The organism is Myxosarcina sp. GI1(2024) (assembly GCF_053543375.1).
Genome location: NZ_JBKGTY010000008.1, coordinates 88,859 through 144,137, shown reverse-complemented (window position 1 = coordinate 144,137; position 55,279 = coordinate 88,859). Strand labels below are relative to the sequence as shown.

At 42.2% G+C, this 55,279-nt stretch carries 65 protein-coding genes and 9 pseudogenes; 49 read left to right on the top strand and 25 right to left on the bottom strand.

Annotated features, from left to right (window positions below):
- Positions 1–163: 163 nt before the first annotated feature.
- The 9 genes and pseudogenes from ACLFKQ_RS23640 to ACLFKQ_RS23600 all read right to left on the bottom strand — a co-directional run bounded on the left by ACLFKQ_RS23640 (position 164) and on the right by ACLFKQ_RS23600 (position 5,089).
- On the bottom strand, positions 164–628 hold the full coding sequence (locus ACLFKQ_RS23640) for a phosphatase domain-containing protein (protein ID WP_449002146.1): 465 nt from the start codon (positions 626–628) through the stop codon (positions 164–166).
- Positions 629–640: 12 nt separating this feature from the next.
- Positions 641–895, bottom strand: a complete 255-nt coding sequence (locus ACLFKQ_RS23635) for a hypothetical protein (RefSeq protein ID WP_449002145.1) — start codon at positions 893–895, stop codon at positions 641–643.
- 62 nt (positions 896–957) lie between these two features.
- On the bottom strand, positions 958–1,353 hold the full coding sequence (gene arsC, locus ACLFKQ_RS23630; RefSeq protein WP_449002144.1) for an arsenate reductase, glutathione/glutaredoxin type: 396 nt from the start codon (positions 1,351–1,353) through the stop codon (positions 958–960).
- 26 nt (positions 1,354–1,379) lie between these two features.
- Complete coding sequence (locus ACLFKQ_RS23625; RefSeq protein ID WP_449002143.1) at positions 1,380–2,060, bottom strand: MIP/aquaporin family protein; 681 nt, start codon at positions 2,058–2,060, stop codon at positions 1,380–1,382.
- An 87-nt stretch (positions 2,061–2,147) separates the two neighbouring features.
- The gene (arsH, locus tag ACLFKQ_RS23620) at positions 2,148–2,774 is read right to left on the bottom strand and encodes an arsenical resistance protein ArsH (protein WP_449002142.1); all 627 of its coding nucleotides are present in this window, start codon (positions 2,772–2,774) and stop codon (positions 2,148–2,150) included.
- A gap of 41 nt (positions 2,775–2,815) precedes the next feature.
- A pseudogene (locus tag ACLFKQ_RS23615) lies at positions 2,816–3,142 on the bottom strand (arsenic resistance protein); the annotation flags it as partial.
- A pseudogene (locus tag ACLFKQ_RS23610) lies at positions 3,142–3,987 on the bottom strand (PstS family phosphate ABC transporter substrate-binding protein); the annotation flags it as partial. The pseudogenes ACLFKQ_RS23615 and ACLFKQ_RS23610, both read right to left, overlap by 1 nt.
- Before the next feature lie 142 nt (positions 3,988–4,129).
- Positions 4,130–4,447 (bottom strand): ArsR/SmtB family transcription factor, encoded by a 318-nt coding sequence (locus ACLFKQ_RS23605; protein ID WP_449002141.1) that lies wholly within the window; start codon positions 4,445–4,447, stop codon positions 4,130–4,132.
- Between the two features lie 369 nt (positions 4,448–4,816).
- Positions 4,817–5,089 carry a HEAT repeat domain-containing protein gene (locus ACLFKQ_RS23600; RefSeq protein WP_449002140.1) on the bottom strand — a complete coding sequence of 91 codons (273 nt, stop codon included), beginning with the start codon at positions 5,087–5,089 and terminating at the stop codon, positions 4,817–4,819.
- Positions 5,090–5,176: 87 nt separating this feature from the next.
- Between ACLFKQ_RS23600 and ACLFKQ_RS23595 the strand changes: the two are divergent.
- Positions 5,177–5,524: pseudogene (locus ACLFKQ_RS23595) on the top strand (IS6 family transposase); the annotation flags it as partial.
- 19 nt (positions 5,525–5,543) lie between these two features.
- Here the strand turns inward: ACLFKQ_RS23595 and ACLFKQ_RS23590 are convergent.
- Positions 5,544–6,814: pseudogene (locus ACLFKQ_RS23590) on the bottom strand (IS701 family transposase).
- A 146-nt stretch (positions 6,815–6,960) separates the two neighbouring features.
- Between ACLFKQ_RS23590 and ACLFKQ_RS23585 the strand changes: the two are divergent.
- Positions 6,961–7,083: a hypothetical protein gene (locus ACLFKQ_RS23585; protein ID WP_449002139.1), complete on the top strand. Its 123-nt coding sequence runs from the start codon at positions 6,961–6,963 to the stop codon at positions 7,081–7,083.
- Positions 7,084–7,285: 202 nt separating this feature from the next.
- On the opposite strand, the gene ACLFKQ_RS23580 is transcribed toward ACLFKQ_RS23585, so the two are convergent.
- Positions 7,286–8,446 (bottom strand): WD40 repeat domain-containing protein, encoded by a 1,161-nt coding sequence (locus ACLFKQ_RS23580; RefSeq protein ID WP_449002249.1) that lies wholly within the window; start codon positions 8,444–8,446, stop codon positions 7,286–7,288.
- 20 nt (positions 8,447–8,466) lie between these two features.
- Positions 8,467–8,973, bottom strand: coding sequence for a hypothetical protein (locus ACLFKQ_RS23575; RefSeq protein WP_449002138.1), 507 nt, complete (start codon positions 8,971–8,973; stop codon positions 8,467–8,469).
- Positions 8,974–9,175: 202 nt separating this feature from the next.
- Between ACLFKQ_RS23575 and ACLFKQ_RS23570 the strand changes: the two genes are divergently transcribed.
- From ACLFKQ_RS23570 to ACLFKQ_RS23545, 6 genes and pseudogenes are all read left to right on the top strand, one after another.
- A complete protein-coding gene (locus ACLFKQ_RS23570) occupies positions 9,176–9,811 on the top strand; it encodes a peroxiredoxin (RefSeq protein ID WP_449002248.1) in 636 nt (211 codons plus the stop codon).
- Positions 9,812–9,946: 135 nt separating this feature from the next.
- Positions 9,947–11,026: a cysteine synthase A gene (cysK, locus tag ACLFKQ_RS23565; protein WP_449002137.1), complete on the top strand. Its 1,080-nt coding sequence runs from the start codon at positions 9,947–9,949 to the stop codon at positions 11,024–11,026.
- A gap of 39 nt (positions 11,027–11,065) precedes the next feature.
- The gene (locus ACLFKQ_RS23560) at positions 11,066–12,682 is read left to right on the top strand and encodes a beta-propeller fold lactonase family protein (RefSeq protein WP_449002136.1); all 1,617 of its coding nucleotides are present in this window, start codon (positions 11,066–11,068) and stop codon (positions 12,680–12,682) included.
- Positions 12,683–12,777: 95 nt separating this feature from the next.
- A pseudogene (locus tag ACLFKQ_RS23555) lies at positions 12,778–12,909 on the top strand (thermonuclease family protein); the annotation flags it as partial.
- A gap of 373 nt (positions 12,910–13,282) precedes the next feature.
- Positions 13,283–13,528, top strand: a complete 246-nt coding sequence (locus ACLFKQ_RS23550; RefSeq protein ID WP_449002135.1) for a hypothetical protein — start codon at positions 13,283–13,285, stop codon at positions 13,526–13,528.
- A gap of 37 nt (positions 13,529–13,565) precedes the next feature.
- Positions 13,566–13,853: a hypothetical protein gene (locus tag ACLFKQ_RS23545; RefSeq protein WP_449002134.1), complete on the top strand. Its 288-nt coding sequence runs from the start codon at positions 13,566–13,568 to the stop codon at positions 13,851–13,853.
- A gap of 79 nt (positions 13,854–13,932) precedes the next feature.
- On the opposite strand, the gene ACLFKQ_RS23540 is transcribed toward ACLFKQ_RS23545, so the two are convergent.
- Positions 13,933–14,169, bottom strand: coding sequence for a hypothetical protein (locus tag ACLFKQ_RS23540; RefSeq protein ID WP_449002133.1), 237 nt, complete (start codon positions 14,167–14,169; stop codon positions 13,933–13,935).
- A 176-nt stretch (positions 14,170–14,345) separates the two neighbouring features.
- Between ACLFKQ_RS23540 and ACLFKQ_RS23535 the strand changes: the two genes are divergently transcribed.
- From ACLFKQ_RS23535 to ACLFKQ_RS23490, 10 genes are all read left to right on the top strand, one after another.
- Positions 14,346–14,753 carry a hypothetical protein gene (locus ACLFKQ_RS23535; protein ID WP_449002132.1) on the top strand — a complete coding sequence of 136 codons (408 nt, stop codon included), beginning with the start codon at positions 14,346–14,348 and terminating at the stop codon, positions 14,751–14,753.
- An 88-nt stretch (positions 14,754–14,841) separates the two neighbouring features.
- Positions 14,842–15,087: a hypothetical protein gene (locus ACLFKQ_RS23530; RefSeq protein ID WP_449002131.1), complete on the top strand. Its 246-nt coding sequence runs from the start codon at positions 14,842–14,844 to the stop codon at positions 15,085–15,087.
- Positions 15,088–15,416: 329 nt separating this feature from the next.
- Entirely contained in the window at positions 15,417–16,049 is a 633-nt protein-coding gene (locus ACLFKQ_RS23525) for a recombinase family protein (protein ID WP_449002247.1), read from the top strand.
- 11 nt (positions 16,050–16,060) lie between these two features.
- On the top strand, positions 16,061–17,671 hold the full coding sequence (locus ACLFKQ_RS23520; RefSeq protein WP_449002246.1) for an IS481 family transposase: 1,611 nt from the start codon (positions 16,061–16,063) through the stop codon (positions 17,669–17,671).
- A gap of 13 nt (positions 17,672–17,684) precedes the next feature.
- The gene (locus tag ACLFKQ_RS23515) at positions 17,685–18,656 is read left to right on the top strand and encodes an AAA family ATPase (RefSeq protein ID WP_449002130.1); all 972 of its coding nucleotides are present in this window, start codon (positions 17,685–17,687) and stop codon (positions 18,654–18,656) included.
- A 574-nt stretch (positions 18,657–19,230) separates the two neighbouring features.
- Positions 19,231–19,890 (top strand): hypothetical protein, encoded by a 660-nt coding sequence (locus ACLFKQ_RS23510; RefSeq protein ID WP_449002129.1) that lies wholly within the window; start codon positions 19,231–19,233, stop codon positions 19,888–19,890.
- On the top strand, positions 19,887–20,375 hold the full coding sequence (locus tag ACLFKQ_RS23505) for a hypothetical protein (RefSeq protein ID WP_449002128.1): 489 nt from the start codon (positions 19,887–19,889) through the stop codon (positions 20,373–20,375). The genes ACLFKQ_RS23510 and ACLFKQ_RS23505 overlap by 4 nt, the downstream gene beginning before the upstream one ends.
- Positions 20,376–20,450: 75 nt before the next feature.
- Positions 20,451–21,254, top strand: a complete 804-nt coding sequence (locus ACLFKQ_RS23500; RefSeq protein ID WP_449002127.1) for a DNA cytosine methyltransferase — start codon at positions 20,451–20,453, stop codon at positions 21,252–21,254.
- Positions 21,226–22,059, top strand: coding sequence for a hypothetical protein (locus ACLFKQ_RS23495; RefSeq protein ID WP_449002245.1), 834 nt, complete (start codon positions 21,226–21,228; stop codon positions 22,057–22,059). Before ACLFKQ_RS23500 ends, ACLFKQ_RS23495 begins: the two co-directional genes overlap by 29 nt.
- Before the next feature lie 50 nt (positions 22,060–22,109).
- A complete protein-coding gene (locus ACLFKQ_RS23490; RefSeq protein ID WP_449002126.1) occupies positions 22,110–23,513 on the top strand; it encodes a cytochrome P450 in 1,404 nt (467 codons plus the stop codon).
- A gap of 99 nt (positions 23,514–23,612) precedes the next feature.
- On the opposite strand, the gene ACLFKQ_RS23485 is transcribed toward ACLFKQ_RS23490, so the two are convergent.
- A complete protein-coding gene (locus tag ACLFKQ_RS23485; RefSeq protein ID WP_449002125.1) occupies positions 23,613–23,846 on the bottom strand; it encodes a hypothetical protein in 234 nt (77 codons plus the stop codon).
- Positions 23,847–23,943: 97 nt separating this feature from the next.
- A complete protein-coding gene (locus ACLFKQ_RS23480) occupies positions 23,944–24,249 on the bottom strand; it encodes a hypothetical protein (RefSeq protein ID WP_449002124.1) in 306 nt (101 codons plus the stop codon).
- On the opposite strand from ACLFKQ_RS23480, the gene ACLFKQ_RS23475 reads away from it, so the two are divergent.
- Positions 24,248–25,002 (top strand): IS5 family transposase gene (locus ACLFKQ_RS23475; RefSeq protein WP_448998612.1). Its coding sequence is split into 2 segments (ribosomal slippage): positions 24,248–24,568 and positions 24,571–25,002, totalling 753 coding nucleotides; the frame shifts between segments, so codons are not numbered across the junction. The genes ACLFKQ_RS23480 and ACLFKQ_RS23475 overlap by 2 nt on opposite strands.
- A gap of 147 nt (positions 25,003–25,149) precedes the next feature.
- On the opposite strand, the gene recD2 is transcribed toward ACLFKQ_RS23475, so the two are convergent.
- The gene (recD2, locus tag ACLFKQ_RS23470; RefSeq protein ID WP_449002123.1) at positions 25,150–27,432 is read right to left on the bottom strand and encodes an SF1B family DNA helicase RecD2; all 2,283 of its coding nucleotides are present in this window, start codon (positions 27,430–27,432) and stop codon (positions 25,150–25,152) included.
- A 92-nt stretch (positions 27,433–27,524) separates the two neighbouring features.
- Here recD2 and ACLFKQ_RS23465 point away from each other — a divergent pair, with 92 nt between their 5' ends.
- Entirely contained in the window at positions 27,525–27,881 is a 357-nt protein-coding gene (locus tag ACLFKQ_RS23465; protein ID WP_449002122.1) for a hypothetical protein, read from the top strand.
- A 31-nt stretch (positions 27,882–27,912) separates the two neighbouring features.
- On the opposite strand, the gene ACLFKQ_RS23460 is transcribed toward ACLFKQ_RS23465, so the two are convergent.
- Positions 27,913–28,257, bottom strand: a complete 345-nt coding sequence (locus tag ACLFKQ_RS23460; protein WP_449002121.1) for a DOPA 4,5-dioxygenase family protein — start codon at positions 28,255–28,257, stop codon at positions 27,913–27,915.
- 241 nt (positions 28,258–28,498) lie between these two features.
- On the opposite strand from ACLFKQ_RS23460, the gene ACLFKQ_RS23455 reads away from it, so the two are divergent.
- Positions 28,499–28,723, top strand: coding sequence for a hypothetical protein (locus ACLFKQ_RS23455; RefSeq protein WP_449002120.1), 225 nt, complete (start codon positions 28,499–28,501; stop codon positions 28,721–28,723).
- A gap of 71 nt (positions 28,724–28,794) precedes the next feature.
- On the opposite strand, the gene ACLFKQ_RS23450 is transcribed toward ACLFKQ_RS23455, so the two are convergent.
- The 4 genes and pseudogenes from ACLFKQ_RS23450 to ACLFKQ_RS23435 form a co-directional block, all read right to left on the bottom strand.
- Positions 28,795–29,073 carry a hypothetical protein gene (locus tag ACLFKQ_RS23450; RefSeq protein ID WP_449002119.1) on the bottom strand — a complete coding sequence of 93 codons (279 nt, stop codon included), beginning with the start codon at positions 29,071–29,073 and terminating at the stop codon, positions 28,795–28,797.
- Between the two features lie 58 nt (positions 29,074–29,131).
- Positions 29,132–29,587 carry a DUF1810 domain-containing protein gene (locus tag ACLFKQ_RS23445; RefSeq protein WP_449002118.1) on the bottom strand — a complete coding sequence of 152 codons (456 nt, stop codon included), beginning with the start codon at positions 29,585–29,587 and terminating at the stop codon, positions 29,132–29,134.
- A 50-nt stretch (positions 29,588–29,637) separates the two neighbouring features.
- A complete protein-coding gene (locus tag ACLFKQ_RS23440; RefSeq protein ID WP_449002117.1) occupies positions 29,638–29,991 on the bottom strand; it encodes a CopG family transcriptional regulator in 354 nt (117 codons plus the stop codon).
- Positions 29,988–30,639 (bottom strand): annotated as a pseudogene (locus tag ACLFKQ_RS23435) (AAA family ATPase). Before ACLFKQ_RS23435 ends, ACLFKQ_RS23440 begins: the two are co-directional and overlap by 4 nt.
- A gap of 473 nt (positions 30,640–31,112) precedes the next feature.
- Between ACLFKQ_RS23435 and ACLFKQ_RS23430 the strand changes: the two are divergent.
- From ACLFKQ_RS23430 to ACLFKQ_RS23415, 4 genes are all read left to right on the top strand, one after another.
- Positions 31,113–31,667 carry a hypothetical protein gene (locus tag ACLFKQ_RS23430; RefSeq protein WP_449002116.1) on the top strand — a complete coding sequence of 185 codons (555 nt, stop codon included), beginning with the start codon at positions 31,113–31,115 and terminating at the stop codon, positions 31,665–31,667.
- A gap of 122 nt (positions 31,668–31,789) precedes the next feature.
- Positions 31,790–32,470 carry a hypothetical protein gene (locus tag ACLFKQ_RS23425; RefSeq protein ID WP_449002244.1) on the top strand — a complete coding sequence of 227 codons (681 nt, stop codon included), beginning with the start codon at positions 31,790–31,792 and terminating at the stop codon, positions 32,468–32,470.
- Positions 32,467–32,712, top strand: coding sequence for a hypothetical protein (locus tag ACLFKQ_RS23420; protein ID WP_449002115.1), 246 nt, complete (start codon positions 32,467–32,469; stop codon positions 32,710–32,712). The genes ACLFKQ_RS23425 and ACLFKQ_RS23420 overlap by 4 nt, the downstream gene beginning before the upstream one ends.
- Positions 32,709–33,752, top strand: coding sequence for a metal-dependent hydrolase (locus tag ACLFKQ_RS23415; protein ID WP_449002114.1), 1,044 nt, complete (start codon positions 32,709–32,711; stop codon positions 33,750–33,752). Before ACLFKQ_RS23420 ends, ACLFKQ_RS23415 begins: the two co-directional genes overlap by 4 nt.
- A gap of 27 nt (positions 33,753–33,779) precedes the next feature.
- Here ACLFKQ_RS23415 and ACLFKQ_RS23410 read toward each other — a convergent pair.
- Positions 33,780–33,926: pseudogene (locus tag ACLFKQ_RS23410) on the bottom strand (helix-turn-helix domain-containing protein); the annotation flags it as partial.
- A gap of 118 nt (positions 33,927–34,044) precedes the next feature.
- Between ACLFKQ_RS23410 and ACLFKQ_RS23405 the strand changes: the two are divergent.
- The 16 genes and pseudogenes from ACLFKQ_RS23405 to ACLFKQ_RS23330 all read left to right on the top strand — a co-directional run bounded on the left by ACLFKQ_RS23405 (position 34,045) and on the right by ACLFKQ_RS23330 (position 47,396).
- Positions 34,045–34,899, top strand: a complete 855-nt coding sequence (locus ACLFKQ_RS23405) for a MerR family transcriptional regulator (RefSeq protein WP_449002113.1) — start codon at positions 34,045–34,047, stop codon at positions 34,897–34,899.
- A 199-nt stretch (positions 34,900–35,098) separates the two neighbouring features.
- Positions 35,099–35,533: a DUF6326 family protein gene (locus ACLFKQ_RS23400; protein ID WP_449002112.1), complete on the top strand. Its 435-nt coding sequence runs from the start codon at positions 35,099–35,101 to the stop codon at positions 35,531–35,533.
- A 277-nt stretch (positions 35,534–35,810) separates the two neighbouring features.
- The gene (locus ACLFKQ_RS23395; RefSeq protein WP_449002111.1) at positions 35,811–36,509 is read left to right on the top strand and encodes a class I SAM-dependent methyltransferase; all 699 of its coding nucleotides are present in this window, start codon (positions 35,811–35,813) and stop codon (positions 36,507–36,509) included.
- 45 nt (positions 36,510–36,554) lie between these two features.
- Complete coding sequence (locus ACLFKQ_RS23390; RefSeq protein WP_449002110.1) at positions 36,555–37,208, top strand: hypothetical protein; 654 nt, start codon at positions 36,555–36,557, stop codon at positions 37,206–37,208.
- A 41-nt stretch (positions 37,209–37,249) separates the two neighbouring features.
- Positions 37,250–37,660 carry a hypothetical protein gene (locus ACLFKQ_RS23385; RefSeq protein WP_449002109.1) on the top strand — a complete coding sequence of 137 codons (411 nt, stop codon included), beginning with the start codon at positions 37,250–37,252 and terminating at the stop codon, positions 37,658–37,660.
- 93 nt (positions 37,661–37,753) lie between these two features.
- Positions 37,754–38,386: a class I SAM-dependent methyltransferase gene (locus ACLFKQ_RS23380; protein WP_449002108.1), complete on the top strand. Its 633-nt coding sequence runs from the start codon at positions 37,754–37,756 to the stop codon at positions 38,384–38,386.
- The gene (locus ACLFKQ_RS23375; RefSeq protein WP_449002107.1) at positions 38,379–38,879 is read left to right on the top strand and encodes an AAA family ATPase; all 501 of its coding nucleotides are present in this window, start codon (positions 38,379–38,381) and stop codon (positions 38,877–38,879) included. Before ACLFKQ_RS23380 ends, ACLFKQ_RS23375 begins: the two co-directional genes overlap by 8 nt.
- A gap of 137 nt (positions 38,880–39,016) precedes the next feature.
- Positions 39,017–39,952: a hypothetical protein gene (locus ACLFKQ_RS23370; protein ID WP_449002106.1), complete on the top strand. Its 936-nt coding sequence runs from the start codon at positions 39,017–39,019 to the stop codon at positions 39,950–39,952.
- Complete coding sequence (locus ACLFKQ_RS23365) at positions 39,861–40,583, top strand: TolC family protein (protein ID WP_449002105.1); 723 nt, start codon at positions 39,861–39,863, stop codon at positions 40,581–40,583. The genes ACLFKQ_RS23370 and ACLFKQ_RS23365 overlap by 92 nt, the downstream gene beginning before the upstream one ends.
- Positions 40,584–40,965: 382 nt before the next feature.
- Entirely contained in the window at positions 40,966–41,907 is a 942-nt protein-coding gene (locus ACLFKQ_RS23360) for a lactate/malate family dehydrogenase (RefSeq protein WP_449002104.1), read from the top strand.
- A gap of 58 nt (positions 41,908–41,965) precedes the next feature.
- Positions 41,966–43,177 (top strand): IS256 family transposase, encoded by a 1,212-nt coding sequence (locus tag ACLFKQ_RS23355; RefSeq protein WP_448998010.1) that lies wholly within the window; start codon positions 41,966–41,968, stop codon positions 43,175–43,177.
- A gap of 33 nt (positions 43,178–43,210) precedes the next feature.
- Positions 43,211–43,789: pseudogene (locus ACLFKQ_RS23350) on the top strand (helicase-related protein); the annotation flags it as partial.
- 4 nt (positions 43,790–43,793) lie between these two features.
- On the top strand, positions 43,794–44,822 hold the full coding sequence (locus tag ACLFKQ_RS23345; RefSeq protein WP_449002103.1) for a hypothetical protein: 1,029 nt from the start codon (positions 43,794–43,796) through the stop codon (positions 44,820–44,822).
- Positions 44,823–44,903: 81 nt separating this feature from the next.
- On the top strand, positions 44,904–46,763 hold the full coding sequence (locus ACLFKQ_RS23340) for an Eco57I restriction-modification methylase domain-containing protein (RefSeq protein ID WP_449002102.1): 1,860 nt from the start codon (positions 44,904–44,906) through the stop codon (positions 46,761–46,763).
- Between the two features lie 29 nt (positions 46,764–46,792).
- Positions 46,793–47,113: a hypothetical protein gene (locus ACLFKQ_RS23335; protein WP_449002101.1), complete on the top strand. Its 321-nt coding sequence runs from the start codon at positions 46,793–46,795 to the stop codon at positions 47,111–47,113.
- A gap of 97 nt (positions 47,114–47,210) precedes the next feature.
- Positions 47,211–47,396 (top strand): hypothetical protein, encoded by a 186-nt coding sequence (locus ACLFKQ_RS23330; RefSeq protein WP_449002100.1) that lies wholly within the window; start codon positions 47,211–47,213, stop codon positions 47,394–47,396.
- A 59-nt stretch (positions 47,397–47,455) separates the two neighbouring features.
- Here the strand turns inward: ACLFKQ_RS23330 and ACLFKQ_RS23325 are convergent, their stop codons facing one another.
- Both ACLFKQ_RS23325 and ACLFKQ_RS23320 read right to left on the bottom strand, forming a co-directional pair.
- Complete coding sequence (locus ACLFKQ_RS23325; protein ID WP_449002099.1) at positions 47,456–47,935, bottom strand: hypothetical protein; 480 nt, start codon at positions 47,933–47,935, stop codon at positions 47,456–47,458.
- Positions 47,936–48,172: 237 nt separating this feature from the next.
- Complete coding sequence (locus ACLFKQ_RS23320; RefSeq protein ID WP_449002098.1) at positions 48,173–49,075, bottom strand: hypothetical protein; 903 nt, start codon at positions 49,073–49,075, stop codon at positions 48,173–48,175.
- Between the two features lie 246 nt (positions 49,076–49,321).
- Here ACLFKQ_RS23320 and parA point away from each other — a divergent pair, with 246 nt between their 5' ends.
- The 4 genes from parA (at position 49,322) to ACLFKQ_RS23300 (ending at position 53,019) form a co-directional block, all read left to right on the top strand.
- Positions 49,322–49,963: a ParA family partition ATPase gene (gene parA / locus ACLFKQ_RS23315; protein WP_449002243.1), complete on the top strand. Its 642-nt coding sequence runs from the start codon at positions 49,322–49,324 to the stop codon at positions 49,961–49,963.
- On the top strand, positions 49,953–50,168 hold the full coding sequence (locus ACLFKQ_RS23310; protein WP_449002097.1) for a plasmid partition protein ParG: 216 nt from the start codon (positions 49,953–49,955) through the stop codon (positions 50,166–50,168). Before parA ends, ACLFKQ_RS23310 begins: the two co-directional genes overlap by 11 nt.
- A 276-nt stretch (positions 50,169–50,444) precedes the next feature.
- Positions 50,445–50,696: a helix-turn-helix domain-containing protein gene (locus ACLFKQ_RS23305; RefSeq protein ID WP_449002096.1), complete on the top strand. Its 252-nt coding sequence runs from the start codon at positions 50,445–50,447 to the stop codon at positions 50,694–50,696.
- Positions 50,697–50,781: 85 nt separating this feature from the next.
- Positions 50,782–53,019 (top strand): ATP-binding domain-containing protein, encoded by a 2,238-nt coding sequence (locus ACLFKQ_RS23300; RefSeq protein WP_449002095.1) that lies wholly within the window; start codon positions 50,782–50,784, stop codon positions 53,017–53,019.
- A 93-nt stretch (positions 53,020–53,112) separates the two neighbouring features.
- Here the strand turns inward: ACLFKQ_RS23300 and ACLFKQ_RS23295 are convergent, their stop codons facing one another.
- On the bottom strand, positions 53,113–53,289 hold the full coding sequence (locus ACLFKQ_RS23295) for a hypothetical protein (protein WP_449002094.1): 177 nt from the start codon (positions 53,287–53,289) through the stop codon (positions 53,113–53,115).
- 472 nt (positions 53,290–53,761) lie between these two features.
- On the opposite strand from ACLFKQ_RS23295, the gene ACLFKQ_RS23290 reads away from it, so the two are divergent.
- The 4 genes and pseudogenes from ACLFKQ_RS23290 to ACLFKQ_RS23275 all read left to right on the top strand — a co-directional run.
- Positions 53,762–54,157: a hypothetical protein gene (locus ACLFKQ_RS23290; RefSeq protein ID WP_449002093.1), complete on the top strand. Its 396-nt coding sequence runs from the start codon at positions 53,762–53,764 to the stop codon at positions 54,155–54,157.
- A gap of 48 nt (positions 54,158–54,205) precedes the next feature.
- A pseudogene (locus ACLFKQ_RS23285) lies at positions 54,206–54,705 on the top strand (DUF1643 domain-containing protein).
- A gap of 18 nt (positions 54,706–54,723) precedes the next feature.
- Positions 54,724–54,975: an AbrB/MazE/SpoVT family DNA-binding domain-containing protein gene (locus ACLFKQ_RS23280; RefSeq protein ID WP_449002092.1), complete on the top strand. Its 252-nt coding sequence runs from the start codon at positions 54,724–54,726 to the stop codon at positions 54,973–54,975.
- Positions 54,972–55,279, top strand: a 308-nt coding sequence (locus tag ACLFKQ_RS23275; protein WP_449002091.1) for a type II toxin-antitoxin system PemK/MazF family toxin, incomplete at its 3' end; no start/stop codon positions are given. The genes ACLFKQ_RS23280 and ACLFKQ_RS23275, both read left to right, overlap by 4 nt.

The window sequence follows — 55,279 nt, the reverse complement described above, 5'->3', positions numbered from 1 at the left end:
TAAATTTTGAGACAGTCGATTTTAAGTTATCTGGTAAACGCATATAAGTAAAGTTTCAAAAAACTCCAAGGTGTATTATGCAAGTCGAAGTATACCGATGTTTAAATAGACTATTTCTTCAACTCCAAGTCTTTTCCCTAAACTTTCTAATCTCTGTCTAGCCTTAAGTTTTCGCCAATAGTTGTGGAAGAGCAGAAAGAAATTCTCTTTGAGCATCTCTTAATTCGGCTGTAGGACGGGCTTTTTGAATTAAAGAGAGCGCATGTTCTGAGTCTTCTCCTTTAGCTACCAGATAGGCAGCAAGTAACGTTCCTGTTCTACGGTTTCCACTGGTACAATGAACTACTACTGGTAGATTATTTTCTACTAATGGTTCGGTAAACTTAATAAACTCCTTTACCTGTTCTACAGTTGGTGGTTTTCCGCCTATGATTGGCAGCCAAAGAGCTTGAAATCCAGTTGCTTCATATTCTTCAATTCCTGAAGGTTCATCCATTACCGAGACAATGCCTCGCATACCAGCTTGATACAGTTTGGGTAAATCTTCCAAAGGAGGGCGAGACATACCTGCTAGTTTGTCTGGAATGAGCCACCAAACATAATCGGGATAGGTTGCTTTGATTGACATATATATTCTCCGCTAACTGTTCTCAAGACGACGAGCTTCTAAAAATAAGATCGCTTCTTCGGTATGAAGACGAAGTTGTGGGACATCCCCCATTAACAAAATCCACCGCTCTTCATCTTGCTGTAATTTCCACCTTCGATTTGCCTGTTGGGGAAGAATCAGCCAGCCTTTTGCTGACTGACGCTGACAGATAAAGCCCCAGGTTTGAGCTTTACCCACTACTGGATCGAGCAATTTTAAATCTAAAGTTGAATTAACTGTTATCAAATGCTTTAAAGCATTTTCTTAGCTTTAACTACTACAGTCGAAAACTAAGATTGGTTGAGACTTTAACTAAGTTGGTCGATTAGTTTGGTTACTCGCTCTTTGATTTCATCCCTGACACGGTGAAACGTCTCTATCGGTTTGCCATCGGGGTCTTCTAATTCCCAATCTTCAAAGATTTCTTGTGTGACCCATTCAGGAGGTAAGCCCGTACCACAACCACACATAGAAATAACAGCATCGTAATCTTGGGCATTAAAATCGCTTAAGGGGTCGGAGGTTTGGTTACTAGTATCGATGCCAATTTCCGACATTACCTCGATCGCTGTAGGGTGAACGCGACTGGCTTCTAATCCCGAAGAGGTCACTTCAATCATGCCTTTTCCTAGTGTTTTTGCCCAACCCTCTGCCATTTGGGAACGGCAGGAATTACGACGACAAACGAACATTACTTTTTTCATGATTTTTTCGCTTTTGATTTGATAGTTTATTTAAGATCGTGAAAACCATTTGACAGAGCACCGTAGACGACTACGGCTAATTGCGCTCCTAAAATCGGTGCGACCCAATACAGCCAGTGATGTTGCCAAATACCACTGACAAAAGCAGGACCGAGAGCGCGCGCTGGATTCATACTCGCCCCAGTAATGGGTCCCATGAAAGCTGCTTCCAAGCCTACGGTTAAGCCAATTGCCAACCCAGCAAAACCATCAGGGGCGCGTCGGTCTAAACCAGAGCCAAAAATGACAAACATCAAGATAAAAGTCAGGATAGTTTCGATAATCAAGGATTGAAGCCAATTATCTTCTAGAGGTAAAGTTGCTCCCAAGTTGGCGACATTACCTAGCGTTAGCAATAGCAGTCCCGAAGCAGCAATTGCCCCCAAACATTGCGCCACGACATAAGGTATCACTTTGCGCCGCTCGAAAAATCCACTCGTCCAGAAAGCGATAGTCACCGCAGGATTGATATGAGCATCGCTAATGTGTCCCGTAGCATAAATTACCGCAGCCACTACCGCGCCAAAGACGAAACTAACCCCTAAGTGAGTTAGGCTCCCATCGCTAATGGTATTGACCATCACCGCCCCAGGACCCGCAAAAACCAGGATAAAAGTGCCGATAAATTCGCTGATGGCTTCTCGCCCATAACTAAAAGTACGATTCATACTGGATTTTTTGAGCTTCGGTGTTGTTTCGAGCGAGAGCGAGCGCATTTTTCATTTTGTCTAGGTGTAGCCATCTCGAACGACTGTTTATGATTTGCTGTTAGCTTCTTCTCTGGCTTTACGTTCGCTGTGGCGGTCGGTTAGATAATCAACTTTATCCCGCAGCAGCAGGGTAAATTTATAGAGTTCCTCCATTACATCTACTACTCTGTCTCGATAGGGAGAATCTTTCATCGTCCCATCTTCGTTGAATTCCTGATAGGCTTTGGCTACCGAGGATTGATTGGGAATGGTAAACATCCGCATCCATCGTCCCAATATCCGCAGGGTGTTAACGGCATTAAAAGACTGCGAACCACCGCTAACCTGCATCACCGCGAGGGTTTTACCCTGAGTCGGTCTTACCGAGCCAATAGTTAAGGGTATCCAGTCGATTTGATTTTTAAGAATGCCCGTCACATTGCCGTGCATTTCAGGAGAAGACCACACCTGACCTTCCGACCATTGGCTTAACTCCCTCAATTCCTGTACTTTGGGATGAGTTTCTTCAACCTGTCCTCTGAGTGGTAATTCATGGGGATGAAAGAATTTAACTTCCGCTCCCATATTGGTAATAATTCGAGCTGCTTCTTCGGCGACAAGGCGACTATAGGAACGCTCTCTCAATGAGCCATATAAAAATAAAATTCTAGGGGGGTGGTCGAAACTGGTCATTCTGATTTATGAAAATTATGTTCGGACTGTAAATTCGCTATTTATCTATAGGGACTCACACAACGAGGGTCGAGTAAGGTCGCTTTTTCAGGATGTCGGGGAAACCAATTAGCAGTACGCTTACAAAATTCCACCAGCATCAACATTACTGGTACTTCAATCAGTACACCCACTACTGTGGCTAAAGCTGCACCAGAATTAAGACCGAATAAAATTACCGCTGTGGCGATCGCTACTTCAAAATGGTTGCTCGCCCCAATTAGGGCTGCGGGGGCTGCATCTTCGTAATCCAGTCCCAGTTTTAAACCTGCAACATAAGTAATTAGGAAGATTAAGTTGGTTTGTAGAAATAAAGGAACGGCAATTAGTCTGTAAACCTAACCAACGCTTGATTTTCTCTGGCAGCAGCAGCGTTAACGTAAATAAATAAAGGACGTGCTAGAGGTTGATATTGCGCTTGCTCGACGGTTTCTACTGAGGGTAAAACTGCTCCATCACCACTATCGATCGCCAGAGCTTTCATCTCGTTAGCTTTTTGCTCGTAGTAAGATAAGCCAAAGTAACCAAGGGCGTTGGGGTCTTGGCTTACCCCTTCTACTAGAACGTCATCATCTTCACTGCTAGTAACGTCGCTACGACTAGCCCCTACTTCTCCGACAATGGCTTCAGTAAAATAATCAAAAGTTCCCGAATCTTTACCAGGAGCATACAGATTAAGCGGGCGGTCGGGGAAACTCGGTCTTACCTGATTCCACTTAGTAATTTTTCCCTCAGCTTCAGGTGACCAAATCTTGGCTAATTCTTCGGTGGTAAGGGTATCGACCCAATCATTAGCTGGGTTGACAACCACACTCAGCGCATCAAAAGCCACGGGCAATTCTATGTATGCTACCCCCGCTTCTCGGCAGGCTTCCATCTCATCAACTTGAATGGGACGGGAAGCATTGTTAATCTGAGTTTCTCCGTTACAAAATTTATCAAAACCACCGCCCGTACCAGAAAATTCAATCTCAATATTTACGGGTTTGTTTTGACTAGCTTGATAGTCTTCAACTATTTTCTTGGTAATGGGATAGACGGTACTAGAGCCATCTATTTTTATCGATGGTGTCTCTTGAGCCAATAGAGGAGTTGAAATGGCAACCAACGCCGTACCCAATCCTGTAGCTAAAACTTGAAGAGACTTTAAAGGTGTTTTATCTCGAACATTCATATCTACCTACTCCACTAACAATTGAAGGAGTAGCTTCATCATACATCAAATAAACTTGATATATCAAAAAATATTAATATTTTAACTGACTGTATTTCGTCCAATTGGATTGGAACAGATCGATGTCAATCTGCTTAAAATTTTACTTACAGCTTCTTGCTGGTAAGATATCGTCTAAACGTCGATATTCAGCTAAATACTGCTCTAAAGTAACGAATTGAGCCAAGTTAAGACTATAGTACATCCACCGACCCTGTTGGCGAGAACGAATTAAATTAGCTTCCTTTAAATTCTTGAGATGAAAAGATAGCTTTGATTGACTCACTTCTAAACGTTCGCACAGTTCGCAAACGCATAACTCTTGAGAACGCAGGAGTTCAATGATTTGAATCCTTAAAGGATCGGAGAGTGCGCGGAAACCAGCCCAGATTTGAGTAGAGTCTTGAGTAGTAACTATCATCAAAATTTATTGATATATTTTTTTTATTCTACGAGATCGAACTAATTTTTGGGCAGATTGCAATACGAAGAAAAAAATAGGCTTGTCTCTTATACTTAAAGATTTTGAAAGCATTTGGTTCAACCGTATTTATTAAGCGACAATTCCTTTTTTCACTTTTGGTAGAATTTAAAGCTTTAATGCCGATGATTCCGTTTTTACGTAATTCACATTTCTTTCGTTGAGTCCACCTAATACATACGTGTCCTGGATAATCCAGGACAGGTTGATTCCCCGTTATAGCAATTTCGAGTAATTCTCCTTTTGACTGCCGATAATTCCGTTTTTACGTAATTCACATTTGGTGTAACTTACACGAGGAACATTTTTCTAGAACCTACGTGATAAGTGAAACGCTTGATAAAATTTTTGGTAAGGCATTTTTTGGGCATACTTCATCATAAGAGTATGGACTCTGCGTGAGAAGAAGAGACGGCGTGAGCGTACCAGAGCTCGAATCGCCCTCTCGTTGCCCGCGCCGACTTTTCCCAAGCTCTCGGCTGCCTGCCTACGGATATATCCGTCAGTAGTGGTTTCTAGAAGCCGCACCAGACCCCAAATCGCTTGCTGAGAATCTATACTTTCAAGACAACTCATTGCCAATTCTTGCCTGTATTGTTTTTTCGGTACTGTTGCAAAAACTTAAGACAACTTGTAGTATTTAACAAACGTAAATAACTACTAGACCAGATGAACTCAAAGCAACCATTTAAGTGGAAACATTTTCAAGGAGAAATAATTTTACTTTGTGTGAGGTGGTATCTCCGCTATGGTTTGAGTTATCGTGATTTAGCAGAAATCATGCAAGAGCGAGGACTATCTGTAGACCACACCACGATTTACCGATGGGTGATGATTTATGCACCACAAATAGAAAGAAGAGCCAGAAAGCATCTCATCTCAACTAATGACTCTTGGCGAGTAGATCAAACTTATCTCAAGGTCAAAGGAAAATGGAAATATCTATATAGAGCAGTTGACAGCAATGGTATTACCATAGAGTTTATGTTTAGTGCCAGGAGAGATAAACAAGCTGCTAACGGTACTTAAACAAAAATCAAGCCCAAACAAAGCCCAAACTAGCTTTATAAGCTACGAATACGTCGCGATTTTGGTTCAACCATTGGACAAAACGATAAGATATACCTGTACGAAAAGCTTCTAATGCTTCAGGAAATGTCTCCAAAGGTTTGTTCGCCCAACGTCTTCTTAAACCTCCAGTAAGCTTATGCCAAAGGATAAAAGTATAGGCACAAAAAACTAGAATAAAATGTCTTTCCAAACTCTTCTTATCTCTAACTTGATACTCTTTTAATCCTAACCATCCCTTGGCTTCTCGATAGAAAACTTCTATCCAGTTTCTCTGAGCATAAGTTTGAACTATCCATTGCTCGGTTACTATTTCTCCCTCAACATTTGTGAGTAAGTAGTCAATATCTTCAGCATCTTCAAAGATTGGTGCACTCATGACGATAGCTATTTTTCTGATTCCTTCTAGCCTTGATATTTCTGCTTCTATTATTGCTACCCAGACGGTTCTAGGTTTTTCACCCTGGATTTGAATCTCCTTAAATTCCTCATCAGATAACCATTGAGCATATTCATCTACTCTGATTTTTTCTAATTGATTTGATGGAGTTTTAACCAAAATATTACGATTTTTAGCGATTCCTCCTATATACTTTAATTTCTTTTTTTCCAGTTCGAGTAAAACAGTTGTGTTGTTACCATAGGACGAATCTATTAATACTAGTCCTGGTCGATATCCCCTCTTCAAACTTTTATCGATTAATTCTAAGGCTAAGGTGGGTTTTTTCTTGAATTCTCTGTCTTTCTTTCCTTCGGGCAACGAATTACCATGTTGATATAGTTCTATGTCTAAAGGTAAGCTTTTTTGGCCATCATATAGATGAGTTGTTACTACAACATTGCCATTATCTGTTTTCCCAATTTCCCCAATATATTGACGACCTACTGCTGCGGTAAAGTTACCACTTTTTCTATGCCCAGAGTCATCAACAATTAGACTAAATCCCTTACTGATTCTCGTTTGATTACACTTGTTCATCACTTCTAAGCGACGTTCATTTATCTTGTTCGCTGACCAAGTTGCTTCAGTTAAGAAATGGTGTAATTTGTGGTATGTGACCTCTACTGCGTCTTTAGCCATTTGAGATACATTTTTTCGCTCACTTTCCCCTAATAATCCTCCTAAATAATGTCTGAATTCCCTTTTTTGCGCTTTAGTTCTCAGTAAATCATCAAACTTTTGACACCATCTCATCTATCGAAACAGGGAGGCATGGCTGCGGGAGTAGTTTCTTTCATAAAGTAAGTGCGATCGGGCTTTAGAATAATGTTAAAGTTAATCAGCAAAGGTATTCTATCTTATTTTGTCTGTTTAAATTGTTTAAGTACCGGTAGTTACCCCCACAGTTAATAGGTGGGAAAACGGTCACTCTCAACCGTCTCCAATGGCTCTCAAGCTAATTGAGGCGAAGCTTGCGGAGTTGGGAGAACGTGGTGAGGAGTTGCTAGAGCAGTTTTCAGCCAATCCCAGTAGCCAAAAACTACAAACCCTATCCTACCCAGACTAACTAAGTAACAGCTTTTCATTAAGCTGTTTTGTCCACAAAATTGGACAGCTTAGCGTTGTTTATGGTTCGGTTACTATTCAAAGGCCTTTTACCAGTGCTTCAGTTTTCTGTCGATCTCTAGCAATTATAAACTTTTTGAGAAGTAGGTATTGAGTCTTATCATTCGCGTCATATAGGCTCAGAAAAGATACCCGAATTAGCATTACAGATTGTTGGTTTGAATGGCTCCTAATGCCAGTAAAGTAGCTCGTTGCGCTTCGGTAACGCCAGTTATCCCAGTAATGTTCATCTCTTCATAAGGTCGTTTAGCCCTTAGGGTTTTGAAACACTCACCTGTCTGGGGATGCCACAGTTTGATTGTCTCATCCATACTACAAGTAGCCAGCCATTGTCCATCAGGGCTCCAACTTAACGATCGCACACCACTACTATGTCCTTGCAAGACTTGGCAGCATTCCCCAGTCTGCACGTTCCACAAACGAGCTGTACCATCTTGCGAAGCACTAGCGAGAATTTGCCCGTCGGGATGCCAAGCGACTGACCAAACCCAATCCGTATGTTCGGCGAAGGTATGGAGGCATTCCCCATTTTCTACGTCCCAAAGCTTGACAATGTTGTCGTGAGAACCACTGGCGAGGATTTTTCCATTGGAACTAAATGCAACTGAGAAGACGGCATTGGTGTGAGCCAAAAACGATTTTAAGCATTGACCAGTATAGCTATCCCAAAGCTTAATAATCCCTCCCTGAACGCCACTAGCTAAAATCTGTCCCTTACGATTCCAAGCAACAGCAGTAACTATAAGTTTATGTTCTAGATTTAGTTGGCACTCTCTCGTGTAGCTGTTCCAGATCTTAACTGTGCCATCCAAGGAAGCACTAGCGAGTCTTTGTCCGTCGGGATGCCAAGTTACAGCTTGAATCATTCCTAGATGTTCCTCAAAGGTATTGAGACACTGCCCCGTATGCGCGTTCCATAATCTGACGGTTTTATCCTGAGAGCCACTGGCAAGCAAATGTCCGTCGGGACTCCAGGCAATTGACCACACTAAACTAGTGTGTCCTCGCAGTGTTTGCCAGTAACTCCCCGTTTCCCTATCCCACAGGAGAATTGTTCCATCTTGATGGGCAGAGGCTAACTGTTGACCACTAATACTCACCTCTACGTCCCAAACAGCAGTGCTATATCCGTGCCAGGTTTGCAGACAATCTCCCGTAGCGGAGTCCCACAATTTGACGGTTTGGTCATCACTCCCACTAGCGAGAGCTTTTCCATTAGGACTAAAGGCAACTGACCAAACGTTACTGTTATGTCCCTGTAGGATTTTCAGACATTGTCCCGTATGAGTTTCCCATAATCTCACTGTCCAATCTTGAGAGCTACCTACCAGAGTTTTTCCATCTGGGCTAAATTCACCCCCAAAGCCGTTTTCCCAATTCCACCGATGCCCAACAGTCCCAATAGGCGACAATCATCTTCCAAAATCCATCGCGTTAATGTATTGAGTTCGACAGTCCGTCCCAAGAAGAAAGAGACATCGGGCGCTTCTCCCCAATCTTGACGAGATGGGGAAGTCTGGGGGGTGGAGAAGGATGAGTTAGTAAGAGTTAGTTTTGTCTCGTGACGGTTTGAATACCTTTCTAAGGCTTGTCGAAAGTTGGTTTTACTGACTTTTTCTCCCAATGCCTTCGAGAGTAAACGCCAGAGTTTAGGACCCACATCCCGCTTGACATAGCTTATCGAGTAGCTCGATTGTTCGGCAATTTGTTCGTAGGTGCGATCGGCGATCGCACCTGTAACGATCGCAGTTTCTACGTCACTGAGATATCGCTCAGCTATTTCATAAATGGCTGCATTAGCAATTGCAAGTATCTCTTCTGATTCCAACACGATCCTTCTTCGAACGCCCTAGTACTTCAATCCTACCTGAACTTTTCAGAACTAAGTGCCGAATCTCCATAACTTTCCTGTAACGACAGCTACAAAAATTCTAATTATCTTGTAATTAGGAGGCAATTAGTACTCTAAGCGATTCAGATCGTGTCCTCTGCCAAAACTTTGTTTATTCTTGTTTACATTTCAAGAGGAAATTATCATGCTTCAACTCGGAAATACAGTACCAAATTTTACTCAGCAATCTACTCAGGGTCAGATCGATTTTTATGATTGGGCGGAAGATAGCTGGGTCGTATTCTTTTCTCATCCAGCAGATTATACTCCCGTTTGCACTACCGAACTGGGCAGCGTCGCCAAACTTAAGCCCGAATTCGAGCGACGTGGCGTTAAGGTCATTGCCCTGAGCGTTGACGATACCGAATCTCACAAGGGCTGGATTAATGACATTAACGAGACTCAAAACACCACCGTCAATTATCCCATAGTTGCTGACGTAGATAAGTCGGTTTCTGACCTTTATGGCATGATTCATCCCGATGCCAATGCCAAAGTTACGGTGCGAACTGTCTTTGTTATCGATCCACAAAAGAAATTACGTTTGACTATCACCTATCCACCCAGCACGGGGCGCAATTTTCGGGAAATCCTGCGGGTTATTGACTCGCTGCAACTGACGGATAATTATAGCGTGGCTACCCCCGTAGATTGGCAGGATGGAGAAGATGTGGTGGTAGCACCTTCTATCCCGACTGAGACAGCCAAACAGAAGTTCCCTCAAGGTGTTACGGAAATTAAATCTTATCTACGTATGACTCCTCAACCTAATAGATAGAATTCCTCGGAAGTATCAGAGCAACATTGAGGCGATCGCCTAAAGCGGCAGTGATTCGATTTAAGTCAAGTCCGATTCTGCCGCTCTAAACTCCGTATTTGTACTCATTACCTCAAGATTCAAGAAATACCAATCATGAAAATTGCTCGAGATATTACTCAATTAATCGGTCGCACACCACTGGTGCAGCTCAACCGAATTCCCCAAGCTGAGGAATGTGTGGGACGAATTGCGATCAAGTTAGAAGGAATGAACCCCGCAGCCTCAGTCAAAGATCGAATTGGGATTGCCATGATTCAAGCAGCAGAAGATGCAGGAGAAATTCAGCCTGGAAAAACCACTTTGGTAGAGGCAACAGGAGGTAACACGGGCATTGCCCTAGCAATGGTAGCAGCGGTTAAAGGCTATCGATTAATCGTAACCATGCCTGAGACTATGAGTCGGGAAAGGCGTGTTATGCTGCGAGCCTATGGAGCAGAGTTAGTTCTAACGTCTAAAAGAGAAGGAATGAAAGGAGCGATTATCCGTGCAGCAGAAATCCTGCGGGAGTTGCCCGATGGTTTTATGCCCAACCAATTTCAAAATCCTGCTAATCCTAACATTCATCACGAAACCACAGCTAGAGAACTTTGGGCAGATACAGACGGACAAATAGACATTCTGGTGGCAGGCGTGGGAACAGGTGGCACGATTACAGGCATAGCTGAATTTATCAAGCAACGTAAGCCGAAGTTCAAAGCCATTGCCGTCGAACCTCAAAGCAGCCCTATACTGTCTGGCGGCAGACCTAGTTTTCATAAGATTCAAGGGCTGGGAGCGGGCTTTGTACCTCCCGTACTGCGGACTGACTTACTAGATGAAGTCATCTTGGTGACAGATGAAGACGCGATTGCTTACAGTCGTCGTCTTGCTAGGGAGGAAGGCTTGCTATCAGGCATCTCCACTGGCGCAGCACTCTGCGCTGCGATTCAGGTAGCCAAGCGCGCCGAAAATGCCAACAAGCTAATCGTCACGATACAGCCTAGCTTTGGGGAGCGTTACTTGAGTACCTTTCTGTTTCAAGATTTATTGCCATCCAAAGCGATGATGATGCCAACGGAGCGAGGAGCCCGCCAATTTTCCCAACTTAAACTCTTAGAAGAGATAAACGATCGCGACCATCAAGCGCTCGCTGCTCATGGTGCTGTAGATTCAAGCAAACCAGCACAAAGATGAACTTGGTTTTAAAACACTTCCATTTCAAGGAGATTAATTATGGCACTTCAAATTGATGACACGGCTACTATTCAAACAAATAATGGACAAATTGTTATCGCCAATCGTGGTTCGGGCAATATATCCATTTTGGATTCTCAAACAGGAGAAGAACTGAGAACGGTAGACTTGCCTTTTGGCGAAGGAGAAAAGACTCCAGAACCTATGTACGTCTATCACCTACTCAGCACCGATGAAATTATTGTAGGCGATCGCGCTAATAACCGAGTTGTCTTTTTTGACCAAACTACCTACGAAGTCACTCGCACTGTCGAAACAGGTGCGGGAAACTTTCACATGTGGGTAGATCCCCAAGAGAAGCATTTGTGGGTAGTTAATGACCTTGACGTTGCCTTGACCGTCGTCGAGTTAGAAACAAACGAAACTACCAAAGTCCAATTGCCCGAAGCAGCGATCGGGACAAATTCTATACCTCACGATGTTATCCTCGATCCTTCTGGGCTTTATGCTTACGTCACCGTCATCCGTGAGGATAATGTCGACTCTGACCTATTAATAAAAATTGATACCCAAACCTCTGAGATTCTCGATACGGTAGAGGTAGGCAAAGATCTACACCTTTCTTTGGCACCAGAAAGCAATTTATTGTACGTCCCTACTCAGAATAGCAATCGTATTGATGTCTTCGATCGCAGAGGCACGGAGTTAGTCAAAGTTGACTCAATCGAGCAACCAGGGGTTCATGGTATCGATTTCGGTCTCGATGGCAGATACCTCTACACTACCAATTTACCTGGTGGGGGTTCCAATGGGTTGTTTGCGATCGATACTCGCACTAATGAAATTGTGGGCGATCTTGACGGCGTTGATACCCCGTTTTCTACTCCCCATAATGTTTGGTTGACTGGAGATGGACAGAGGCTATTTATAACTCATTCTGGTTCGGAAGCCAGTCAGGTTAGCTTCTACTCTCTAGACGATCCTACCCGTCCGATGTTGCTCGACTCGGTTGACGTTAATGGTCTCAATCCCTTTGGTCTAGCTTTTGCTGCCCCCATTCAAGACGATTTAATTGTAGGTGACAACGATAACGATCGTCTTCGAGCAGACAACGGCAACGACAGAATATTTGGAGAAGATGGGGATGATCTTCTCCGAGGCAATCGCGGCAATGACAAGCTTTTTGGTCGGGAAGGTGACGACCGCCTCTCTGGCGGATATGACAATGATGTTTTGATTGCTGGGGAAGGTAGCGATCGACTCAAAGGCGGACACGGCAATGATATTCTGATTGGGGTTAGCGTCGAATCCCTTACTCCTGGAAAAGGTGAATATGATGTCTTCAAAGGCGGCAAGGGAAGTGATACCTTCGTCCTGGGAGATGCTTTAGAAGTTTATTACGATGACGGTATTGCCCAGACGGTGGGTTTGAAGGATATGGCACTGATTCGGGATTTCGACCTCGACGAAGCCGATGTAATTCGGCTGCATGGGAGTGCTGAGGACTATCGATTAGAAGAAATAGAAGGGTTTAGTTTGGGAACTGCAATCTTTTACACGGCTGAAGGTCAAGCTCCCGAACTGGTTAGCTTTGTCCGAGGCGTAAGCGATCTAGATTTGTCTGGCAATGCCTTTGAGTTTGCAGTTTCCGTGTAGAGATGTAATAGCGGTTTACACGACTTGAGAAGAGAGAGAACACATTTGAAGCCTGGGTATTACTAAAACCAGATTTTGAGACACAGCTTCACCTCAATACTTGGATGGTTGAGAACGGGATGGCTAAACATGATGAACGAAATTCTAGTTACTGTCGTAGCGATGAAGCATTGGAATGGGCAGAAGAGTTAGCTAAAGAAGATAAGTTGGGTATTTGGAAACGTTAGGTATTTAGCTAGCGCGATCGCAACATTTATATCGTCGCTTCGCGGGCTGTCATTTGAAATCCCTCCATTGCCCCCCAAGGGGCAGACAGCTTCGCCGTTCGGAATTGGTATCTAGTTGTCGAATTTCAGCCATCCCAGTATAGCGTCGGCGAAATAACAATGTCGCTTACGCGGATTATTTATTGGGCAAAGGGTAATACAACAGCGACGCAGACAGATAGCAGACAGATAAAGGTGGTTGCTTCGCGTTTGATATTTATGTCTGCGATCGCCCTTTGCCTAGATCGCCGCCGCTACGTAGGGGGCGTTCTTTTTTCGTTTTTTTGGGAGGTTTGCCCGTGCGTTCTTCTTTGTTGGTTTCGGTTCTGCTCGCGTGTCCGTTCCTTTCCGTCGTGTGGTTGGTTTGGCGTTGGCTGGTGGCTGTTGCTCTTGGTCGCTGCGTTCTTCTTGTCGTTCTTTCTCTGGCTCTGTGGTCTGGACTGAGTTCGTGTCTCGTTCTGCTGCTGCTGAGTTTGCTCTGGCTTGCTCGCGCTTGGTTGGTTTTGCGGTGGCGGTTCGTCCTGGTGTCTGTTCTGTCTCTGGTGCGGTCTGGGTTGTTTCTGTCCCTGTCGTGCGCTAGTTTTCTCTCGGGGGTTCGTCCCCCTTTTTTTCTTCATTTGTGGATTTTAGCGATTGGCTCTGCCAGTGCGCTAATCGCGATCGCCTGTCCTCCCGCTTCGCCCGTGTCGCGGTTATCAGTTGACGATCGCCCTTGTCTGGTTGTCTGCGCTCCACCAGCTTCGCGCTTCTTTATTGGGGTCGCCCGTCTCGCTGACGCTCTACAGGCTATAGCTGTCTCGCTAAACGCTCGGTTTTTACGCTCACTCCGCATCAAGAAAGCATTTTATCATTTCCGCTTCGCTCCAATGATGATGCTGTTCTTGGGTGCTACGTTTGCTCTTTAGGGGAGAAAGAAGAAAGAGAAAGAGAGAGAGAGAGGAGAGAAAGGGTATCTCTGCTGTTTCTACGATTTATACAAGCATTTCAAGCTTTTTTTTTCTCTTTTTGAGGGGAAATATTTTCTTTATTTTCTTTTTCCGATTCCACAATTGAAGCGATCGCCTGACGCACTTCCTCTTGCCAATCAGGAACTTGCTTGATCTGTTCGTATAGTGATGGGGGTAATCTCAAAGTCATCTTTGCCGAACATGGCTCATTCCATTGGTATTTCTGCTTAAAGCCGTATTTGACAATATCTGGATTGCCTCCAGGTCGCGGCATCTTCTTATCTCCTTATCTTTCTTTTACTATAGCATGAAGACATATTATAAACTTATGTTGCAATCGGTTGTCTATAATGTGACGACATATTATAATAGAGTCAGTTAAATTCAAGAGCCGAGGCTTCCCTGGAAAAGAACAACCTCGGCTCAACCCCTAACAAAGAGGTACTTATCATGTTAAACGATTCAGTTTTAAAAGTTTCCCCAAAGGGAAGCTTCAAAGTTACGCAACTCTGCCAAAACGTGGCTATCTGCGAAACCACCAAAGAAGACCGTCACAATTGGGGCAATGCCACCAAAACCGAGCCAGCCTTTCTGGTTTATCTAGGCTGTAGCGAAGCAGAAATATCTGGATATCTCAAAACCATCAACACCTTTTATCGCTGTTCTTGGAGCGAGATTAGAAAACCCAAATATCTCAAAAACTTTGAAGCTGAAATTAAAGTGCGCGGGATGAAACGCTACGCCGACTCCCATGCTTTTGGGTTGGATTATTTAGTCGAATCTGAAACAGCCAAACAGATCGGCTGCAATTCAGACGAATACGAGTACTACACCACAGGCTACCAGCCGCGCTGGTAAGCACGGCTGGCGCGAGAGGTATGGTGAATCTCTCGCGCCATCGTAATTAATCGCTAAAAAATCCAGTAATTTACCCTAGATTAGCCAAATGAATCATAAATCCGAGCGATACACTATCTGTCTTGATGATTGTCTCGAAGACATCGCCGAAAACTTTATCTATGCAGAAAGCGAATACAGTCACGTTCCCTCATTCGTTTTAGTTCCCCTGATGTTTGAAGCTGTAAACGATTTGATTGACGATTTCTCAACCAATCCAGAGAAATATATAGGCGATCGCTTGCGAGCAAAGATCGACGAAACTGTGAGGGAATACCTAGCTGTAACGGACTGAAATTATAATCACTTCGACCCGAAATTATCGGTGTTTTCAGCCCACATTAAATGAAACTATAATTTCGCTTCGACCCAGATTATTTGAAACTGAGACCAGATTAACTGAAACTAAACTGAAATTATAAATCTCGACCCACAATAACTGAAAACAAGCTGTATGTCTTTTCAATTCTATTATTCAGCCTGTGTCAATAACGATGCTCGCTAAGTGTTTGAGTTATATGTTGGTTTTAGCCAAACATCTATGCGCCAAAATCATGGTTTAATTAAATTTATAACTGTTTGATTTAATTCAATTAGCTGTTTTCTCAAACAGCCGTGCCCAAAGTGGTCATATACGCCTATTTGAGAGTTTCCACCAACCAACAAGACGTTGACAATCAGCGTCATGGAATTCTCGAATATGCCAATCACTCAAGCCTGGGTCACTTAGAGTTTGTTTCCGATTCGGTATCGGGTCAAAAGAGATGGCGCGAGCGCGAATTGGGAAAATTGCTAACTGAGACTGCTTCGGCAGGGGATACGATTATCTTTGCCGAAATCAGTCGCATGGCTCGTTCTACCCTACAGGTACTGGAAATTCTCGAATGCTGTATGCAGCAAGGGCTTTCCGTTCATATTGCTAAACAGAGAATGGTTCTAGACGATCAATTGCCTAGTCGCATTACAGCTACAGTGCTAGGTTTAGCAGCCGAAATCGAACGAGAACTGATTTCTTTAAGAACTACCGAAGCCCTAGCCAAACGCAGGGCAGCAGGGAAAACATTAGGCAGACCCCCAGGCAGACAATCGGCTTCGCTCAAGCTAGATGCCAGAGAGCAAGAGATTCGGATGTATCTGGCTAAAGGAATTAGTAAACGCTCCATTGCTAAGTTAGTCGATTGCGCCCCTTCCACCCTCTACTACTGGTTAAAGAGACACCAGTTATTGAAGTCCAATCACTATCAGTCAGGAACATGAGGCGCAGAGGTATTCCCATAGAAACGTTAATGGAACTGCGTAACTCCTTGAGTCTACTTCCACCACGCAGTAAAGAGCGTCGCATCCTAGTTGAAGAAACGGCTGGGTTATATAGTGTCTCTACAGTAACTATTTATCGGGCCTTAAAAGAATACATAACTCCCAAATCAGTCCGTCGTGCCGATTACGGACAACCGCGAGTTATGCCCAAACAAACCTTACTGCGGTACTGTGAAATTATTGCTGCCCTGAAGGTGAGAACGAGCAACGGTCAGGGTCGTCATCTCTCCACCGTACAGGCAATTAGATTGCTAGAAGAACATGGAATTAATACCGAAGACGGACATCTGCAAGCACCGTCGGGGTTACTCAAAAAAACTACCGTCAATCGCTATCTCAAACAGTGGGGATACGACAAAGAGAGATTATCCCGTCAACCACCTGCGGTTCGTTTTGAAGCCGAATACAGCAACCAATGCTGGCACTTCGATTTAAGTTCTTCTGACCTCAAGCGTCTAAAAAATTCTGTTGAGTTAGAACCAGGTCGCGGCAAGCCATTATTGATGCTGTACAGCGTTGTTGATGACCGCAGTGGAATAGCCTATCAGGAATACCATGAAGTTTATGGGGAAGAAGTAGGAGCAGCGTTAAAGTTTCTGTTTAATGCCATGTCTGCCAAGACCACAGAGGGGTTTCCTTTTCAAGGAATTCCCAAAATGCTCTACCTAGATAACGGTCCAATTAGTCGCAGTCGAGTATTTCAGAAAGTAATGAATTATTTTGGGGTTGAGGTACGCACCCATGTACCCGAAGGAAAAGATGGTAGACGAGTTACGGCTCGTGCCAAAGGAAAAGTCGAGCGACCGTTTCGCACCGTTAAAGAAATGCACGAAACTCTCTATCATCTCCACGAACCAGAAACCATTGCCGAAGCCAATACTTGGTTAATGCAGTTTCTCCTTCACTACAACAGACAATCCCATCGGCGGGAGTCTCATTCGAGGATGGAAGATTGGCTCTCTAATCTCGAACGAGAAGGCATTAGAGAAATGTGCAGTTGGGAGAGATTTTGTACCTTTGCCCGAGAACCAGAACAAAGGAAGGTGGGAATTGACGCTCGCGTAACTGTAGATGGAGTTGCCTATGAAGTAGAACCAGACTTAGCGGGAGAAAAAGTAATTCTCTGGTGGGGTTTATTTGACAGCGAATTGTATGTCGAACATCAATCGACTCGTTATAGTCCTTATGCACCCATCGGTAAACCTATCCCACTTGATAGCTACCGCAGTTTTAAGAAAACCCCAACTCAAAAAAGAAGCGAGCGCATTGAGGCTTTAGCCAAGCAATTGACTTTACCCGATTCTGCCCTTAGTACGGTCAAGTTACCAGTCATCAAAGATAACTTAATTCCCTTCCCCGTTCAGTCTTTTGTTGACCCAGATCCTTTTGAAGAACTGGAGTTTAAGAACGTTATCGCTGCCAAAGTAGCGATCGCCGATTATTTGCTCAAACCCCTGGCTAAACTCACTCCAGAACAGATAGCAACTGTAGACTCCATTCTCTCAAAAACCCTCAACAAAAAGGGAGTTATGAGGGAAATCAAGGATTATTTTAGTCATTAAGGAGGAGTGGGTTATGTTCAGCGAGGTCATGAATTTCTTTGGTTTGGAGCAAGAATTAGACCATCTAGGGTTTTTTGCTACCGAAGCTCAAACTCATTTGGAACAAGAAATTAGCAAAATTATTACTCAGGGAAGATTAATTGCTCTTTCTGGCATAGTTGGTTCTGGTAAGACTACCTTTTTACAACGTTTGATAGCAGATTTAGGCAAAGCCAAGGAGATCCTCGTTTCTCGTTCTTTAGCTGTAGAATCCGACCGAGTTAGCCTATCTACTCTAATTACAGCTTTGTTTTACGATTTATCAACCGAAAAAGATTTCAAAGTACCCACCCAACCCGAAAAAAGAGAACGAAGGCTGCTGGAATTAATTAAAAAGTGTCAGCGAACTGTAGTGTTATTTGTTGACGATGCTCACGGATTGCACCATCGCACCTTAATCGGTCTCAAAAGGTTGATTGAATTGGTGCGTCACAATGGCGGAAAACTCAGTGTAGTTTTGGCAGGACATCCCAAACTTAAAAATGATCTCAGAAGACCAACCTTAGAAGAAATTGGCGGTCGAGCTAATGTCTTTGCCCTTGAGGGAATTCGGGGTCATCAAGAAGAGTATATTCAGTGGGTTCTTTCCAAAGCGACGAAAAACAAACTTCAACCTACAGATTTATTAACAGAAGATGCCATTTCTTTTCTGGGAGAGCGTTTATCTACACCGCTACAAATCGAGCAGTATTTGTCTCTGGCATTTGAGCAGGCGTATCGGTTGGGAGTTAAACCAGTGACCACGGAAATCATTGAGTCAGTTCTGGCTGTGGGATTAGATGACCTCGAACCTAGCTTGATTCGCCACGGTTACAATGCTAAAGCCTTAGCAGAATTGTTGAATGTCAGGACAACGGAGGTGCGTTCGTTTTTACACGGTCAACTACCACCAGGACGCACTCAAGATATAAGAGACCAAATGCTCAAGATTGGTATTCCTTTGTAAAATTATAGTTTCAATTATTGTGGGTCGAAAGTTATAATTTCAGTTTAGTTTCAGTTAATCTGGTCTCAGTTTCGGATAATCTGGGTCGAAGCGAAATTATAGTTTCATTTAATGTGGGCTGAAAACACCGATAATTTCGGGTCGAAGTGATTATAATTTCAGTCCGTTACACCTAGCAACAGCATAAATTGATTCGTCATGTGTGCGACACAGTGAATTTTTGAGGACGCGAGTGCGTCACTTGCAGGCGCACTTTAAGCTGTCCGTTTCCCTCCTGAAGTAAGGAAAACGAAAAACTCTGAACTCGGTGAGAGAAAAAAAACGCGCCCATGACACCCCCACACTCAAACTTTATCCACGAAATTAGACGTAAATTCAAAGAAATAAAAACAATGGCTAGAAAATCAAACTCATTCAGTGTATTTGGTTCTGTTTATCTAAGTTAGAAGGAGCGCGTCTCAACTGGAGTTCCGAAAACAGCAACTTTGACAACCTCGATCGCTTACAATCCCTCAAGGCTGCTATTACTGGCGAACCACTGGATTTAGAACGCAAAGGTGTTGACGAACGTCCAATGATGTTATCTACAGTTTTCTTGTTCAACATCAACGAAGTTCCCAACCTCAAAGCAGCATTAGAAGCAATGAAGTCTCGCTGGGCGGTACTGAGCTTTAACAAAACTTACAAAATTGGTGCAGACCCAACCAAAGGAGAAATTGAAGCTGACAGTCGTTTCCGCTACGACCCTGCTTTCCTCAAAGAGAAAGTTTGTCCTGCCCTGCTCAATAAAATGTTAGATGCTCTGGCTACTTTAGCCGTAGATGGGATTGATTACAGTTGCACCGAAGAGGCATTACAGGACATTCAAAACGAAACCAACCACCTTTGGGCGTTCGCTCGCGATGTGGGATTGGAGTATCGAACGGGAGGAAGAATTTATATTAATGACCTCTGGGAAAGGCTAAGGGAATGGTATATCGCCAACGGTACTTTAGAAATTATCAATGACGGTGGGAAACAGAAAGTTATTTGGCATGACCAGCCTCGACGCGGAGATAAAAATGTCAAAGCCTCAAACCAAGTTTATCAAAGGTTTGCCGAATTATTTCCCAAAATCAAGAAGTTTAAAAACAACGATGCTAGTGAAGGGGTTGAGCGTAAAGGTCAATTCTATTTGAGTGACATTGCTATTGGAGAAGCAAAAGAGAAGCAATCGGAGAAGCTAGAACCTTGACACAGAGCCAAGGAGAAGCAAGAGAAGCAATTTCCTCTAGGTTGGCGGAGATTTTAAAAATGACACGAGAATTATCCGTCGTCGAAAAACAGCAGTTGGTTTCAGTACTCTCACAGATTGACCGCCACATCATCCCACACTCAGCGCGTAGCGCACCTGACACACACCGCTCGCCAAACAAAGAAACAGCAATTTCTTCTCAAAATCCCAACGAAGTAGCTTCAACTGCTTCTCTTGCTTCTCCACTAGACACAGAGAGGCTTACAGCTTCTCCAACTGCTTCTCTAACTGCTTCTCCTGCTTCTCCATCTCTTGAAATAGGTTCTCGCGTAGCTAACAACAATCCAAATAATAAGTCCTATAACTGGCACGGCACTATTGTTGGATTTAGTAAGGCGGGAGCTGATGTCCGTTGGCAGGAACGCCGAGGCATGAGGGGTGGAGAAATTCTGTGGCATCGCCTTTCTGAGTTGCGATTACTGTAATTCGACGGGAATTTTATAAATAAGGACAAGGAGGGTTTTCCTTATGAACTGTCCTATTAATGGAGACTACGAGCCATGCTCAGACACCTCGATCTCTTCAGCGGAATCGGCGGATTCTCCCTCGCAGCCAAGAAACTCGGAGGTATACGAACAACTCAGTTTGTGGAAATCAATCCCGATGCACAAACAGTCTTGCGATCGCACTTCCCAAACATTCCCATCCATTCCGACATCAGGGACTACCAGCCAGAACCAGGAGCATTCGACCTCATTACAATGGGATTCCCCTGCACGGGCACGAGCAACGCAGGAACTAGGACAGGACTCCAGCATCCAGCTTCATCTCTTTGGCGAGAGGGACTTAGATGCCTTATTGAAGCTCAACCCCGCTTCTGTGTTATCGAGCAACCTGAAGGAATTATCAGACGAGGACTTCGAGCTATTCTTGGCGGACTCAGCTTGGCAGGATATTCAACGGAAATTGAGTATGTCTCGGCAGCAGAGCTTGGAGCGGGTCATCAGAGACTCAGACTGTTTATCGTTTCCTACCCTGACGAGCAACGTATCCTCTACCAGCAGACCCGCTGGTCAAACCAAATGCGAGAAATGGTTCAAAGACAACGGGTTAATTCCCAATGGTTCACAGTTAGGAACACAGGCGATCGCCTTAACAATGGGCTTTCCGTCGAGTTGGTTCGAGGATCTAAGTCAACCAAACTCCAATCAGACGAATACACTGAGCCAAGCAACACCCCAGGCAGAATCAGAGCCAGATACCTGGCAGGAAGAACCGTTACACCAGGACAAGCAGCGATCGCTCTGCGAAGAGTCCTCTACCTCTCAGAAATTACTGGGGGGAGAAAAATTCCTAGGGCTTAAATATGATGTCGAGCATTTATCAAATGACAAACCTTTTTCCATCCCCTGCGTTATCAAACAGCCCAAGCGAACCGAACTCAAAGGAATTATTCAGAAATATTTAGGCGATCGCTTTCTTGTAAATGTAGGTGATGAAACAATCTCTGTCTCTAAGCTGTTTGTCTATCCAAACTTTAGTGCAAGTGTCGGACAAACTGAGAATAACCCTAGGAAAAACTTAACCCCCAGTACAAACAGCCCTAGGAAAGTAAGACGAAAAAGAGGACAAGGGAACGGTTCCGTATATTACCGAACCGTAACTAAGAACGGTAAAGAGTATACGGAAGCTTATTATCACTGGCAAGAGAACGGTAAAAAGCGGACTAAGTACATTCCCAAAAGGTTACTAACTAGGGTCGAAGAGGCAGAATCACTCAAGTTTCCAGTTAGTGACATCCTGGTTTTACTAGTGGGTAAAGAGAAAAGCCCTAGGAAAAGTTCTGACACAAAGAGCGATCGCCCTGATGATTTTGGTAGTGAAAAAGTGATGGACGCTTCTGTCAAAAACCCTAGGAAAATTACACCCACTAGTAAAAAACGCAGAGATAAAGGTAAGGGTAGCGGTTGGATTCAGTGCAAACCTATAAAGCGATGTGGGAAGGAGTACCAGCAGTATTGGTATCATTATGAGGAGTGGCGGGAAGGCGATCGCCTGACGAAAAAGTCACGTTATATTCCCAAGCGTTTACTAGCAAGGGTAGAGAAGATGGAGGCGGAGAAATTGCCAGTGAGGGAAATATTGGTAGTGTTGGGAGTGAAGGGGTAAATCAGAATCTTATTTAATTCAAGTTGGCAAGATTGGTGAGGTGAAATTGTATGGAGCAGCAAAAGGGTGAAATAACAATTATCTCGGATGAACAAGCTCCATTAGCAGGAACAACTACGCCACCAAGACGAGGAAAGTGGTATGACACATTTAATTACATTGCTAATCCCGAACGATTTTGTCAGCGAAACTTAGAGAAGTACGGAGCGATTTTTAACACAGATGTTTTTGGCGGTACGACCATCTTTGTTGGTTCATCTAGGGCAATTCAAATGGTCTTTAATGGAGACTCGAAATATACCGAAATTGCCTTACCAGACACCACGATGGAGATGTTTGGCGAATACAGTCTGTTTCAACGGCCCGATTTACACAGAGAACGGAAAAGTGCCTTAAAGCCTGGACTTACTGGTCAGATGTTGTCAGGATACATACCTCGGATTAATGAAACCATTATCAATGGTATGAGTAATTGGGCTAATGGAAAAATTGCACTCTATCCAGCAGTCGAGAAAATTAGTTTTGAGATACTCGTTCCTTTGTTGTTAGGAGTTAACTTAGATGAGGCTAACCCCAAAAATTTTGAGGGATTGCCTCGATCGAGCTCTCATGAACTAAAATCTCTTTACAAAACTTATTTTGATGGTTTCTATGGCTTATTAAAATGGAAATCTCCTTTAACAGCCTACGGCAGAGGATTGAAGGCAAGGGAAAAATTGCTCTCGTTTATGCGAGCAGTTATTCAGAAACGGCGAGCATCCCAGGAAGAAATTGACCCCAAAGCCGATTTCCTCTCGATGATGCTGGCTAGTCAACAGCAAAACCCCGACGGAATTTTCAGTGATGCTCTGATGGAAAACCAATGTCTGTTGCAGCTCTGGGCATCTCACTATGAAATTTCTGGACTTGTATCTTCTTTAATCTATCAGCTAGGAAAATTCCCCCAGCTCTTGGCTAAATTAAGGTCTAAGCAGGCAAAGATAGTGGATGAACCAAGTAACTCGAAGAGCTTTTCAGCGGAGCAGTTGAAGCAAATGAGCTTTTTAGAAGCAGTAATTAAAGAGACTTTGCGAACCTTGCCTCCTAGCTCTACAGCTCGTCGTCGTCTGACCAAATCCGTAATCCTAGATGGAATGCTTTACGCTAAGGGCTGTACTATTATTGCCGAACCACGATTGGCACACATCATGCCAGAACACTTTCACCATCCAGAGCTGTTTGAGCCAGAGCGTTTTCTCTCTCCTCGAAATGAAGGAAAGATGTACGAGTTTATTCCTTTTGGTGGTGGCGTACACGCCTGCTTGGGAGCGCAGATGGCTATGATAATTACGAAGATATTTGCTTCTCATTTAATTTATTTGTTTGACTGGCAACTGACGGGTGAAGCTTCTTTCGTGCAGTTTCCTCTGAAGAAAATCAAAAATAGTTACCAAATTATTCTTCAAAAGCGTTAAATCGATTGCCACTTCAACCAAATGCTGTGGGTAATCTGGTAGAACACGGGCAAGAGAGAGCCGAGCGAGCGCTTTGGCTCTTGCAACTAACTCCGACTTTTACCCCTGAGAACACCAGGGAGATAAATATTCAATTCTAGCTAGCTGGATTAACTTCTTAATTTGCTCGTTATTACAGCCATAGTTATCTGCTAGCATTTGTTCGGCTTGGCTAGAGGCTGCAGATGCAGACGTAGCAAAAGTTGTTAGTTCTTCATCTTGATTGCCAGTCACGCTTTCAACTGAAACGATGCAACTGTAGAGCGGTTCATCTCTTCTAGGTTCTCGTACCATCTCCCTTGTCTCCCTTGTCTCCCTTGATATCTATTAATCTAACACGTGCGATCGCCCGATTCTCGACCACAGGCGATCACGAGTTGTTCACCAATTCTCAAGCAGCCGTTGATTGATTGTCGGGCTTGGCTTCTTCCTTTTTCTTCTTCTCAAACACCTGTAATCCTGCCCCTTCCAGTTCAATTACCCCATCGGTAGAAACGCTTTTAATCTTTCCAGAGAGGGCACCCACCCATTCCTCATATTCATCCATCTTAGCTACCTGTTTTTTCAAAGTTTTGCGGTTAACTTCGGCTTTGACGATAACGTTGTTTTCTCCTTGAATCTCTAGGTTCTGTTGACGTAAAGAGGCAAAGATGAGAAAGTACCTGAAGTTGCTGATTTTAGTCAAAAAATTCTTCATGAAATCTCGTGTTAAGTTGGACGATTCTGCTTGGCAGCAAATTTTCGTTGTTCTGAGCCACCAACAAGACATCCGTATCAAAGACCCCAAAGCTTGTCGTCGTTTTCTGAATGCGGTTCTCTGGATTACTCGCACAGGTGCTCAATGGCGTGAATTACCCAAACGTTTTGGCAACTGGAACAGCCTCTACAAACGATATCGGCGTTGGTGTCAGAAGGGAGTTTGGCATCGTCTCTTGCAAGAAATGTCCCACTCTGCTGACTTAGAAAGTTTAATTCCCGATAGCACCATGATTCGTGCTCATCCCTGTGCAGCAGGAGCAAAAGGGGGTCAGAAAAACACTCTTTAGGAGGTTCTTGTGGCGGATTTAGTACCAAGTTACATGCTGTGGTAGATGCGTTGGGCAATCCGCTGCGGTTGCTTCTGACTCCAGGGCAAACCGCCGATATCAGTCAAGGAGAGGCATTGGTGGCTGGTTATCGAGCTCAACAGGTAATTGCCGATAAAGGCTATGATTGTGATGCTTTTGTGGTCTTGATTGAGGAAACTGGTGCTCAAGGCGTGATTCCGCCTCGTTCTGGTCGCCTCAACCCTAGAGATTACGATTCACATCTGTACAAGGAGCGACATCTAGTTGAGTGCTTTTTTAACAAACTTAAATACTATCGTCGCGTTTTCAGCCGTTTTGACAAAACTGACGAATGTTATTTGGGATTTGCCGAATTTGCTTCGGCTTTAATTTGGTTGCGTTAATTGTGTCAACAGAACCTAAAGTTACTTTTTTTCCCTCAGTGGGTAAGTCGGGTTTCTCAGTAAACTTAATAGTAATTTCGGGAATTCTGCCAGTTATCATGATGGTTGAATGTTAATTTCTACTAAATTTAGGCTACCTTCGGTTGGCTATAGATACCTGTAAATTTTAGGTTCATTTAGGGATATTGGCGCTCGAGCGTGGTAACTTTCATCTTTTCTCTTTGCAGTAGCGGTAACTAACCTTTTCTTCAACCTTGTATATCTTTGCTGCTGCTTGACTTGTTTGACTGCTATGGCGATCGCCTTCTCCGAACCCACAATCAACGCCAGCTTCTTAGCTCTAGTTAATCCCGTGTAAAACAAGTTACGTGAGAGCATGACGTAGTGTTGGGTATACAGAGGTAGGATAACTACAGGATATTCACTTCCTTGAGATTTATGGATGCTTGTCGCCCAAGCTAAAGTAATTTCATTCAGGTCGGCATAGTCATAAGTTACATCCCTGCCATCGAAATTGATAGTGACTTCCTTCTCGGTTTTATCAATTGCCCTGACTATTCCCAAATCCCCATTAAACACTTCTTTGTTGTAGTCGTTCTTTAGCTGCATAACGCGATCGCCCGTCCTGAGAATACTATCTCCTCTAACTAACTCGGCTTTACCTTCGGCGGGAGGATTGATTAACTGTTGTAGCACCTTGTTTAAGTTACGAGTCCCCACCAAACCTCTAGTCATGGGACACAATACCTGAACATCAGTAGCAGCATTGAAACCAGCTTTGGGAATGTAGTGTTCGATGAGATCGCAGATAGTCTGTACGCCATGTTCTGGTTCTGTGCCTCCCGAATGCCAGAGACAGTCAGCAGTAGCCTTCATCGCTACTGGTTCTAGTTTGGGTATGCGACCGTTGTTAATTTGATGAGCAGTTCTAACGATCGCACTTTCGGCAGCCTGTCTGAACACCTGAGTTAGACGGACGACGGGGATTTGTTGGGAAGCGATTAAATCTCTGAGGACATTGCCAGGACCAACACTGGGTAGTTGATCGATGTCGCCCACCATCAGTAGCAAAGCATTTTTAGGTATGGCTTTAAGCAGCGAGTGAGCCATAAATAGATCGGCCATGCTGCATTCATCCACTACTAGGGCATCGCACTCTAAAGGATTATCGGCATCGCGTTTAAAGTTCATGATACTGGGGTCGAATTCAAGCAAACGGTGTAAAGTCTTAGCCTCAATTCCCGTCATCTCTGTTAGTCTTTTAGCTGCCCTACCAGTGGGCGCACCTGCTACAATCTTTTTACCCATTGCTTTCCAGAGCTTGACGATGGTGTTAACTGAAAAGGTTTTACCAGTGCCAGGACCACCAGTTAGAATCAGCACTCTTTCTCTCGCTGCCGTTTCTACAGCTTGGTATTGTTGAGAGGATAAGATGATGTTGCGAGATTTGGTAAAGCGATCGATCCAGCTTTTGACGCGATCGCTATCTACATCATGTTTGGTTTCTAGCTTCTGCTTTAAAAGTTTGGCTAGATGCTGTTCGGAGTGATAGAAACTTGGTTTGTAGTAAAGGATTTCTTCGTCTACTTCTTTAATTAGTTGGTCCTCTCTCACCATCTCTGAGAGAATAAGTGCGATCGCACTCTCTTCTGCTTGGTGTTCGTCTGTCGTCAGTAACTCTTTAGCGAAGGGAATAATCTGACTTTCTGGTAAATAACAGTGTCCGTCTTCCGATGCTTTACTCAGAACATGGAGAACACCAGCACGATAGCGAAACTTAGACCAGGGCGACACGCCTACTTTGACCGCAATCTTATCGGCAGTGAGAAAGCCAATGCCGAAGATATCGATCGCCAGTTGATAGGGATTGGTCGTGACTGTAGCGATCGCACTATCCCCATACTGCTTATATATTTTCACGGCATAAGTAGTAGAGACACCATGACTGGAGAGGAAGATCATCACCTCTTTAATCGATTTCTGTTCCTCCCAGGTACTTTGAATCATGGCGATGCGCTTTTTAGCAATACCTGGAACTTCACTCAGACGGTGGATTTGGTTCTCGATGATGTCTAATGTATCCAGCCCAAAGTGCTTGACTATTCTTTTAGCTGTTACGGGTCCCACTCCCTTAATCAACCCACTACCCAAATATTTCTCAATTCCTGTCAGCGTTGCTGGTTTGGTTTCTTTATACTTGACTACCTCAAACTGCGAACCATATTGAGGGTGTTCCTTCCAAGTGCCCTGTAGCTTTAGGGTCTGTCCTGCCTGAAGATTGGCGAAGCTGCCGACGACGGTAATTAACTGTTTGACATTGTCCGTGTTCAACCGCGCTACTGTATATCCCGACTCTTCGGAGTGAAAGGTGATTCTCTCAATAACTCCAGTTAGTGTAGATAGAGGTGTGGTAGTGGCAGGTGATGTCATGAAACGTTTGTTCTAACCTCAAACTCAATAGTTAGTGTAGCAGCGCGGTTTCATAATTGTTGGAATAAATTTAGTTTTATCTTGGCTTTTATTTGGCAAAATACTACTTAGCTATCGCTAGTAGAGAAAAAGTCATGGAGATCACCGAAAATATAGTTTTAGCAACTGCTTTGCTTTGGGTCGTTTGGCAAGTGCTTTCCTTAAGAAATATGGCACTAAATGGCGGTAGTATTGTTCCACCTGCAATTACATCTCTAATAATTTTTACTGTCTTCGTAGCTTTAGTTATAGCTTTTCAAGTTTCTGCCCTTAATTTAATTTGGCTTTTTATCCTCAGTTTGTTATTAGGATTTGTCGCGATTATTTTTCCAGTAGGACAAAAAATTGCTATGGGATTTTTAGCGATTCTTGCTATGACAGGAAAGAGTAAAGAGGAAACTGAAGATTGAGCGATCGCATTAAGTCAGAATTTGCCATTTACTATTTAAACACATCCAGCTTTAAAGCCTGTGGTTCTCCCATCCATGAAGCATAAGCGGTATGGTCTTTTAGGTCATTACCAGATAGAGGATGAATCAAAATTGTCAGACCGTTTCTGTTTAATGCCAGCCAAGTCAATAAATCTGTATGTTGGCTACGATTAAAAGCTAACTGACAACTCCAGCAGGGATGAGGACCGATCGCTCTGTGGTGCATCCGACCAACCGTTACCCCAAATCTTTTACCAGCTTCCTCACATAAAGCTTTGGCTGGCTCTACGGTCGATTCATCGAAATAGACATGGGCGTGGTACTTTTCAATCGAACTGGTGTCCTGAAATTCCATTTTTAATTCTCTCTTAGCAGTCGTGGTCTACGGAACTAGGCGCGATTGCGCTCCGCGCACTGGCAGAGCCAATCGCACTTGTCTAAGTGTTAATGTTCTGTTTGATTTTAGAGTCCAAGCCGATGGGTATACAGAAAAATTGTTATTTTCTGTATCTTTAACTACTTTTAACCTCTCTATTCATCAAAATCGCATAACATGATCTTATAGTTGTTCTTTAGTTAATCCAGCAGCACGAATTATGTCTACTCAAGATGAAACTCGGAAATTGATGGCAAAAGAAAGACAGCATAGGGAACATTTGAAAGAAAATATCTTAGGTCGTACCGTCGAAGAAGTTAAAGCTCATATAAAAAACGAAATAACCGACGAGCAAGCCAGAGAATTAATAGCTCGCGAACGGCGACATGACCAACATCTTAAAGAAAATATGTCAGGTCGTGCCACAGAAGAATTTAACAAGTAGCTTCATGCCGACATCGAAAAGTTGCTACTATGTGGTTTGAGGAATAATATTGGTTGAAGAATTTAGGAGAATTAGAGCGGATCGCCTAAAAACTCGATGCGATTGCTCATCTCTTCTATTGCAGCTTGCCAACGCTCAAGTTTTGTCGAACTAGGAATCTCGTAACCTTCACATTCCCGTAGTTCCTCGTCAGCTTCCAGATATCTTTGCTCGAAATCGTCTAATTTTCCTCTGATTAGTTCTAGTTTTTCAGTGAGTTCCAAGATACTGTCTGATAGCTCTAGTACAGGATATAGTTCTTCTGGATATTCGAGTTCGTCTTCTAAATCAAAATCATTATTATTAATCATGGCTTTATTAAGTACTTAAATATTTACTGCATTAATTACTGCATTGCTTAATTATTTATTACTTGAGCTTGTTTAATAGTTGGAGTGTCTTCTCATCTCGTTCGCCTTGAAAATACTTATTGATAACACGGATAAATATAGGCTCTGCTGCCACTTCGGAAAATAGCGTCATTGAAGATTTAAGCTTGAGATCGTCAGGGTAGCCAAAGATTTGTGAAACTGTTTTTCCTTCTACATCAAGAACTGCTTCTGCACATTCTCTTAATCGCGCACCGAGAACGGGATGATTCAGATAGGCGCTCACTTCTTCTCGACTCTTGATGGCGTAATATTTTGAAGTTGTACTATGGGCTAATCCATCAAGCTGCGGAAATATGTACCACATCCAATGGGAACGCTTACGACCATTTTTTAACTCTGCCAAAGCGCGATCGCATACTCCTTCTTGTGCGCTGATAAAACGATTTAAGTTAAAAGGATCGTTGAAGTGAGGTTTGTTGCTTGTTTCGACCATATGTAAATGCTTATTAACTGCGTTACTTAAATAATTACTGCATTAAATAATTACTCATTTATATTCTCAAGTGCATCATCAAGTAACATCCTGACGATATCGGCTTTACTCCTACCAGTTTTGGCAGCCAAGATCGAGAGCTTGCGGTGAACTGACTCTCTCAGATCGATGGTAAAACGTTTAGTTCCTTCTTTGGCTTCTACCTGTAGTTTTTGCATTAAACTTGATTCCTTTTTTGGTTTCTCTGTAACTGGCTGTTCTTCTATGGGTGGTGTAGGAGTTGCTTCCTCTGTTTCTAACTCAACGTCTGGTGTTGGTGCTGCTCCCGTTTGAGGTTTGTCGCTGCCGTAGACAAATTCGTTGGCTAGAGAATCATCGAGTGACTTTCTTGGTTTTTTGGTCATGGTAGTTGTTTGAGCATTTCAATAAACAATTTCTCGTATTCGGATGCCGACTCACTGGCTGGTCGTCCAGGTAAGTCCCAGACCGTTGCCGACTGACCTGATGTGTCGGCGATCGCCTGCTTTTGATGGATTACCGTATCGAGTAAAGTTGCTCCTGGATTCTTAGCCAGTAGCGCGATCGCTTCATCCTTTAATTTCGTTCCTTTGACTGCCCGACTGAGAAACATCACCGCTTTAGGTAGTCCTCCTCTAACTGACTGAGCCTGTTTGACCAAACGCATAGCATCAGAAGCCGAACGCAGATCCACTCCAGTAGGCTGTACGGGAATAAAAGCCAAATCCGACCTGAACAAAATCGCTCTGGTAGCTTCAGATAAACTAGCAGGTCCATCGTACAACTGCATAGTCATAACGGCACGCTAGTTCTGGTATTTGCTCTAACAAGTCATCGGGAGTACCAATTACCTTTACTGGAATCTCAACATCTTCCATCCCTTCGACCCATAGCGAACTCGACCGTTGACTGTCGGCATCAATTAACAATGTCTTTTGTTTCTTTTTCCTTATCAGCCAATAAGCTAAATGTACGGAGGTAGTGGACTTGGACACCCCGCCTTTTTGATTCACTAACGATATGACCTGTCCCATAAACAGCATTTACGTAATTACTGCATAACTCACTGCATTATTGCATTACTTAAATGAATTTGTAATTAAATTAATACTTAAAAAATAACAGCTTTACTTGATTGAGTAATAAAACATGGCAGTAAATATTTGATTGAATAAGTAAACAAATGACCAAGGCAATACTTGTTTGAATACTGAAGATTGACTGAAAAATGAGTTTGACAAAATTTATGTTAAACGTTGCTAAATTAAGGGTTTTATCCCTTTAACTCACATCTACCTCAGACCGCCAGCTAAAAATTATGCTGCGATCGATACTCGAAATTGACAATCGCATCATCTATAGTTTGTAGTCATACAAAAATAATCATGTCCTTTCGGGGCTATTCTGGGGTTCGGTAGCGAATTCTGTGACGTGAATCATAAAAATTTATTTGCCTCGTCCATATTATGTACATAGAAAAAAAGTTTTTTTAAGGTATTTCGGCACCATGACCCAGAATTCTGCACCTAATAACATCATCCGTCCCGACGAGCGGATGGAAGAACTAGGTATTAAAAAAGATGCCTACTACAAAGACCTAAACTATCTAGAGATCGCTCCAGAGAAAGATTCTGAGGGTAAGGTATATCTCACAAACGAACAAGCAGATGCAATTAGAGCTTTAAGAAATCACGTTAATGAAACAGGAAAGCGTCAGGGATTTGATAGTAGTTCAATTGTTAGAGTTGATGATAGTAATGAAATAGTTTCTAATAATAACGAACCTGAAGAAGATATATACATTAATCGCCAAAAACCTACAGACAAAATTAATTTCGATCTGGTCAGAGAAGCAGAAGAATTAGCCGCTCGTGGTATGGCAATGAACGACCTGATTAAGATTCAGTTAGCTTCTCAAATGAGTTTTGATGACTTGTCCCCAGACTTACAAGAAAAAGTAAACATTGCCCGTGAGGTGGCTAACCCAAAGTTTACGCCAGCAGAGATTGCCAAGCAGCTTCTAGCCCAACACCGCCAGCAAAAAGCCCAGGCGCAAGGGTAAGTTACAGAGATGACGATACCTTTAATAAGGTATGTAGTGCGATCGCTGCTGGTAATTCGATAATTGTTTTGGGTGAAGCTGGTACGGGTAAAACCGATCTGGCTGTAGCCGTTCATGAGGAAATGAGTAATGAATATCAAAGTGCGATCGCTACCTATAAAGGAAGTTTGAAAAAGTTCTTTATCGCAATCGCCATGCAGTTAGATTGTCCGACAGAAGACGAGCGAGATAAGCCGATGACTGTAGATGCTCTCAAAGAAGAAATACTAGAAAACAGTGGTGAAGATACTTTACTTATTTTCCCCGAAGCTAAGAGATTAACTACCTCGATTAGATACTGGTTGGAGGATATGATTGCTGCTGGTGCGAGAGTAGTTTGTTTTGCCGTCGCCAATCCTGGTAAAGATATCTTCCTCGATATGCTAGAAATTGAGTTAGAATTGCCGAGCGATCGCCATATTAGAGAGGTGATGGCAGCAGAAGCTCAGAAACAGGGGCTACAGATAAGTAAATCTCGCCTAGCAGAACTGCAACCTCTAGCTGGACGTAACCCAATGCTGGCGAGGAAGATTATCAAGAATGAAGCTTTGGGAATCAAGCAAGATAAACCCGAACATACTCAATACGTGGTGATTATGCCCATAATCATTGCTGCACTGATGGCTTTTGGTATCGTGCGGTTTGTGGGGATGGGAACTGGGAATAAAGGGTTGTATATTACTGGTGGTGTTTGTTTGGTTACAGGTATGGCGTTGAAGCAGTTAGGAAGCGTGAGAGGGGCGAGGAAGAGATTAGGACAATGACAGCAATGTGGCTCGATAAATCTGAAATGCCTTATTTGTGGGAGGTTATTTGGTCTGAATTAGCTTCACGAGAAGGCGATCGTGTATGTGAAAATCAGGGTGAAATCTGGCAGTACATGGGCAGCAAATTAGAAAACGATAGAGTAATTCATACATTTCGCCATCGTTATCATCCAAAAACTTTAAATCGTCAATACCTTCATATAACAACTGACTTTACAGGAGTGGTGATTAAACAATGATGAGTATTACCCACGCCGCGATCGCAGTAGCTGGAACATCCCTAATCCTTGGAACTGCCGAACCTTTACCCTTGGGACTAGCCATCATTGGCTCACAAATCCCTGACATCGACACCACTACTAGCACCATCGGTAAAATCTTCTTTCCCATTAGCAGTTGGATAGAAGACAGATTTCCCCATAGAAGTATTACTCATTCACTCTTAGCAACAGGAGCGATCGCCCTTCTTAGTTTACTAGGGGGTTACTTTTTGCGCTTAAAAACCTTGGCATTTATCGCCCTACCGTTGGGTCATCTTTTAGCCTGTTTCTCAGACACATTTACCAAACAGGGAGTGCAGTTGTTTTACCCAGAACCAGCTTGGGTAATTAGTGTTAGTAATCCCCGACGGAGACTTAAGACTGGTGGTGCTGGAGAATTATGGGTTTTAGGTATCGCCATCGCCCTTCTGTGTTTGGGAATCTACTTGGCTAATGGTGGGGGTATAACTCAGAAAGTCAGTCAGAATCTTGGTTTGAGAGACGGCATTATCAAAGTCTATAACGAGAATGCTAGTACTAACAAAGTCTATGCGAATATTCAAGGTTTCTGGTCGAGCGATCGCACTAGTGCCGATGGTAAATATTTAATTCTTGGCAACGAGGGTAGAAAGTTTGTAGTTACTGATGGCAAAGGGGTTTATAAAACTGGAGAGCAGATAATTACTAGCAAAGTTACAACCGCCGTTGGGGAAACTGCCACGACTAAAATAATAAATCTTACCTTTAATGATGAAGATGCTGTAGCTCCATTAGAAGAATTACGTGCGGCTTATCCCGATGCTGATATCTATTTAAATGGAGAACTGATTATAGATTTTCCCGAAGATGTGAAGATAGCGATCGAGCCAAATCAAATGGTTACAGCTTCTCTGAGTGGGAGTAGGATTAAGTTTAGTTATTGTAGTTTGGAACGGGCGATCGCGCTATTGAGAGAGCAGTATGCGATCGGGACTGTAGAGACAAAGATTGTTGTATCCGAACCAAACGATAAAAACTAATAAATTCAAAAAACCCAAAAGGTATATCTACCTTAATCTATAAGCTTTCGGTGTAATACCAGTAATCTGTCGCAATTGTTTGCTCAAATGGCTATGACTACTAAAACCACATTCCAAAGCAATATCGATAATTAATCGATCTGTTTTTTTCAATAATTGCTTGGCTTGTTCTACTATCTCCGCTATGGGCATTTAAAAGTTTATTGTAAAGAAATTTTGCATCTTGCTTGAACTTCACGTTACGTCACCCCCTATTTTAAAGGTACAGAGAAGTAGAAATAACGAAAACACCATGTACAGTATTGGGGAATACGCCAGAATTGCTCAGGTTTCTAAACGATTGCTGCGTTACTACGATGAGATTGGTTTGTTCCAACCTGTCAAAATAGATCGCGCTAGCGGACATCGTTACTATAGCGCGAGTCAACTGTCAGAACTTAACCGCATTCTGGCATTAAAAGATCTGGGAATATCGTTAAATCAAATTCAAAGGTTTGTCCACGATGATATTTCTCCTACAGAAATACAGGGAATGTTATCTCTGAAAAAAGCGGAGTTGGAACAGCAGGTATTATCAGAACTTAAATGTATTCGTACTATTGAATCCCGTCTCAAGCAAATTCAGGATCGCGATAGCTTAGTAAAAGATGTAATCGTTAAAGAAGTCCCCCAACAAAGACTAATCGGACTACGCAAAGTCTTACCAACCGATGATTCAGCAGAAGAACTTTTTGGGTCTTTGATTCATGCTCTTTCTGGCGACAATAATAGTACCTATGGAGCGATGACCATTGTTGTACATGGGGATGGTATAACGAGCGATCGCACCGATCTTGAAGCGGGACGGTTGCTACATAAAACTAATCATGCTCCCATAACTACCTATGACGGTTTGACTCTAGATACGCGATCGCTACCTGGAGCAACAATGGCAACCTTGATTCCGCCAACAGACTGCTGTGCCAGACTTCTAGGGCATAATGCGCTCGGTGAGTGGGTTGAAGCCAATCATTATGCTTTTGCAGGTCCCGTGCGGTTAGTTTTTCTGGAATTACCCAAACATCCAGGAGATTCAGACTTTGTAACGGAAATTCAATTTCCCATCCGCAAGCGAGAAGTAGATCTGAACTTGCTGTCTACAAACTAGCACTGCGATATGCCAAAGGCATCACGCTCCGCGTATCGCACTCAAGGACAACGGTGAAACGCTGCTGTCCGATCCAATAGTCGCTCGGGTTGCCCTGTATGGCTTGCTACTAGTCGGTGCGTGATTTGGGACTGCCGCTGGTTTCGGTCATGCCAACCCAACCCGAACGAACAGAAAATTTTGACAAAGGAGAAAAAACATGAATTTGCAGAAACAAATACTGGCAATGGAAACGAAAGCTAAGCTATCCACTCTGTGGATGTTTTTCTTACTCAATACGATATTTCGGGATATCCATGAATTTATTGAGCCTGGCTTCATTGAACAATTGATGACCGAGACATTCAATGGGACTCCAATAACAGAGCATCTGTTGCTGTTGGGTGGTTTCGTCGCTGAAGTGCCGATTTCCATGGTTCTCCTCTCTCGGCTACTGCCCTATGGTGCCAATCGTTGGGCTAATATCATTGCCGCTGTGATTACCCTCTCATTTGAAATCAAAAATGGCACAACCGATCTGGACGATACCTTTCACATGGTCATCGAAATTACCGCGCTGTTCTCCATCATTTGGTCAGCATGGCGGTGGCGGAATCCAGCTTCCAAGTACTACTCAACCAGTCAGGAAGCATGATTTTTATAGACATGCCTCAGATGCGAGAAATGAAGAAACCGTTTAATTAAATCAACGAGTTCGAGAAAGCAAAACCATTGAAATCGCTATCTCCATCAACACTGCAAACAATAATACGGCACTGCCTGGAAGTTGCTGACTCATTCGATCCAAAGATTCTAAAGAACCGTACAGACGAATTCCCAACTAACAATTAAATGCAGCCAGAGTAAATAGTCGAACATTGAACATTAATGATTTTCCTAAATTGAGAATTGAATATCACAAACTAAAAATTATGAAAGCAATGGAATGGACAATCGGATGGTGGCGAGTCTCTCTTCAACGAGTTTATCCTACGGTCGCGCAACTGTCTCAAACCTACGATAAGGCTGCTCTCCAGTGGCACGAGCATCTTAGACTTTTAGGGTATTGCCATGCCTATCGTCAGCTGTGGAAATCGCTGAAAGATGCCGATCTTGTACCTCACTGGCAAGATAATTTAGCGATTTGCGATTGTGGAATTGGCACGGCAGCATTTAGCTTGGCATTTGCTCAAGCGATCGCTCCCAAAGCGCACATTACTGGAGTTGATATTTCACCTCAGATGCTAAAAATTGCCCACCAAAAACTCAGACAAACAAACGTTAGTCATCAAATCTGTCAAAGTGACGTAAGGAGGTTGCCATTTGCAGACGAATGCTTCGATGGGGTCATCAGTGCCCACGTACTCGAACACTTGCCTAATCCAGAACAGGGGTTAAAGGAAATAGTAAGAGTTTTACGTCCAGAAGCACCATTAATCCTTGCTGTTACTCAGCCTAAATTGCTAGGCAGGTTGATTCAGTGGCATTGGGGCAATCGTTGTTTTGCTGAAACAGAACTTTCAGAATTGATGTGTGAAGCAGGATTAACTAATTTACAGTTTTTTCCCTTTCCAATGGGACTAACTCGCCTCACGAGCTTTGTTTGTATCGGATTTAAAAGTTCAAGGTAAGAAATATACAGCGATCGCTCTTGATAAATTCGAGAAGAATGAGCTATGAATTTAGAACTAGACCATGTTTTCATTCTGGTAAAGCCAGAAGCTAAAGTAGCAGATTTACTAATTGCCAAAGGGTTTGAGGAAGGGACTCGAAATATACATCCAGGTCAAGGTACTTCTAATCGTCGCTTTTTTTTCAGTAATGGAATGTTGGAGTTTATCTGGATTCGCAATCTAGCAGAAGCGAAAAATGGTGCTGGTCGAGATTTGCTGTTGCCAGAAAGAGATACAAACCCTGCTGCGTCACCATTTGGCGTTATTTTACGGCAAAAAGACGGTGTTAATTTAGAAACTTCAGAAATGCCGTTTGACGGTTGGAGTTATCAACCCACCTATTTCGCTCCACCAAAAGCATTTCACGTTGGGGCAAATTCCCCGAACATATCCGAACCCCTCTGCATTTATGTTCCCTTTTCTCTACCCAAATCTTCAGTCAACAAAGGTAAAATCAATAGTTCTTTTGCTATTAGCAATGTCTGCATTCATATACCATCAGCAGATCGCAATGAAGTCCTTGAAACTGTAGATCGAGCGGACAGACTTTCGATTCAATATGGTAAGGAGCATTTAATAGAAATGGTATTAAACGATCGCTCTACCAAAAAGATTGTAGATTTTCGACCAGAAATTCCTTTGATTATGTACTGGTAGTTATAACCTCAACAACAGGAGAAAAAAAGAAGATGCAGGAAATGAACTTTACCTCAACTCACAAATATTTACTTTCAGCATTACAGCAACCTTGGACGGTATTTTATACCAAAATAATTGCGATTGCTTTACTCTACGGCGCAACGGTTCATGTGGGTAATATTCTCGGACTGACTGGAACACCTTGGACTGACACACCTCTTCTATGGCGATCGCTAGATATCATCTTGTTAATTTTCGATCTAGTAACCGCGATTGCGCTGTGGCGAGGATTAGCATGGTCGATTTGGTTATTGTTTGGCGGTATTTTACTGCTGCAAATTTTACCTTATACTCTATTGCGATCGCGCTTTATCCTTAAGCCAGAAGACGCTCAAGTGCTTAATAGTTTGCTGGCTACTGAGGTTTTACTATTGAGTGTTTTGATTCTGCTGGTTGTATTTAAAAAATAATTACGCTTCACAGTCAAACAAAGCATAACGCCTTGGGATCGGGATTTAGGCATAAGTAATGAATCAATCATCTATGAAATGGAGAAAGTTTACATGACTACTTCTACTAAATTTTGGGACAAAATTGCCGATAAATATTCAAAGCAACCTATTGCTGACGAGGCATCGTATCAGAAAAAATTGCAAGTTACCCAAGGTTACTTTAAACCAGACTGGTCGGTGTTGGAGTTTGGATGCAGTACGGGAGGGACTGCCATTATTCACGCACCTTTCGTTAGGCATCTGAGGGCGATCGATATCTCATCAGAAATGATTAAAATTGCTAAAGGTAAGGCAGAAGCCCAAGGTATTAATAATGTAACTTTTGAACAATTAACCATCGAAGAATTAGAGGTGGAAGATTGCACCTATGATGCGGTGTTAGGACTGAGTATTTTACACTTGTTAGAAGATCGAGAACAAGCGATCGCCAAAGTTTATCGAATGCTCAAACCAGGGGGAATTTTCGTTACCAGTACAGTCTGTCTGGGAGATAATATGGGTTGGTTTAAACTCATCGCACCTATCGGCAGATTTTTGGGAGTTTTCCCTTTAGTCAAGGTTTTTACGGTGAAAGAATTAGTAACAAGTCTGACTGATGCTGGTTTTGCGATTGATTACCAATGGCAACCAGACAAAAATAAAGCAGTATTTATCGTAGCGAAGAAGGCTGAGAGCGATGAGTAAACAAGGAACGCTAATCTTCTTTTGTGGCAAGATGGGTTCTGGTAAATCGACAAAAGCAATCGAACTAGCGAATGAATATGATGCCATACTATTGTCTGAAGATGAATGGTTGTCGGCTGTTTACCCAGAGGAAATTAAAGTATTTAACGATTATCTAAAATATTCATCCCGTCTCAAGCCTTTATTAAAGAATCACATCCAAAATCTCTTAAATTCTGGTATTTCCGTAATCATGGATTTTCCAGGTAATACTCGTAATCAACGAGCTTGGTTTAAAGAGGTATTTTCCGAGTATGAAATACCGCACAAATTATATTATCTCGAAGTAAGTGACGAACTCTGTTTAAAGCAGATCGAACAGCGTAAAAAAATTAATCCAAGTCGCGCTGATTTTGATACCGAAGAAGTTTTTCATCAAGTAAATAGTTATTTTCAACCTCCCACCGAAGAAGAGGATTTTAATATACAGATAGTAAAAAGAGAAAATATATGATGTAGTGTTTTGATGCATAGCGATCGCCCCGCTCAAACTCAGAACGCATTGAATATAAGCCAACCCTGCTCAAAAACCTTAACTACATGGGAACAATAAAACTACAGAAAGTCCCACTGATATGAGGTTCGATATTGATGAAGAGGGTTAGCAAGTTAGTTGTCTATGGACTAGTCACAGCAGCGATCGCAATATCTCTAACTTTTACTAACTTCTTTCCCCTACCTAGTTGGGCAACAGCTACCCAGACACAGGAAGCGACCACCAGACCCAAGAGGCTAAAAATTACCGTCAAAGTTTCAGAACCAGATGATCTCAAAATCTCTGAAGGTGAGGAAGTAACTCAAGGTGAAATCATTGCCGATCGCGAACGAGAACGAAATAGACTAACCAACCAACAGAAACAATTACAGCTATCTCTCGACCGAATAGGCGCAGCTTCTATCACGCCACCAGCTACACCTCAAGCAGTACCGACGGTGATGGCACTACCGCCAGTTAGTTATCTCGAACATGAAGCAGCAGTAGAAAAAACCAAGGCAGCGATCGCACAGGTTGAATCGGAACTTGAACTCAAACAGGAAGAAATTACCTATTTAAAAGGAGTCAAAAACCTCGATCCGATTATCCTCGAACACGAACAAGCCAAACTGAAGCAGCTAAAACAGCAGCACACCGCAGCAGTCAGAGATTACCAGCTAGCGATGGGCAAAATGCAGAGTGCTAAAGACAGCAGGAAATACCAAGAGTACCAAGCTTCGATTAATTCCGCCCGTCGCGTAGAAGAAATGAATCAGGCTCGTCTTAACTACCAAAGACAACTAGCAGAATACGAACAAAGACTTACAGACAGAGAATTTCAAGTGACACAGCTACAGGAGAAACTAAATGATATCGAGAATGCGATCGCTACCTTATCCGTTGTTAAATCTCCCTATGCTGGTACTGTACGCCGCGTTAATTGGCTCGGTCAATCCTCAGATGGCAGCCTCACAGCCGAAGTTACCCTCATGGTCGGAAGGCAGAAGTCAGAAGTCAGGAGTCAGAAGTCAGGAGTTAAAACCAACAATTGAACTGCCCTGTCTCAACAGCAGTAATGAATGCGTAGAACAACTAACCAAAGGAGCGATCGCCAATTCCAATAAACTCCAGCAGACAGCAGAAAGAATCGCTCTCATCGAACAGAAACTAGCGGTGACGGAAGATCGTATCGACTACACCAGCAAGAAGAAGTGGACTAACTATATCACCACCAATCCCGTTGATATCATTCAAAATCTCTTTGGTGGTGGTGGTATGCAGAGGGATAATCTAGCGATCGCCAATCTAGAAATTAGAACCGCAGACTTATTGGCAGCTAAAGCGGAACTAGAGCGACAGCAGGAAGAAGAGAAGGGGAAAATTGAAGATGAAGTGCTTAACCTACTTTTAGATATTGATGCTGCCAACCGCAAACATGAGTTACTAACTTCTCAACTAGAGACTTTAGAGCAGCAAAGAGAAGTAACGAGGATTGCTTATAAGTACGGTAGGGGTAGTACCAGTCAGTTATTGGGAATGGAGGATAGGCGCGATCGCACTATCGAGCAGATTGTTGAGGTTGAGATTGAGAAGGATGAGTCTTTACGAGAGTTATTGCAGTTGGTTGAGGAAAAGAAACAAGATAAATATTCTCAAATAGAACAAGAGAAGTATCAAAGGTAGGGCGATTGTTGTTGATGAGGAACTAGAACAATTAAAAGAGCGTTTATTCTCCTTATAAAACTTATCATTCATGTCAATAAATTATTAATTAAAATAAAAACATAATTAGTTATTAAAAAACGAATTTTTTCTGAGTTTGCCAGAAAAAAATACTTATGGTTTGAAGATTCAGTGTGGAGTGAGAGAGGTATAAGTTGAGTTCTCATCACCGTGACTGGTGTTTAAAACTATGTTGAAAGCTATTATTTTTTTGGGTTTCATGATATTTTTCATTCTATTTTGGCGTTGGGTGCTGTCGAATAATACAGATTCTTCTCCCCCGCCCGGACGCATTTAGTCCTACTAGAAATTGAGAGAGCTTCTTAGAGGTTAGGGGGTTGATATGGACATTGCTATTATTGGTGCTAGCGGTACTATTGGTCGCCAAATAGCTATTTCGTTAGTACAAGAACACGTAACCTCCTTTTCGTCTCGACTTCAACTTGTGGGAAGATGGGGTGGGGCTAGCGAGCGCATACTTCCGGCTTTGGCATCAGATTTATCAGATGCCTATGCTGAAATTATCCCAGAGATTGAAGTAGTCTTCGAGCCGACAGAAGTGAGAGCTGATATCATTATTGTCGCTGCTGGTCAAACTGTCAGTGCCAAGCCAGCTCACTTGTTAAATCGTACGCCAGATCGTTTGGAACTAGCCAAGATCAATTTTCCGATCCTGAAAACTTACGCACAAGCACTCGAATCAAAAGCCCATGGAGAGGAAATTGTTTTAGTAATCACTAATCCTGTTGAACTTGGAGTTCACATTTTTAGTCAGCATCATCCTCGTTCTAGAGTTATTGGAATGGGAGCTTTTCTAGATACTTTGCGCTTCAGGAGAGAAATTGCCACGGAATTAGGGATTCGTCGTCAGAATGTCCAGGGGTTTGTGTTAGGAGAACACGGGATGTCTATGGTTCCTTGTTGGAGTACCGTCAGTGCCTACGGCTTCAATTCAAGAGAGGGTCTGGCAAAACTTCAAGGGTTGAAGCGTTCGGATGACCCCGATAAGAAGACTGCTCTAATAAACATCATGGAAATTCTAGCTCAAGAAGGAACACTAGCAGCTTATCGCAAGACCGCTAGCTTTAGTGCTGCTCTGAGAACTTTCATTAAACCGTTTATCACTCATTGCTCGGGTGAGAAAACTCCAGTAGGGGTGGCAGAAATCATTACACGACTAGTAGAAACTATCGTCATGGGAAATCAAGTGCTAGCAGCAGCCCAAGTAGCCCTGCAAGGTGAGTTTTTAGGTATTGAAGGCGTGACAGGCGGGTATGTAAAATAAATTGTGTCAAAGGTCAAAACACACTCTAATAAATAGAATTAATGTGAGGAATGAGACTATGACCTTTCGACCAGAGTTAATTGATGAACTGCTCAAAGACTATGAAAAACCAGAAGACCTTATTGGAGAAGGAGGAATCCTCAAACAACTGACCAAAAAACTCGTAGAGCGTTGTTTAGAAGCTGAAATAGACGTACATCTAGAGACTCAGAAGGCAGAGCGGGGCAAAAAAGAGCGACAAAATCGACGCAACGGACACAGCCGTAAAACCATTAAGGGGGAGTTTGGCGAAGCGGAACTTGCCGTGCCTCGCGATCGCGATCGCCAATTCGAGCCTCAGATGGTCAAAAAAGGACAAACTCGTTTTACAGGCTTCGATGACAAGATTCTCGCCCTGTATGCGAGAGGAATGACCACTCGTGATATCCAAGCCCAACTACAAGACCTTTATGGAGTAGAAGTATCGCCAGCCCTGGTATCTCAAGTAACCAATGCGGTTCATGAAGAGCGACTCCAGTGGCAAAATCGCAGCCTAGAGGCAGTGTATCCAATTATCTTTTTTGATGCTTTGGTCGTCAAAGTCAGACAGGAGGGAAGAGTCATCAACAAAGCCGTCCATCTAGCTCTGGGAATCAACATCGAAGGCGATAAGGAGTTATTGGGGCTGTGGATGACCCAGACAGAAACGGCAAAATTCTGGCTGTCGGTGTTAACTGAGTTAAAGAATCGTGGAGTCAAGGATATCTTTATTGCTTGTATCGATGGTCTGACGGGCTTCGCCGAAGCGATTGAAACGGTATTTACGCAAACCCGCGTACAGTTATGTATGGTACACATGGTCAGGAACTCCCTACGCTATGTCTCCTACAAACACCGTAAAGCTGTTGCCGCTGACCTCAAACGAGTGTACACTGCCGCTACTGAAGCTGAAGCCGAACAGGCACTAATAACTTTTGCTGACAAGTGGGACTCCACTTATGCCCCAATTAGTAGGTCTTGGCTGGCTCACTGGCAGCACGTGATTCCGTTTTTCCAGTTTCCTCCAGAAATCCGTCGCATTATTTACACCACTAATGCGATCGAGTCGATGAATATGACTCTTAGAAAAGTGTTGAAGAATCATCGGATTTTTCCAACAGATGAAGCTGCGCTCAAAGTTATTTATCTTGCGATTAATAACTTATCTCAGAGATGGACTAGACCTTTACGGGATTGGAAAGCTGCTTTAAATCGATTTGCCATCGAGTTTGAAGGACGGCTTCCACTTTAACTTTCTTTGACACAAACTTATTGACAGATCCATGTAGTTTACTCCACTCGTACTTACACCCCTACACCAGCAGCACCAGAGGGTGTATTACTTTATATGAAAACTTCCGAAGGTAATGATTCTCTAATCTGGGTTGACCGCGATGGCAAAAACGTTACTCAATCTCAACTAGCAATTCTCAAGGCAGCAGCTTGTGAGCCTGATACACCAGCGATCGCTAAAGACGAGCAACATCACGAGCTAGTTAAAAAAGGTGCTGAGTTAATTATTCAAGAAGAGAAAAATGTTGGAGGACAATTAGGAAGACCTTCAGGAGCAAGATTTCGCACCTACGAACGTCTCAAACGTTATGCGGAAGAAAATCGAGGAACTCTGTTTGTTACTGAAGAACTACTCAAGGCAATTGAAGAAATTTATCGCTATCCAATAAGACAGTCAGCAATTGATACCCTAAATCGTCAACTTAAAAGTGGAATTAGCGACCAGCAGCTAGTGGAATTGGTTGTTTCCCTAAGAACAGACGATCGCTTGTGCATTATCGGCGAAGAAGCGATTCATCGAGAACCTCAAATTATTTGTTCGCTGGGACTTTTCGAGTCAAAAGGAGTTTAGAAAAATGCCAATTGATAAAAGAAAAACGAGAAATTATTTGCAGGGATTTAATTTTGAACCGCTGTTCATAGAAGAATTAGGTTGGGACTATTACGAAGGTCAAAACCTATCTTTAAAGATTGAGGACGAGAATTATCTTCTCAAGGGACTGGTTGAAAAGCGGGGAATGATAGTCTACTGCTGCGAACCAGACAGTGAAGGCAAAATTCCTAATTACCCTATTCGTCGCAAGATCGAGCGAGAGGTTGCTAATTATCAATACGAACACCTGATTATATATGTAGATGCCGACAAGACGGAACAAGTTTGGCAGTGGGTCAAACGCGAAATTCGTCAGCCCCTACGCTGTCGGGAACATCGCTTTCACAAAAGCCAATCAGGAGATGCCTTAATTCAAAAATTAGAGGCGCTCGCCTTTTCTCTTGAGGATGAGGAATCGCTTACCTTAGTTGATGTAACAGGTCGCGCTCGCAGAGCTTTTGATGTAGATAGAGTTACCAAGAAGTTTTACGAACGGTTTAAAAAAGAACACGCTGCTTTCTTTAGATTTATTCAGGGCATTGAGTCTACTACAGATAAGGAATGGTACACATCCTTGATGCTCAATCGCTTGATGTTCATTTATTTCATTCAAAAAAAAGGATTTTTAGATGGTGATATTGACTATCTCCGTCACAGACTGCAAATGTGTCAGCAAGAAAATGGTCGAGATGCGTTCCACTCTTTCTATCGATATTTTCTACTCAGGCTTTGTCATGAAGGTTTAGGAAAACAAGACCGTTCATCTGAACTAAAGAAATTATTAGGCAAAGTTCCCTATTTAAATGGTGGTTTATTTGAAGTGCATCCACTGGAAATAATCAATCCTGAAATTCATATTCCTGATGAAGCGTTTGAGAAAATTTTTAACTTCTTTGAGGAATATCAGTGGCATTTAGACGATCGCCCACTCAAAAATGACCAGGAAATTAATCCTGATGTATTGGGTTACATCTTTGAAAAATACACCAATCAGAAGCAAATGGGAGCTTAATTACACCAAAGAAGATATCACCGAGTACATCAGTAAAAACTGTGTTATTCCCTTTATTTTTGAAAAAGTAGAAAGTTATTTATGCAATTCCTCTTCCAAGAAAATGGCTTAGGCGATAAACTGTTACGGGACAATCCCGACCGCTATATTTATGAAGCTGTTCGCAAGGGTGTAGACATTCCCTTACCAGAAGCGATCTCAGTGGGAATAAATGATGTCTCTAAAAGAGAAAATTGGAATCAACCAGCCGAGCAAAATTATGCTTTACCAACTGAAACCTGGCGCGAACACATAGCTCGTCGTATTCGTTGTCTAGAGTTACGGCAAAGGCTTGCTTCTGGTGGAATTAATTCGATAAATGATTTTATTACCTATAACTTAGATATTCGCCAGTTAGCACAAGATGTAATTGAAAACTGCTATGACCCAGAACTAATATGGGCATTTTATCAAGCTATTTTTGAAATCAAAATTTTAGACCCTACTTGTGGTTCTGGTGCATTTTTGTTCGCTGCTCTAAATATTTTAGAACCTTTATATGAAGCTTGTCTTGAGCGAATGCAAATTTTCTTAGATGAAGATTTCGTAGCTATTGATGAAAACTATGCTGAGATATTCGATCGCTTTCGCCAAATTCTTGAACAAGCAGATTGTCATCCCAATCGTCGCTATTTTATTCTCAAGTCCATTACTATTAACAATTTGTATGGTGTGGATATCATGCAGAAAGCTACAGAAATCTGTAAACTTCGACTGTTTCTTAAGTTAGTTGCTCAATTAGAACCAGATGTTTCCAAACCCAATTTAGATATAGAGCCACTGCCTGATATTGACTTTAATATTCGTGCTGGTAATACACTGGTTGGTTTTACTTCACTAGATGAAGTGAGAAATGCTATAGATCGTGAAATTAATGGACAAAAAAAGTTAGTTTACGACCATAGCATAATTGAAGAAATCGAACAGCAAGCTTCAATGACAGAGCGTACTTTTCAAGAATTTCTTAATTTGCAAAATAGTGATAAGGTTGACGGAAAACAAAGCTCTATAAAGAAAGCTAAACTTCGTAAAAACTTGAGTAAATTAAATGAAAGAGTTGACTGCTATTTAGCTGATGAATATGAACAAGATCAGTCAAAAAAACCAGCTAAATTTAAAAAATGGAAAGAGAGCCATCAACCTTTTCATTGGTTTGTTGAATTTTATGGAATTATTAAACGTGGTGGATTTGATGTGATTATTGGAAATCCCCCATATATAGAATATTCAAAAATTAGAAATTATTATAAGGTTATTGATAGTTTTTACTATAGCCTAAGAGCCACTAACTTGTTCGCATATGTAACAGAAAGAAGCATATTGTTAATGAATAAAAAATCTAAATTAGGTTTAATTATTCCTATTAGTTTTGTTTGTACTCAAAGAATGAAATATATACAAGATGTAGTTTTTAATAATTTATCTTGTATAAACTGGCATAGTTTTTATGCGGAAAGACCCTCAAAGTTATTTGAAGGAGCAGAAGTTTTATTGACAATTTCGATTATATCAAAAATATCTAACCTAAACTATTTAAATAAAAAATATACAACTGGTTTAAGAAAATGGTATTCCGAATCACGTCAGCATTTATTTAATACCATACATCTTAACTATGTTGATAAGCGTATTAATGGGTATATAGTTCCTAAAATTAGCGATACTATAGAAAATTCTATCTTAAATAAAATTATTACTAAATCTACAAAAAAATTAGGAAGCTTTTTTGTAGTAAATTCTTCCAATTTAATTTACTATAGAATTGGAGGTGGAAGATACTGGAAAATTTTTACTACTTTTCAACCTATATTTTTATCAAATGGAAAGTTATCGGTATCTAGTCGCGAAAAAAACTTTACTTTAATACATCAGAGCAGAGAGATATTGTCGTATCAGCTTTAAGTAGTAGTTTATTTTTTTGGTATTTTATTTTGACTACTAATAGTAGAGATTTAAATCCTTCTAATTTAAAAAATTTTCCTTTGGATATAGACTCGATCTCATCTAATAATAAAAACAAACTCATTAATTTATCTGGAATATTAATGGATGATTATCATAATAACAAGCAACAAAAGGAAAAAACATCAGCAAAAACAGGTCACATTATTTACGAAGAATTTTACCCTCGTTTATCAAAGCATATTATCGATAAAATAGATTGTGTCCTTAGTCAACACTATGGTTTTACTGATGAAGAACTAGACTTTATTATTAACTACGATATCAAATATCGAATGGGACAAAACTGAAAACTATTTTTGGTTCTGCTTTCATCTTTCTAAGAGAACTACAATTATAAAGTAGAAAGACGAGCCGAAGTCTACGCGCAGCGTAATTGCTCCTATCATGAGTATCATCAAAATCATTAGCATCAATCAATACACCCTAGCTGTCTTCTATACCTCGTCAGATTGCTATAAATACAGCATCATCGATGACTATGGGGTAGTCTACGAGCCAAATGAGATCTTCTACACCTGGGAAGCTGCCGAACGGGAAGGAAGAGAGGCAATAAATACTGTTTCTAATTAGTCAGTCAGCGATCGCTCTCATCGCACAAAAAAAAAGGGGGACGAACCCCCAAGAACAACTCAGCGCACAACAGGCACAGAGACAAACCAGACAAACCCGCCGACAGAACACCAGCCAGGACGAACCCAAACCACAACACCGACCAGACGCGAGACAACGAAGGCAAAAGCAGCAGCGCGAGAACGAGAAACAAAACCACACCAGACAACAGAGCCAGAAAAAGAGCGGGACGAAGAACGCAGCAGCCAAGAACAGCAACCACGAGACAACGCCAGACCAACCACGCGACGGAAGGAAACAGAAACGCGAGAAGCAGAAAAACGAGAACGAACAGAAAAAGAAAAACGCACGAGAAAAAACCCCCAAAGGAGAAACAACACCGTTTCTGGGAGCGGGGGCGTAGCGAAGGCATAGGGCAAGGCGGGCAAAATAATAAATGCGATCGCTTCCACAAAAAAATAGCCCGACGCAGCTTGTGTAACCCTTGCCGAGCGTTCGGGGTCTGGGGTGTCCCCAGATAACAAACCGGGTAGCGACATAAAAAGCCCCCGCTATACTTGAATTGCTGTGTGACATCAACTCCCCACCGATGTCTTTGGAAGCGAAGCGACGTATCCCCCAGAGGGGGCAGTGGGGGGAAAGCAATAAAACCGCGAAGCGACAATGTTATTGCTATAACGGGGAATCAATCTGTCCTGGATTGTCCAGGACACGTATGTGTTAGGCGGACTCAACGAAATCCGAATTTTGGGTAAAAATGGTGTGGTGAAAAATGGTCATTTGTTCCGATAAAAAACATTATTTGTATTTCTGATTTCTTCTAGAAGAATCTTGTGAACCTCTTTCAAGTTTGACTCTAACCATGTCGTATTGGATTTGTAGACCCCGGGAAAGTTTTTCAAGGTCAATAACTCGGTAACTTGATTATTGGGAGGCTCGGTAACTTGATTATTGGTAGTAATGGTAAATTTAAATTTCAGTATGCTGGAGAAGCCAGGGAAAAGTTTAAGGAAGCGTTGAAGTACTTTAGTCCCTGAAACGGCTCCAACAATCTCCTCTCGCTTAACTTGATAATAATTTTTGATCTTGTTCTCTGACGAGACGAAAAGGACCTTAACCGAGGAACCAAAAAGATTTAGGAAGAACAGATAGATAAATAACATAGTTATAGTAACGCGTAATCCATCACCGAGATTGACTACCAGTAATACTGGTTCATCTGGAAACATTATCGCTCGTTCGAAAAGCTCGATGAGTTTTTTAAATGTACCCTTTACTCCAAGGATTTCCTCTTGGGAACCTTCAATATCAGAAAATGTGATAAAGTCGCTTGAACTAGCTTTGGTAACTATTTCTTCAAGCTCAAGTTCGAAGTCCTTTAACTTGATCTTTTTGATCCTATCAAAGATACCAGGAAAAAGAGCAAAGATAAGAACTGCGACCGAGCCCCAAACCATAACGAAGGCTGGTGTTGTAGCAATGGGTGGTGTAGCAACTATTGCTATTGCAAGGAACCCATACCAAGCTCCAGCGATTATTATCGCAACAAACGAAAATGCGAAGCCTCGCTCGAGTGGCTTCTCAATGTATCTCCAAATGTTTTGTACCACATTCACTAAAAATTCCCAGGCATTCCTGAATGGTTTTAATTTTTTATTGTCCCTTCGCTTATTGGTCATGTGTTTTTGCTTAGTACGTTATTGGAACAATATCTAGAAAATTTCTGGATGCAACTCAATAATGGTCTTTTTTAACATAATCAGAATTAAAACCACGATAGTAAATTCACTGATGTTTGGTTAAACTGACTCAGCGCGTGACCCTTTAATTACCGTATTTACACCCTGTGGACAGATAGTAACTGAGAGTTTAAGCTGTACTCATAAATTCAAACCTTCATTTACTCATTTACTCATTTGATGAAGATGCCTACCACGATCGCCGTCTTGAACCAAAAAGGTGGCAGCGGTAAGACCACGATCGCCACCAATCTCGGTCATGCGATCGCCCTCGACGGGTACGAGGTTCTACTGGTCGATTCAGATCCACAGGGAAGTTTGCGTGATTGGAACGAAGCCAACGAAGGAGAGTTACTGCCTGTGGTGGGATTAGATCGCGAGACGCTACCCAAGGACTTAAAGGCAGTATCGAACGGTTATGACTTCGTCATTATCGATGGTGCGCCTCAAATCGCCAAGATGTCGGCAGCCGCAGTCAAAGCCGCTAATTTAGTTCTCATTCCAGTTCAACCCAGTCCCTATGACATCTGGGCGTGTGCCGACTTGGTAGACATTATCCAGGCTCGACAAGAGGTCACTGATGGTAAACCCTTGGCATACTTCATCATCAGCAGGGCGATCAAGAATACCAAGTTGGGCAACGAGATCGAAGCCGCTTTGGTAGATTACGAGCTGCCAGTGATGAAAGCACTGACGACTCAAAAAGTAGCCTATCCCACTACCGCTGCCGAGGGAATGACAGTGTTCGATGACCCAACCAGTGCTGCCGCTAAAGAGATTAACGCAATCAAAAACGAGCTGATGGAGATACTCAAGTATGGGGCTTAATGCGAAGAAAACCAGACGCGATCGCACCGACAAAGAACGGGCGATTAATGAAGCGATCAAACCAGACACCAAGAGATTGAACGCCGAAATACCCAGAGAATTGCATAGCCGCCTCAAGACTTTTGCAGCTCAACAAGAAACTAAGATAACGGAAGTAGTAATCGAAGCGATAACTGAGTATTTGAGTAAAAATTCAAATGAGTAAATGAAATAATCTAAGAACGGCAGAATCGAGCGCCCATCGACCTGAATGTTGCGATCGCAATAGCTCACTACTTCAGTTATCGTTAAGCTCTGAAATACCTTGCACAAGGATAGGAAACTCTTATTTTTTAGTTAAATATTTTTCATTCATCTTAAATTATCACTATGGAGGTGCGATCGCGATCGCATCTTTTTTTTTGCTGGCTGCCGAAGATAGTAAGCGAAATACACAGCACTTGCTTAGTCAAAAGCTGTCTCGAATACGCCAAAAGCGGTAATGAAAACTCAAAGAATCAAAAAACTCAAACAACCCTTTGTAGGTCAATTAATTCGCGAACTACGGCAGCTTTCGGGATTAACTCAAGAAGAACTGGCAACCAGCTTGGGTATCTCTTTTTCTACCATTAGTCGGTGGGAACGAGGTCGAGCTAATCCTTCGCCTGTTGCATCATCGCTAATAGAGACAAAGCTTACAGAGTTGGGGGAACGTGGTGAGAAGTTAATGAAGAAGTACTTAGCTCAAATTTGACAATAAGAGCGACCCTCATATCTTATAGCCTCTGCTAAAAAAAATTGTAAAAAACTTTATATCCATCATCTTTAAAGTAATTGTTATGCCAGTAGGAATTAACGAAAAAGGAAGAAAGTTTATAGAAACAGAGCCAATCGGTAAAGATGGCGAGCACTGTGAACAGAAATTATGGGATGCTTGTAAAAAAGCTTTTGCCGAGCGCGAATGTATTGGTTATTGGAGATATCCAATTTTTTCTAAAACTGGAGAAAGTAGGAAAGAGCCTGACATACTCATCGTAGAAAGAGAAATCGGTATAGTTATTATTGAAGTTAAATGTATTACAATAGACCAAATTGAATCAGTAAATGGTCATTTGTGGCAGTTTCAAAATTTTTATCAAAAGCAGGGAAATCCCTACCAACAAGCTGAAAATCAACTTTATGCTCTGCTTGGTTATTGCGATCGCGAAGAGATAATTCGTCGTCAAGTTAGAGCACGAGCCGTTGTCTGTTTACCCTTGATTACCGAAAAAGAATGGCAAAATAAAGGATTTGATCGACTTCCCAATTGTCCACCAATTATTTTTAAAGATCGATTAGGAGCAAAATCTTTAATTCAGCGAATCGAACAAAGTTCTCTAGTTCAATCAGGAAAAAATCTTAGTGATGAACAATGGGAACTTCTTCTTGCTGTCGTTGGTGGTACTCCCGTACTTCGCAAAACTCTCAGTAAATCTATAACTATTGCTCAAGATAATAAAACACGCTCTAGTGTAATTAATCAGTTAAAAGAACGTCTTTACGAATTAGACTTACAACAACAACACATCGGTTTAGAAATTCCCCCAGGAGCGCAGCGTATTCGAGGTATTGCTGGATCGGGTAAAACAGTCTTGCTTTGCCAAAAAGCTGCAAATATGCACCTCAAACATCCTGACTGGGATATTGCTTTGGTCTTTTTTACTCGTTCTCTATACGACCAGATAGAAAACTTAGTTGATAAATGGATGCGTCATTTTAGTTGCGGAGAACTTGACTATAAAAATAATGTTCAAGCTCAAAGTAAGTTGAGAATTCTGCACGCTTGGGGAGCTAGAAATAGACCAGGATTTTATCGAACTGTTTGTAAGGAAAATAATCAATATGCTTTAGGTGTTAAAGATACATCTTATAGACAACCTAACGAGGGTTTAGCTGATATTTGTAATTGGTTGATAAAAGAAAAAGAAGAAGTAGGGATTAAACTTATGTTTGATGCTGTTCTTATTGATGAAGGACAGGATTTAGTTGTAGACCCTGAAGAACTTAAATATGAAGGCAAACAGGCTATTTATTGGATGGCTTATAAGTCACTTCGTCCTTGCGAGCACTCACAACCAGAACAAAAAAGATTAATTTGGGCTTATGATGAAGCTCAAAGTTTGGATACGCTAAAAATTCCGACTGCTAAAGAATTATTTGGCGAAGAATTGAGTCAACTTCTTAGTAGAGGACGGCAATACAAAGGTGGTATTAACAAATCTGAGGTTATGCACAGATGTTATCGTACTCCTGGCGAAATTTTAACTGCTGCTCATGCGATTGGTATGGGTCTATTGCGCCCAGAAGGTATGCTATCAGGCTTAACTAGAAAAAATGAATGGGAAAGCATTGGATACGAAGTCCAAGGAGCTTTTAGAGAAGGACAAGAAGTAACTCTACATCGTCCTCCTGCTAATTCTCCCAATCCAATACCTACTCTTTGGGGTGAGTCAGTGGTTGAGTTTAATACATATAGTTCAAGACAGGAGGAGCTTACAGTCTTAGCCGAAAACATTAAACATAATTTTGAATATGATGGGCTGACACCTAGTAGACAAATTTTAGTATTGGCTTTGGGTAGCATTTATGAAGCTATGAAGTTAGAAACTCATGTTGCAAAATTTTTAATGGAGCAAGGGATTGAGATTTTTATTCCCAGTGGTACTAGATTAAATCAGTTAAATCCTAGATACCCTAATAACGATCCTGATACTTTTTGGTACGAAGGAGGAGTGACTGTATCTCGTATACCTCGTGCTAAAGGTAATGAGGCTGATATGGTCTATGTTGTAGGTTGTGATAATGTAGCCAAGAATGAATCTGATATTAATCTGCGAAATCAATTGTTTGTTGGACTAAGCAGAGCGCGAGGTTGGGTGAATTTAAGCGGCATTGGTTACTATCCCATGTATGACGAAATCAAACAAGTAATTGATAGTGGGGATACTTTCACCTTTACTTACAAAAACCCACGGCGTGATTGTGGCGATCTTGAAACAGATGATGAGAATTTAAAAGACATCAAGCGATCGCAATGAAGTCTCCTCATTAAATTGATGCGATCGCGCTGTTTGAGAAAAGTTTGGCTATCAGACTGGAACGAATGGTTATCGCTCCAGCCACACTTATTGCTAGCAAGTAGCTAGTTTCTCTTTGATGGACTGATAAAAGACCCGATCTTCTTGTTTTTCCTGCTTGAGTTGGTCTTTGAGGATTTCGACTTGACGCATACTAGGATGGTGTCGATATATATCTTTCAGCCAATCTACGTAAGCTAATCGAGTTTGATTCTTGGTTAAATCTGTCATGATTCCCTCCTTAATGTGGAAGTATTTCCAACCTGAAACGGTCCGAGCGGAAGTTCATTTCTCTTCGTTGGCAAAGTAAGCATAAGTGCCGATAGTTACAGCTAAAAGCCAGCCCAAAACTAAAACGCTAACTAATAGAATTGTCATGATGTTTCTCCTCAGTAAAATACTGAATTTGAGTTACGAACACAAGCTAACAATTTTGTCTAGTAATTTTAGTGTTTTTTAATAAACCAGGGAAATTGTCACATAGAGCAATAGAATTCTCAGACTGGTAAAGAACCCGAAAGCTGGCAATTACGATCTGGGATCGCCAATCTTTGATAGTTTCGCGCTCTGGGTTTTTCGTACTTTAACTCGATGGTGATGAGAAACTGATTCTGCTCGGAGGTGTTTATGAGTTAATGATTGTGAGCGATCGCCATAGCTTTTATCTATCTAGAGTGGTCGAGCTAATACTGAAGGGGAATAATTGAAAAGTAAATTTAACGAGTGCGATCGCCTTACCATGACCACTACAACCATCCTCTTTGAAACCATTACACCAGCACAAAAAGCTTACGACACGCTACAACCAATGATTGACGTGAGCATAGACTGTAATGCAGTTATTCACAACAAGACAGATGAGGAGTTAGTTAAGTGGTTGATAAGCGATCGCTACTATCAGGCTGGAGCTAAAAAGAAAATTTACTCCTATCCCGTTGGTATCATCAGTAAGTTCGACAAAACTACCATTTACCAATACCAAGACTTACAGATAAAACAAAAGTTTATTCCTCCTGCCGATTGGGAATTTGTTGCTAGAGATAGCCAGGGGAAGATAATCGATAAAACTTGGTGGGGCTATGAGGATAGGTTCGATTAATATTGGAATTTATATCGAGAACTTTCTTACAAAGGCAATAAAAAAACGATGGGAGGTGGTGCAGTAATAAGGGGCAATTATCGCTATTTACTATGGCGTGAATGGGATAGTCAAGGTAAAACCGTTTCCTTCATCATGCTCAATCCTAGTCGTGCTGATGCGGAAGTCAACGACCCAACTATCACTCGCTGCATTAACTTTGCTAAATTATGGGTCTATGGCAGATTAGAAGTAGTCAATCTCTTTGCTATCGTACTCCCCAACCATCATTACTCAAGCAAGCGGCAGAACCGATTGGCAAGGATAACGATCGCTTTATTCTAGAGAGTGTTTCAAAGTGCGATCGCGTCATCTTAGCCTGGGGCAATCATGGGACTTGGCAGAGGCAGGATTTATATATTCTCAAGCTACTAGAAACTTATATTCATCTCTACTGCTTTGGCATTACCAAGAAATGTTGTCCTCGTCATCCCCTTTATCTTCCTAGAACAACTAAACTTCAAAACTACCAAAGAGAGTTGAATCGAGTACAATTATACAATGTATAACTAAACAGCGCGACCGCAATGGAAGTAGAGTTAAGAAAGTGGGGCAACAGTATCGGACTCCGCATACCGAGCAAGGTAGCGCAGAGTTGGGGCATCGATGAGAATTCGGTAGTAGAGCTAACCGAGGAAGGAGACAGGCTGATTATCAGCAAGAAGCAGACCGTACCTACTTTGGATGAAATGTTAGATAGCATTCCCGAAGAGTTTGAATATCCCGACGATGTAGCTGATTTTGTCGGCAGCGAACCCGTAGGCGACGAACTGTTATGAAGATTCGGCGAGGAGAGGTAATCAGGATAAATCTCAATCCCACTCAGGGTAGAGAACAAGCTGGTGATGCTAGACCTTGTTTGGTGTTAAGTCACACTAAATATAATGTCAGAAGAGGGGGCATAGTTGTCGTCACTCCCCTGACTAGTACGATAAAGCCCCAAGTTAAGATGATGATTCCCATTCCTGAAAGCTTCAAGGCTAGAGGCTCGGTAATTGCCGAACAGGTAAGGACATTAGATCTCAAATCTCGCTGGTGGAAAACAACAGGTGAAGTATTGCCCACAGAATTTGTCGAGCGCGT

Bases quoted from the DNA above. Each gene is read 5' to 3' on its own strand.
- ACLFKQ_RS23400 (WP_449002112.1), top strand. From the start codon at position 35,099: ATGAATTTGCAGAAACAAATACTGGCAATGGAAACGAAAGCTAAGCTA.
- recD2 (WP_449002123.1), bottom strand. From the start codon at position 27,432: ATGACATCACCTGCCACTACCACACCTCTATCTACACTAACTGGAGTT.
- ACLFKQ_RS23325 (WP_449002099.1), bottom strand. From the start codon at position 47,935: ATGTCGCTACCCGGTTTGTTATCTGGGGACACCCCAGACCCCGAACGC.
- ACLFKQ_RS23450 (WP_449002119.1), bottom strand. From the start codon at position 29,073: ATGATTAATAATAATGATTTTGATTTAGAAGACGAACTCGAATATCCA.
- ACLFKQ_RS23605 (WP_449002141.1), bottom strand. From the start codon at position 4,447: ATGATAGTTACTACTCAAGACTCTACTCAAATCTGGGCTGGTTTCCGC.
- ACLFKQ_RS23385 (WP_449002109.1), top strand. From the start codon at position 37,250: ATGAACTTTACCTCAACTCACAAATATTTACTTTCAGCATTACAGCAA.
- ACLFKQ_RS23360 (WP_449002104.1), top strand. From the start codon at position 40,966: ATGGACATTGCTATTATTGGTGCTAGCGGTACTATTGGTCGCCAAATA.
- ACLFKQ_RS23515 (WP_449002130.1), top strand. From the start codon at position 17,685: ATGTTCAGCGAGGTCATGAATTTCTTTGGTTTGGAGCAAGAATTAGAC.
- ACLFKQ_RS23560 (WP_449002136.1), top strand. From the start codon at position 11,066: ATGGCACTTCAAATTGATGACACGGCTACTATTCAAACAAATAATGGA.
- ACLFKQ_RS23280 (WP_449002092.1), top strand. From the start codon at position 54,724: ATGGAAGTAGAGTTAAGAAAGTGGGGCAACAGTATCGGACTCCGCATA.
- arsH (WP_449002142.1), bottom strand. From the start codon at position 2,774: ATGACCAGTTTCGACCACCCCCCTAGAATTTTATTTTTATATGGCTCA.
- ACLFKQ_RS23535 (WP_449002132.1), top strand. From the start codon at position 14,346: ATGTTAAACGATTCAGTTTTAAAAGTTTCCCCAAAGGGAAGCTTCAAA.
- ACLFKQ_RS23355 (WP_448998010.1), top strand. From the start codon at position 41,966: ATGACCTTTCGACCAGAGTTAATTGATGAACTGCTCAAAGACTATGAA.
- ACLFKQ_RS23340 (WP_449002102.1), top strand. From the start codon at position 44,904: ATGCAATTCCTCTTCCAAGAAAATGGCTTAGGCGATAAACTGTTACGG.
- ACLFKQ_RS23640 (WP_449002146.1), bottom strand. From the start codon at position 628: ATGTCAATCAAAGCAACCTATCCCGATTATGTTTGGTGGCTCATTCCA.
- ACLFKQ_RS23405 (WP_449002113.1), top strand. From the start codon at position 34,045: ATGTACAGTATTGGGGAATACGCCAGAATTGCTCAGGTTTCTAAACGA.
- ACLFKQ_RS23455 (WP_449002120.1), top strand. From the start codon at position 28,499: ATGTCTACTCAAGATGAAACTCGGAAATTGATGGCAAAAGAAAGACAG.
- ACLFKQ_RS23460 (WP_449002121.1), bottom strand. From the start codon at position 28,257: ATGGAATTTCAGGACACCAGTTCGATTGAAAAGTACCACGCCCATGTC.
- arsC (WP_449002144.1), bottom strand. From the start codon at position 1,353: ATGAAAAAAGTAATGTTCGTTTGTCGTCGTAATTCCTGCCGTTCCCAA.
- ACLFKQ_RS23300 (WP_449002095.1), top strand. From the start codon at position 50,782: ATGCCAGTAGGAATTAACGAAAAAGGAAGAAAGTTTATAGAAACAGAG.
- ACLFKQ_RS23480 (WP_449002124.1), bottom strand. From the start codon at position 24,249: ATGAAGAATTTTTTGACTAAAATCAGCAACTTCAGGTACTTTCTCATC.
- ACLFKQ_RS23415 (WP_449002114.1), top strand. From the start codon at position 32,709: ATGATGAGTATTACCCACGCCGCGATCGCAGTAGCTGGAACATCCCTA.
- ACLFKQ_RS23510 (WP_449002129.1), top strand. From the start codon at position 19,231: ATGATGTTATCTACAGTTTTCTTGTTCAACATCAACGAAGTTCCCAAC.
- ACLFKQ_RS23445 (WP_449002118.1), bottom strand. From the start codon at position 29,587: ATGGTCGAAACAAGCAACAAACCTCACTTCAACGATCCTTTTAACTTA.
- ACLFKQ_RS23425 (WP_449002244.1), top strand. From the start codon at position 31,790: ATGAGTAATGAATATCAAAGTGCGATCGCTACCTATAAAGGAAGTTTG.
- ACLFKQ_RS23490 (WP_449002126.1), top strand. From the start codon at position 22,110: ATGGAGCAGCAAAAGGGTGAAATAACAATTATCTCGGATGAACAAGCT.
- ACLFKQ_RS23380 (WP_449002108.1), top strand. From the start codon at position 37,754: ATGACTACTTCTACTAAATTTTGGGACAAAATTGCCGATAAATATTCA.
- ACLFKQ_RS23530 (WP_449002131.1), top strand. From the start codon at position 14,842: ATGAATCATAAATCCGAGCGATACACTATCTGTCTTGATGATTGTCTC.
- ACLFKQ_RS23295 (WP_449002094.1), bottom strand. From the start codon at position 53,289: ATGACAGATTTAACCAAGAATCAAACTCGATTAGCTTACGTAGATTGG.
- ACLFKQ_RS23310 (WP_449002097.1), top strand. From the start codon at position 49,953: ATGGGGCTTAATGCGAAGAAAACCAGACGCGATCGCACCGACAAAGAA.
- ACLFKQ_RS23365 (WP_449002105.1), top strand. From the start codon at position 39,861: ATGGCAGCCTCACAGCCGAAGTTACCCTCATGGTCGGAAGGCAGAAGT.
- parA (WP_449002243.1), top strand. From the start codon at position 49,322: ATGCCTACCACGATCGCCGTCTTGAACCAAAAAGGTGGCAGCGGTAAG.
- ACLFKQ_RS23585 (WP_449002139.1), top strand. From the start codon at position 6,961: ATGGCTCTCAAGCTAATTGAGGCGAAGCTTGCGGAGTTGGGAGAACGT.
- ACLFKQ_RS23430 (WP_449002116.1), top strand. From the start codon at position 31,113: ATGACCCAGAATTCTGCACCTAATAACATCATCCGTCCCGACGAGCGG.
- ACLFKQ_RS23375 (WP_449002107.1), top strand. From the start codon at position 38,379: ATGAGTAAACAAGGAACGCTAATCTTCTTTTGTGGCAAGATGGGTTCT.
- ACLFKQ_RS23345 (WP_449002103.1), top strand. From the start codon at position 43,794: ATGCCAATTGATAAAAGAAAAACGAGAAATTATTTGCAGGGATTTAAT.
- ACLFKQ_RS23305 (WP_449002096.1), top strand. From the start codon at position 50,445: ATGAAAACTCAAAGAATCAAAAAACTCAAACAACCCTTTGTAGGTCAA.
- ACLFKQ_RS23395 (WP_449002111.1), top strand. From the start codon at position 35,811: ATGAAAGCAATGGAATGGACAATCGGATGGTGGCGAGTCTCTCTTCAA.
- ACLFKQ_RS23370 (WP_449002106.1), top strand. From the start codon at position 39,017: ATGAAGAGGGTTAGCAAGTTAGTTGTCTATGGACTAGTCACAGCAGCG.
- ACLFKQ_RS23390 (WP_449002110.1), top strand. From the start codon at position 36,555: ATGAATTTAGAACTAGACCATGTTTTCATTCTGGTAAAGCCAGAAGCT.
- ACLFKQ_RS23440 (WP_449002117.1), bottom strand. From the start codon at position 29,991: ATGACCAAAAAACCAAGAAAGTCACTCGATGATTCTCTAGCCAACGAA.
- ACLFKQ_RS23625 (WP_449002143.1), bottom strand. From the start codon at position 2,060: ATGAATCGTACTTTTAGTTATGGGCGAGAAGCCATCAGCGAATTTATC.
- ACLFKQ_RS23485 (WP_449002125.1), bottom strand. From the start codon at position 23,846: ATGGTACGAGAACCTAGAAGAGATGAACCGCTCTACAGTTGCATCGTT.
- ACLFKQ_RS23500 (WP_449002127.1), top strand. From the start codon at position 20,451: ATGCTCAGACACCTCGATCTCTTCAGCGGAATCGGCGGATTCTCCCTC.
- ACLFKQ_RS23540 (WP_449002133.1), bottom strand. From the start codon at position 14,169: ATGCCGCGACCTGGAGGCAATCCAGATATTGTCAAATACGGCTTTAAG.
- ACLFKQ_RS23330 (WP_449002100.1), top strand. From the start codon at position 47,211: ATGAGTATCATCAAAATCATTAGCATCAATCAATACACCCTAGCTGTC.
- ACLFKQ_RS23320 (WP_449002098.1), bottom strand. From the start codon at position 49,075: ATGACCAATAAGCGAAGGGACAATAAAAAATTAAAACCATTCAGGAAT.
- ACLFKQ_RS23420 (WP_449002115.1), top strand. From the start codon at position 32,467: ATGACAGCAATGTGGCTCGATAAATCTGAAATGCCTTATTTGTGGGAG.
- cysK (WP_449002137.1), top strand. From the start codon at position 9,947: ATGAAAATTGCTCGAGATATTACTCAATTAATCGGTCGCACACCACTG.